This is a genomic window from Sphingomonas sp. R647 (genome assembly GCF_020177055.1).
Lineage (GTDB): Bacteria > Pseudomonadota > Alphaproteobacteria > Sphingomonadales > Sphingomonadaceae > Sphingomonas.
Genome location: NZ_JAIQXT010000004.1, coordinates 277,959 through 332,562, shown reverse-complemented (window position 1 = coordinate 332,562; position 54,604 = coordinate 277,959). Strand labels below are relative to the sequence as shown.

The window sequence follows — 54,604 nt, the reverse complement described above, 5'->3', positions numbered from 1 at the left end:
CTTGGCGAGCAGCTTGGCGACGCCGAGCGGCTCGACCGGACCTTCTGTGGTGATCAGGATCGCGCGGTCGGCGCCCATCGCCAGCGCGGTGCGCAGCGTTTCCTGAGCCTTTTGCTCGCCGATCGAGACCACGACGATCTCGGTCGCCACGCCCTTTTCCTTCAGGCGAATCGCTTCTTCGACCGCGATCTCGTCGAACGGGTTCATGCTCATCTTGACGTTGGCAAGATCCACGCCCGTTCCGTCCGCCTTCACGCGGGGCTTTACGTTATAGTCAAGCACACGCTTGACCGGCACCAGCACTTTCATCGCGTCCTCCGCTCCAATCGCGTCATTTTAAGGCTTCGAGTCTGTCCGTCCCTAGAAGGGTTTTTGCCGTTTTCGCAAGTCCGGTATGGAATCGTACGATTGCCGTAGCGTCATTGCGCAAACGAAAAAGGGGTCCGACGCAGATGATGCGCCAGACCCCCTTTCAATGGGTGTTCAGGGGGCCGCGATCAAGCAGCCGACTGGACCTCCGCCACAATCTTCTTCGCCGCGTCGCCCAGATCATTGGCGGGGACGATGGCGAGGCCCGAATTGGCGAGGATGGCCTTGCCCTGCTCGACATTGGTGCCTTCGAGGCGGACGACCAGCGGAACCGAGAGGTTCACTTCCTTCGCCGCGGCGACGATGCCCTCGGCGATGATGTCGCACTTCATGATGCCGCCGAAGATGTTGACGAGGATGCCCTTCACCGCGGGATCGGCGAGGATGATCTTGAAGGCTGCAGTGACCTTTTCCTTGTTCGCGCCGCCGCCGACGTCGAGGAAGTTGGCGGGGAACATGCCGTTGAGCTTGATGATGTCCATCGTCGCCATGGCGAGGCCGGCGCCGTTGACCATGCAGCCGATGTCGCCGTCGAGCTTGATGTAAGCGAGGTCGTACTTCGACGCTTCGAGCTCGGCGGGATCTTCCTCGGTCTCGTCGCGCAGTTCCATCAGGTCCTTGTGACGGAACATGGCGTTGCCGTCGAAGCCGACCTTGGCGTCGAGGACGAGGAGGTTGCCCTGCTCGGTCAGTGCGAGCGGGTTGATCTCGATCTGCTCGGCATCGGTGGCGAGGAACGCGGCGTAGAGCGCCGACGCGACCTTGGCCGCCTGCTTCGCCTGGTCGCCGGTCAGGCCGAGCGCGGCGGCGACGGTGCGGCCGTGGTGGGGCATGAAGCCGGTTGCGGGATCGACCGAGAAGCTCTGGATCTTTTCAGGGGTCGAATGCGCGACCTCTTCAATGTCCATACCGCCTTCGGTCGAGACGACGAAGGCGACGCGGCTGGTGGCGCGGTCGACCAGCAACGCGAGGTAGAATTCCTTGTCGATATCGGCGCCGTCGGTGACGTAGAGGCGGTTGACCTGCTTGCCCGCGTCGCCGGTCTGGATCGTCACCAGCGTGTTGCCGAGCATGTCCTTGGCGTGCGATTCGACTTCATCGAGGCTGAAGGCGAGGCGGACGCCGCCCTTGGCTTCGGGGGCGAGCTCCTTGAACTTGCCCTTGCCGCGGCCGCCGGCGTGGATCTGCGACTTCACGACATAGAGCGGTCCGGGGAGCTTCTTGGCAGCCTCAACCGCCTCTTCGACGGTGAAGGCGGCATGGCCGGCCGCGATCGGCGCGCCGTACTTCGCCAGCAGTTCCTTGGCCTGATATTCATGGATATTCATGGGATCGCCCTTTGCGTTGCAGCAAATTTCGCGCCGCTTAAGCACAGGGGCGCGGCGGAATCAAATCCCTTGACTTCGGGATTGCGACGCAGTTGCAATAGTGACGCTGTGGCGTCGGATAACAGGGGCTTAGCGCGCCTCTTTCGCGAGCCCCGTCGCGCATAAGCCGCCCGAGCTGGTCGCGACTGCGAGGATTTCGGGATCGCCGAGCGCGCGGACGCGGCGGAGGAAGCGGTCGAGCGACTCGGCTTCGCGCGCCTTGGGCAGGTCGGCGATGCGCATCAGCTGGGCGAGGCTGAGGCGGTCGACCATGCGTTCGGCCATGCACGCGGCGAGCGGTTTGGGCAGGCCGGCGCTGACAAGGCCGGTGCGCAGCCGCGCTTCGGGCACCGCGCAGGCAGAAAGTGCGGTCAGAGCCGCAATCAGGGGAAACACGCGTCTCGCATCGAACATGGAGGCTCGCTATATCGCCCGCATGAGTCCCGCAATCGGCATCGCGCTGTTCCTGCTCACCGTCGCCCTCATGGAGGGCTTTGCCTATGTTGCGCATCGCTGGCTGATGCACGGGCCGGGCTGGTTCCTGCATAAAAGCCACCATTCGCCGCGCACGGGCAATTGGGAGCTGAACGACCTGTATGCCGTGATCTTTGCCGTGCCGTCGTTCGTGCTGCTGCTGGGCGGGGTGCATCTGGGGTGGTGGCAGGGCTATGCGTGGATCGGCGCGGGGATTGCGGCCTATGGCGCGATCTATTTCGGGTTCCACGACATCATCGTGCACAAGCGACTCAACACCCGCTACATTCCCAAGTCGGAGTATATGAAGCGGATCATCCAGGCGCACCGGCTGCATCATGTGGTCGAGACCAAGCATGGCACGGTCAGCTTCGGATTCCTCTATGCCCCGCCGCCCGAGAAGCTGAAGGCACAGCTCAAGGCGCGCGGCAATGCCGGGGTGCGTGAGCCGGTCGGCCGGTTCTGATTTCAGATCCGATCTTTTACGCGATCGCGGTTCCGGCGGTCGTGCTGCTGGGGCTGTCCAAGGGCGGGTTTTCCGGTGCGGGTTCGCTGTCGCTGCCGGTGATCGCCTTTGTCATCGATCCGGTGCGCGCTGCGGCGATCCTGCTGCCGATCCTGATCGTGCAGGACGTGGTCGGCATCTGGGCCTTCCGGCGGACGGTCGACTGGTTCGTGCTGGGATGGACGCTGGCCGGAGCAATCGTCGGCATCGTCCTCGGTTACTGGTTTGCGGCGAGCGTGTCGGTGGACGCCGTGCTGGCGATGGTCGGGGTGATTTCGATCGTGTTTGGCGCGTACCGGTTGTGGAAGGACCGGCTGGGTGCGGGGGCAGCGTCGACCTCGCCGGGATGGGTCGGGTCGCTGTTCGGAGTCGCGTCGGGATTTACCAGCCAGATCGCGCATGCCGGGGCACCGCCTTGGCAGCTCTGGGTGATGCCACGCCAGCTGACGCCTGCCTATCTGGTCGGCACGACCGCGGTCTTTTTCGGGGCGGTGAACTGGATCAAGGTGCCCGCCTATCTGGCGCTGGGGCAGTTCACTGGCGAGAATCTGGGGACCAGCGCGGTACTGATGCCGGTGGCGATTGCGTCCACTTTTGCCGGCGTATGGCTGGTACGGCGGGTGTCGCCGGAGCGGTTTTATACCGCGATCTACTGGCTGATGATCGGCGTGGGGGCGGTATTGGTGGTGAAGGCGGTGGGGTGAGACCATCCTCCCCCGCCAGGGGGAGGTGGCGCCGAAGGCGACGGAGGGGGAGGACGGCTGCGCCCTTTCGGCTCTTGCCGTCGTGCTTCCTCCCCCTCCGTCAGCTGCGCTGACACCTCCCCCTGGCGGGGGAGGATCGTTTTCAATCGAACAGCGACGACACCGAGCTTTCATCCGCGATGCGGCGAATCGCCTCGGCGAGCAGGGGCGCGATGGTCAAATGGCGGATGCGTTGTGCTTGCCCCACGACATCGTGGTTGCCGATCGAATCGGTGATGACCAGTTCGCGCAGCGCCGAACCATCGACTCGCGCAACCGCGCCGCCCGACAGGACGCCATGGGTACAATAGGCGACGACGTCCTCGGCGCCGGCAGCCTTGAGCGCGGCGGCGGCGTTGCACAGCGTGCCGGCCGAATCGACGATGTCGTCGATCAGCACGCAGAAGCGACCCTCGACCTCACCGATGATGTTCATCACTTCCGATTCGCCGGCCTTTTCACGGCGCTTGTCCACGATCGCGAGCGGGGCGTTGTCGAGTCGCTTGGCGAGCGCGCGGGCGCGGACCACACCGCCGACGTCGGGCGAGACGACCATGAGGTTCTTGTCGGAGAAGCGCGCCTTGATATCCTCGCTCATCACCGGGGCGCCGAACAGATTGTCGGTCGGGATGTCGAAAAAGCCCTGAATCTGCCCGGCGTGCAGATCGACCGAGAGGACGCGGTTGGCGCCCGCAGTGGTGATCAGGTTCGCGACCAGCTTGGCCGAGATCGGGGTGCGCGGGCCGGGCTTCCGGTCCTGACGGGCGTAGCCGAAATAGGGGAGCACCGCGGTGATGCGACGGGCCGACGCGCGGCGCAGCGCATCGATCATGATCAGCATCTCCATGAGATTGTCGTTCGCGGGGTACGCGGTCGACTGGAGCACGAACACGTCCTCGCCCCGGACATTCTCGAGAATCTCGACGAAAATCTCTTCATCCGCAAAGCGGCGGACATTCGCCTTTGTCAGCGGGATTTCGAGATAGGAGGCGATCGCCTGGGCGAGCGGCAGGTTCGAGTTGCCAGCCATCAGTTTCATAGTGCGCGTCGCTCCCCAGCGAGTGTCATCGAATTGTCTCCCCTTAGGATCGTGGATCGCTCGCGAAAAGGGGGCGTTTAGGGTAGCGTGCATGTGCAACGGCGTCCCATGCAGATACAGCCGAGTCAGGACAGCATTGCTGTCCCATCTCGACAGCCACGTTGAAACAATATAATCGGGCGCTGAAATAGAATGTCCGCACGCTGCGAGGCGATGGGGACGCCCTTTAGCTGCTGGAGAGTGCATTGGCGGACGTCCCGCGCAACCTGCCCCCGCTGAGCCTGCACGTGCCGGAGCCCAAGTTCCGGCCCGGCGATGCGGTCGATTTCGCTGCAGTGGAGGTGCCGCCCGCCGGCGCCCAGCCCCGCCCCGACACAGCCGCCGACCCGGCGAGCTTCCACGACCTGTCCTACACGCTGATCCGCGTGCTCGACGATGCGGGGCAGGCAGTCGGGCCGTGGAACCCGCGACTCGATCCCGACACGCTGCGCAAGATGCTGCGCGACATGGCGCTGGTCCGCGCGTTCGACGAGCGGATGTTCCGCGCGCAGCGGCAGGGCAAGACCAGTTTCTACATGAAGTGCACCGGCGAAGAGGCGGTGGCGATCGCCGCGACGCACGCGCTGGCCAGCGACGACATGTGCTTCCCGAGCTATCGCCAGCAGGGCATCCTGATCGCGCGCAACTACAGCCTGGTTCAGATGATGAATCAGATCTACTCGAACAGCGGCGACGCGCTGCAGGGCAAGCAGCTGCCGATCATGTATTCGTCGCGCGACGACGGGTTCTTCTCGATCAGCGGCAACCTGACCACGCAATACCCGCAGGCAGTGGGCTGGGCGATGGCGAGCGCGGCCAAGGGCGATACGCGCATTGCCGCGACCTGGTGCGGCGAAGGATCGACGGCGGAGGGCGACTTCCACTCGGCGATGACCTTTGCGACGGTGTACAAGGCGCCGGTCATCTTCAACGTCGTCAACAACCAATGGGCGATTTCGAGCTTTTCGGGCTTTGCCGGGGCCGAGGCGACGACCTTTGCCGCGCGTGCGATCGGCTATGGCATGGCCGGGCTGCGCATCGACGGCAATGACGCGCTGGCGGTCTATGCCGCGACGCAGTGGGCGGCGGAGCGCGCGCGGACCAATCAGGGGCCGACGCTGATCGAGCATTTCACTTATCGCGCCGAGGGCCATTCGACCTCCGACGATCCGACGCAATATCGCAGCGCGGGCGAGCCGAGCGCATGGCCGCTGGGCGATCCGGTCGCGCGGTTGAAGGCGCATCTGATCGCGATCGGCGAATGGGACGAAGAACGCCACGCCGCGCAGGACCGTGAGGTCGCCGAGCTGGTCAAGGCATCGCAGAAGGAAGCCGAGAAGAACGGCATCCTCGGCCATGGCCTGCACCAGCCGCTCGATTCGCTGTTCGACGGGGTGTTCGAGGAAATGCCGTGGCATCTGCGCGAGCAACGCCAGCAGATGATCGACGAGGAAGAGGCAAGCGGCCGACCATGGGCGAGGAAGTCGTGATGGGCGAGGGTATCGTGACCGAAGCCGAGATCGGCGAAGCGGGCGCTGGCGCGCGCATGAACATGATTCAGGCGATCAACTCCGCGATGGCGGTGATGATGGAGCGCGATCCGAACGTGATCGTGATGGGCGAGGATGTCGGCTATTTCGGCGGCGTGTTCCGCGCGACCGCGGGCCTGCAGGAAAAGTTCGGCAAGACCCGCGTGTTCGACACGCCGATCACCGAATGCGGCATTATCGGCGTGGCGATCGGCATGGGCGCATACGGCCTGCGTCCGGTGCCGGAGATCCAGTTCGCCGACTATATCTACCCCGCGCTCGACCAGCTGGTGAGCGAGGCGGCACGGCTACGCTATCGGTCGGCGGGGCAGTTCACCGCGCCGCTGACGGTGCGATCGCCGTTCGGCGGCGGCATTTTCGGCGGGCAGACGCACAGCCAGAGCCCCGAGGGCATCTTTACCCATGTGTCGGGCGTGAAGACGGTGATCCCGTCGACGCCGTACGACGCCAAGGGGCTGCTGATCGCGTCGATCGAGGACAATGATCCCGTCATCTTCTTCGAGCCCAAGCGCATCTATAACGGCCCGTTCAACGGCCATTGGGATCGCCCGGCGGAGAATTGGTCGAAGCATCCCGGCGGTGCGGTGCCCGAGGGCTATTACCGCATCGAGCTGGGCAAGGCGTCGATCGTGCGGCCGGGCACTGCGCTGACGATCCTGGCCTATGGCACGATGGTGCATGTCGCCAAGGCGACGGTCGAAGAAATGGGGATCGATGCCGAGATCATCGACCTGCGCACGCTCGTCCCGCTCGACATCGAGACGATCGAGGAATCGGTCAAGAAGACCGGCCGCTGCATGGTGGTGCATGAGGCGACGCGGACCGGCGGGTTCGGCGCGGAGCTGTCGGCGCTGGTGCAGGAGCGGTGCTTCTATCACCTCGAGGCGCCGGTCGAGCGCGTCACCGGCTTCGACACGCCCTACCCCCATAGCCTTGAATGGGCTTATTTCCCCGGGCCGGTCCGCATCGGACAGGCTTTGAAAAAACTCCTGAAGGACTGATCGGCATGGCGCGCTTTACGTTTCGTCTTCCGGATATTGGCGAAGGCATCGCCGAGGCCGAGATCGTCGCCTGGCACGTCAAGGTCGGCGACCGGATCGAGGAGGATCAGCAGGTCGCCGACATGATGACCGACAAGGCGACGGTCGAGATGGAATCGCCGGTGTCGGGAACGGTGGTCGAACTGGCTGGTGAAGTCGGCGATCAGGTCGCGATCGGCGCGTCGCTGATGGTCGTGGAGACCGACGAGGCGGTGGCGGAGGACGCTCCGGTGACGGAGGCTCCGGTTTCCGAGGCGGTCGAGGAACAGGTCGAGGCGGAGACGCCGGGGGTTCCGGTGGTCGAGGCCCCCGCACCCGTTCGTGCTGAGCCTGTCGAAGCACCTGCCCCGACTGAAGTGGTCGCGCAGCCCTTCGACACGCTCAGGGCAAACGGAGCGGAGGAGCAGGCGCCTGCTGCGAAGCAGGTTCTCGCCTCCCCCGCCGTGCGTGCGCGCGCCAAGGATCTTGGCGTCGACCTGTCCGAAGTGAAGCATGACGGGCAGCATATCCGTCACGCCGATCTCGACGCGTATCTGCGCTATGGCAGCGGGCAGGGCTATCACGCGCCGCATGCCAGCCGGGCGCGGGAGGACGAGGCGGTTAAGGTCATCGGGATGCGTCGCCGCATCGCCGAGAATATGGCGGCGGCGAAGCGGGCGATCCCGCACTTCACCTATGTCGACGAGATCGACATGACCGCGCTGGAGGCGATGCGCGCCGACCTCAACGCCAATCGCGGCGCGCGGCCCAAGCTGACGATGCTGCCGTTCCTGATCGTCGCGATCTGCCGCACCTTGCCCGACTTCCCGATGCTCAACGCGCGCTATGACGATGAGGGCGGCGTGGTGACGCGGCATGGCCGGGTCCATATGGGCATGGCGACGCAAACCGATGCGGGCCTGACCGTGCCCGTCATCCGCGACGCGCAGGACATGAATGTGTGGCAGCTGGCGAGCGAGATCGGCCGCCTCGCCGAAGCGGCGCGCACCGGCAAGATCAAGTCGGAAGAGCTGCAGGGCGGGACGATCACCATCACCTCGCTCGGCCCGCTGGGCGGCATCGCGACGACGCCGGTGATCAACCGGCCCGAGGTCGCGATCATCGGTCCGAACAAGATCGTCGAACGGCCGGTGTTCGTCGGCGACGACATCGTCCGCGCCAAGCTGATGAACCTGTCGATCAGCTGCGACCACCGCGTCGTCGATGGCTGGGACGCGGCGAGCTATGTCCAGGCGCTGCGCAAGCTGCTCGAGACGCCGGTGTTGTTGTTCGCGGACTGAACTTGATCCTCCCCCGCAAGGGGGAGGGTTTCCTTACTCCACCCAGTCTTTGCGCAGCGTGCGGACGGCGAAGAGCATCAGCACGGCGGCGATGACGTAGAAGGACAGCGCCGCGACCGCCGAGTAGCGCAGCGCTTCGTTGCCGTAGCTGGCGGTCATCGCGTCCGACATCGCGCCCATCGCCCATGACCCTGCGCCGAGGCCAATCAGATTGTTGATCAGCAGGAAGCTGGCGCTCGCGGTCGCGCGCATCTGGGGCGGGACGAGGTTCTGGATCGCGGTGGTCACCGGGCCGAGCCACAGGATGTTGAGGCCGTTCGGGATCAGGAACAGGAACCACGCCAGCGTCACATTGTCGGTGAGGAATCCGCCGGCGAACAGCGGCACGCAGGCGAGCCAGGCGAAGGCGGGCAGCTTTGCGTAAACGCCGCGGTCGCTTCCGCCGAGCCGGTCGGCGAGCACGCCGCCCATGAACACGCCGATCGTGCCGCCGACCAGCAGGATCGAGCCGAAGAAATAGCTGGTGGTGGTGAGGTCGAATCCGAAGCTGCGCACGAAGAAGGTCGGCGCCCAGAAGGCGAGGCCATAGCCGCACATCGAGCTGAACCCGGCGCCGATCGCCATCAGCCAGAAGCTGGGCTTTTTGGCGAGGATACCGAACACCTGCCCCACCGGCACGCGCGCAGCGGCGGTGGTTGCGACCGGGCGCGGCGGTTCCTTGACGATCAGGCGGAAGAACGGGGCGATGACCACGCCGGCAAGGCCGACGACGATGAACGCCCAGCGCCAGTCGACGGTCGCCGCGATCCACGCGCCGAGCAGGGTGCCCGAAGCGAGGCCGATCGGGATGCCGAGCGAGTAGATGGCGAGCGCGCGGGCGCGCTGATGCTGGGGGAAATAGTCGGCGATGATCGCATAGGAGGGCGCGACGCCGCCCGCTTCGCCGACACCGACGCCGAGGCGATAGAGGAACAAAGTCCAGAAGCTGGTGGCAAGGCCGCATAAGGCAGTGAAGCCGCTCCACACGGTGAGCGAGATCGTGACGACCCAGGTGCGGCTGGTGCGATCGGCCAGCAAGGCAAGCGGCACGCCGAGCGTCGAATAGAGAAAGGCAAACGCGATGCCGCCGAGCGCGCCGAGCTGGGTATCGGTGAGGTCAAGGTCCGCCTTGATCGGCACCGCGAGGATGCCGAGGATCTGCCGGTCGAGGAAGTTGAAGGTATAGACCAGCAGCAGCATGGCCAGCACCTGCGCGCGATAGCGCGGCGTGCCATATCCGTCGACCGTAGCGGCTTGCGTGGCGTTCATGCCATCCCCTCCCCTCGAAAAAATTGGCCGGGCGCCCATCGCTAGACGCCCGGCCCGATCAGTCTGGCAAACTCAAAGCCCGAAAGCGATCAGAACTTGATCTCGAACGTGCCGGTCACGGTGCGCGGCGGGCCGTAATAGCCGATCACCGAGTTGCCGGTGAGCGCGCCCGGGAAGTTGTAGCCGCCGACGCGATAGCGCGCGTCGGTCAGGTTGCGCGCCGCAACGCCGAGGCGATAGCGACCGTCGCCCGAGGTCCAGTTGAGCGAGGCGTCGACCAGGGCATAGCCGTCCTGATCCAGCGCCGGGGTCGCCAGCTCGAACATCTGGACATCGCTGCGCAGCGAGACCGACGGGGTGAAGGCGAGCGTGCCGCCCGCGACATCATTCGACCAGGTGACGGACGCGTTGGCGGTCCATTCGGGCGTGTTCTGGAACGCGCGCGCGTTCGACACGTCGACCGGGGTGGTGCCACCGCCGATGAAGGTGAAGAACTCCTTGTAGTCGGCATTGGTGTAGCCGACCACGACGCTCGCCTGGAAGTGGTGCGACGGAACCATGCGGGTTTCGAGCTCGAAGCCGTAAATCTCACCCTTGCCGGCATTGTCGACGAAGCTGGCGATGCCGCTGGGCAGCGCGGGCACCTGAATGGTGACCTGCTGATCCTTGTAGTTCGAGAAGAAGCCGGCGACGTTGACGAACAGGGTGCGGTCGAGGAACGCGCCCTTCATGCCGAGTTCGTAGCTGTCGATCGTCTCGGGCTCATAGCCGTTGACGGTGGTCGGGGTCAGGATCGCGTCGCCGCGCATGTCGAACCCGCCCGACTTATAGCCCTTGCCATAGCTGGCGTAGAGATTGAGGTCGCCGGTCGGCTGGTAGCTGAGGCTGATGCGCGGGGTCAGCTTCTCGAAATCGCGGCTGTTGGTGTAGTCCGAGCGGATCAGGCCGGGGACCGCAGCGGCATTGCCGAAACGCGGCGACCGGATACCGGTATAGTTGCGACGGAACACCGTGCCGGTCTTCTCGTCACGCGTGTAGCGCAGGCCAGCCGAGATCTTGAACTGATCGGTCACGTCGAAGCTGAAGTCGCCGAACGCGGCGTAGCTCTTGGTGAACACCTCACCCGCGGTGAGCGTAGTCAGATTGGCGAGGCCGACGACCGTGTCGAACGCGCCGCTGGCGCGGCCGTTGAGGTAGTAGAGGCCGAACACGCCCTGCAGCCGCTCGCCTTCATACAGGAACTGGAGTTCCTGGGTGAACTGGCGGTCCGAATAGTCGGCCGGGATGTCGAGCGTCGGCAGGATGGTGTTGTCGAAATCGATCACCGTGTCGGTGTTGCCGTCGCGCCAGGCGGTGATCGTCTTGAAGGTCAGTTCATCGGACAGGCCGATCTCGCCGGTGACCGATACACCACGCGTCTCGACGCGGTTGTCGTCGCCGATGCCGGCGCGGGTGTCATAGACGCTTGCGGTGGGGGCATAGATCGGATCGACGCCATTGGGCAGCAGGCGGGTGCCGTGACGCGGGTTCGACCGGTCGAGCACGCGGTCGCCCGCGACGCGCACGAAGATATTGTCGGTGGGCGTGAACTCCGCCGACACGCGCGCGGCGAGCACATTCTTGTCGTAATGCTCGGCGCCGGTGGTGAGGTTGGTGCCGAAGCCGTCGCGCCAATATTGCGCAACCGCCGCGCCCAGCGACAGCGTGTCGCCGACCGGAACGACGACTTGTCCGACCAGATCGATCTGGTTGTACGAACCGTACGAGCCGCGGAACGACGCCTTATAGTCGTTACCCAGACGGCGGGTGACATATTTCACCGCGCCACCGATGGTGTTGCGGCCATAGAGCGTGCCCTGCGGCCCGCGCAGCACTTCGACGCGCTCGACGTCGAAAATGTCGAGCACCGCGCCCTGCGGACGGGCGACATAGACATCGTCGATATACAGCGCGACGCCGGGTTCGAAGCCCCACAAAGGATCCTGCTGGCCGACGCCGCGGCTGAACGCGATCAGGGTCGAGTTGGAACCGCGCGCGATCTGCAGCGTCAGGTTCGGCGTCTTGTCCTGCAGCGCGGTGATGTCCGCCGCGCCGCTCTTGACCAGCGAATCGCCGGTGACGACCGACATCGAGATCGGCACGTCGATCAGGCTTTCCTCACGACGGCGTGCGGTAACGACGATTTCGCCGGTCGCTTCGCTTTCCGCATAGGCTTCATCTGCGGCTTGAGTGACCGCATCCTGCGCGAGCGTCGGCGTGGCGGTGAGCGCGCTCAGCGCGGCGCTGGCGCTCAGAATCGTGCGGACAGACGGATAGAGACGCTTCATGCTTTCCTCCCCAAAATCGGCCGGCGATCCCCGGCCTTGTCAGTGGTTGAACATCGCTATAGTGAAACCTGAACCGGGTTTCAACTTCCGGATGAAGGAGGGGACGAATGACGCAAGAACGTGGCAAGTCCGCCACACTGCCCCCTGCCCTGCATCTGGGCGACAGCGCGGCGAGCGAAGGCAAGGAACCGCGCACGGCGCGTGGCCGCCGCACGCTGCGCACGATCCTCGACGCCGCCGCAGCGGAGTTTGGCGAGAAGGGATTCCATGACGGGTCGGTAAGCGGCATCACGCGGCGCGCGGGCGTGGCGCTGGGCAGTTTCTACACCTATTTCGATTCGAAGGACGCGGTGTTCCGCGCACTGGTGCGCGACATGAGCGATCAGGTCCGCGAACATGTCGCCCCCGCGATCCGCGCCGCGCCAGAGCAGATCGCCGCCGAGCGCGCAGGCCTTGAAACCTTCATCGGCTTCGTCCGCAAGCACAAGGAAATCTACCGGATCATCGACGAGGCCGAGTTCGTCGATCCCGAGAGCTTCCGGTTGCATTATCAGACCACCGCCGAGCGCATCGAAAAGCGGCTGAAGGCGGCGGCCGAACGCGGCGAGGTGCGCGCCGACGTGTCCGAGGTCCACGCCTGGGCGATCATGGGGATGAACGTGTTCCTGGGCCTGCGCTACGGTGTGTGGAGCGAGGATGCCGAGGCGGCCGAGGTCGCCGATACGGTGGCGGAGATGCTGGCGCGGGGGTTGGGCGTTCGGTAGTCAGCTGCGCTTCATCGGGCGGCGCTCGGATACGCGCAGAGTCTTGACGACGAAACCGTCGAGCTGGCGGATCAGCGCCAGTTCGACCGTCGCCTCCTCATCGTCGTCCGCCTTGTCCGTGTTCCAATAGACGGCTGTGCCGCGCGCGGTAACGTGATCGACATCGATGCCCTCGGGGGAGTCGAAGAAGACTGCCCCCGCCGTCTGGAGCAGCGACCACAGCTGTGGCTGAACTGAGTCCGCGTCGTGTGCGACGAGCCGGTCGCTCTCTTTTTGCGTCAATCCAATGCCGGGCCGGAGCTTGTGAAGCACGGCGAGCGCTTCACCGGCGGACTGCCGATCGCCCTTTAGTCCCGCGCAAGTCGCGAGGAGCATCGGGATGTTCCGAACGGTCGCACGATCGATCGTGCCGCATTCCGCCAACACCTCATATGCAATGTCGGCGAGGCGAAAGGCGAACGACATTCCGAGCCCCCCGCCACATGCGGTTTCTGCGTCGCGACGGTACACCCGATCGGAGAGCTTCTCCGGCAGAACCTGTTGTTCAATCCGGCGCGCATCTCCTGCTTCCCCGACGGCAAACCAGGCATGGAGGCAGAGCGACAGTTCATCCTCGGCCACTCCTTTTTTACGCACCAGATCGCGGTCGAAATTCACGGACTCCGCGATGACGCGCTCCCAGGCTTGACTGCTGAGCGTCGCTTCCAAATTCGCGGATTGGGCCTTGGCCGCCCCGGGGATGCGGACCTCGATCACGGGTGGCCGACCGGGTGACCTATACGCGGAGATGGCAACCACATCCCGGCCATAGCCATCGACCAACATGACCCTGCGGAAGGTTACGCCGCGGGCGAGCAGTTCCTTGCCCGACTCAAGCCCGTACAAGGATCGCATCTTGTCCTGCACCGCATCGGAGCAACGGTCGGTTCCATTGTCGTCGCCGCACCCGCGGTCGAACACATCGTCGACCGGCGCCTTGCCGCCCGGCTGCGCCAGTGACGGCGCGGCGGTGCAAACAAGGCTGGCAAGGGCAAGCCACAAAACCCTCATCGCATGTCGCTCCGTTACTTCGATGCCTCAGCAATCCACGCCGCCGCCGTCTCGCCGTCCCAGTCCATGTCACCCGACACGCGCCAAACTTCCTTGCCCTGCGCGTCATAAAGGATCGTCGTCGGCAGGTTGACGCCATAGCCGGTCGAGAATTTGACGTCGGGGTCGAGATAGGGCTGGAGCGCGGTGAACTTGGCCTTTTCGAAGAAGGGCGTGACCTTGGCCGCGCCGTCCAGATCCTGGCTGATCACCAGCACCTGAAGCTTGTCCTTTTCGCGCACCGCGAGCCGGTCGAGCGTCGGCATTTCGCGCACGCATGGCGCGCACCAAGTGGCCCAGAGGTTGACCAGCAGCGGCTTGCCGCGGAACGCCGCCAGCGTCACCGGCTTGCCCGTGGGATCGAGGAAGCCGTAGTCGGGCGCGGCCTCGCCCTGCTTGCTGCGGTCGACCGTGCCGACGCGTTCGGGCTCTTCGGATGCGTTGTCGGCTGCAGCCGTGCTTTCGGCGGCGACAGTTGCGGTTGCTTGCGGCTGCGGTTGCTTGCCACTATCGCAGCCGGCAATTCCAAGGCCCAGTATAAGGAGAAGCGCGATCGTCGAGCGCAAGGGAAGCTCCAATTCCATGTGGGGCGGGCGCTTTTCCGAAGGCCCGTCGTCGGTGATGCGTGAGATTAACGCATCCATCCCGTTCGACAAGCGAATGTGGGCGCAGGACATCGCCGGATCGAAAGCGCATGTCGCGATGCTGGGGCAGCAGGGGATCGTGTCGGCGGAGGATGCCGCGACGATCTCGGCCGGGCTGGACGCGGTTGCCGCCGATTACGCGCGCGACGGGGTGCCGGAGGATCTTGCGCTCGAAGACATTCATATGCTGACCGAATCGCGGCTGGCGGAGAAGATCGGGCCGGTTGCCGGGCGACTGCATACCGCGCGCAGCCGCAACGATCAGGTCGCGACCGATTTCCGCCTGTGGGTGCGCGATGCGACCGATCAGGTGCTCGCCGCGCTCGACGCGCTGCAGGGCGCGTTGCTGGCGCGGGCGGAGGAACATGCCGACAGCGTGATGCCGGGCTTCACCCATCTGCAGAGTGCGCAGCCGGTGACGCTGGGGCATCATCTGATGGCCTATTTCGAGATGGTCGGGCGCGATGTCAGCCGGTTCAGCGATGCACGGGCGCGCGGCAACCGCTGTCCGCTGGGGTCGGCGGCGCTGGCGGGGACGGGCTTTCCGCTTGATCGTGAGATGACCGCCAGCGCGCTGGGCTTTGATGGGCCGACGCGCAATTCGCTTGATGCCGTGAGCGATCGCGACTTCGCGCTCGATTATCTGATGGCGGCGGCGCAATGCTCGCTGCACCTCAGCCGGCTGGCCGAGGAATTCGTGATCTGGGCGAGCCAGCCGTTCGGCTTCGTCAAGCTGAGCGACCAATGGTCGACCGGCAGCTCGATCATGCCGCAGAAGCGCAATCCCGATGCCGCCGAGCTGGTGCGCGGGCATAGCGGGCGGATCGTCGGGTGCCTGACCGCGCTGATGATCACGATGAAGGGCCTGCCGCTCGCTTATTCCAAGGACATGCAGGACGACAAGCCGCCGGTGTTCGAGGCGCATGACCTGCTCGCGCTCTCGATCGCGGCGATGACCGGGATGGTCGAGAGCGCGGCGTTCCGCACCGACCGGATGCGCGCCCTCGCCGAAAGCGGCTTTGCCACGGCCACCGACCTTGCCGACTGGCTGGTGCGCGAAGGGGGCATCCCGTTCCGTGAGGCGCACCACATCACTGGCCGCGCGGTTGCGGCGGCGGAGGCGAAGGGCGTGCGGCTCGACCAGCTGGCGCTGGAGGAATTGCAGGCGATTGACGGGCGTATCGACGCGCGCGTGTTTGACGTATTGACGGTCGATGCTTCGGTCGCGAGCCGGATGAGTTTTGGCGGCACGGCACCTGTTCGGGTGCGTGAGGCGATTGCGGCGGCGCGCGCCGCAAGAGGAGAATGAATATGCGAACCCTGGTGGTCTTCACGGCGCTTCTGCTGGCCGCATGCGGCAATCGGGGCGACCTGAAACCGGCCGCCGGGGAGTCGCTGCCGCCCAAACCCTATGGGGCGGTGGCCACGCCGGCACCGGCAGACCTGGTGAAGGCGCCGCCCCAGACGCGACCGACGCGCAGCGACGAAGTGCTGCGCAGCTCAGAAGAACGGCGCAGCGACGACTTCGACCTGCCGCCGCAATAAGAAGATCATCATGGACCATTTCAATCGCAAGAACGGCGTGCTGCACGCCGAGGACGTCGCCATTCCCGCCATCGCCGCGGAAGTGGGCACGCCCTTTTACGTCTATTCGACCGCGACGCTGGAGCGGCATGCGCAGGTGCTGAAGGCCGCGCTCGCCGATCTGCCGCGCGTGCACATCGCGTTCGCGATCAAGGCCAATCCGAACCTGGCCGTGCTCGGCGTGCTCGCCAAGCAGGGCTATGGTGCGGACGTGGTGTCGGGTGGCGAATTGAAGCGCGCGCTGGCGGCGGGGATGAAGCCCGAGGACATCGTGTTTTCTGGCGTCGGCAAGACGCGGGGCGAGCTGCAGCTGGGGCTGGACGAGAATATCGGCCAGTTCAATCTGGAGCTGGAGGAGGAGGGCGAGGTGCTCGCCGACCTCGCGCATGCGCAGGGCAAGACTGCGCCGGCGGTGCTGCGCGTGAACCCCGATGTCGATGCGGGCACGCATGCGAAGATTTCGACCGGCAAGGCGGAGAACAAGTTCGGCGTCGCGATCGACCGCGCGCCCGCGATCTTCGACCGGCTGGCCAAGCGGCCGGGCATGAACCTGCGCGGCGTGGCGATCCATATCGGCAGCCAGCTCAAGACGCTCGCCCCGCTGGAGGCGGCGTACAAGCGTGTCGGCGAGCTGGTCGCGCAGCTGCGCGCCGCCGGGCACACCATCACCCATGTCGATCTCGGCGGGGGGCTTGGCGTCCCTTACGAGCCCGACGACAAGGTTTCGACCGCCGAGGAATTCGGCGCGATGGTCAAGCGCGTCACCGCCGATTGGGACGTGACGCTGATGTTCGAGCCGGGCCGCTTCATCTGCGGCAATGCCGGGCTGCTCGTCACCGAGGTGATCTGGGTCAAGCCGGCGAGCATCAACCCCTATGTCATCGTCGATGCGGCGATGAACGACCTTGCCCGCCCGGCGCTGTACGACGCCTATCATGCGTTCGAGGCGGTCGAGCCCAATGGCGAGAAGTTCGTCGCGAATATCGCAGGTCCCGTGTGCGAGACCGGCGATACGTTCGCGATGGGTCGTGAGATCGATCTGGTGAAGTCGGGCGATCTGGGCGTGTTCCGCACGGCGGGCGCGTACGGCGCGACGATGGCGTCGACCTATAACAGCCGCGCTTTGGTGCCCGAGGTGCTGGTGTCGGGCGACAAGTTCGCGGTGGTCGCGGATCGCATCCAGCCCGAAACGATCATGGGGGCCGAGCGCGTCCCCGAGTGGGTGCGGTGAAACGCTCCGGCCTGCCCGTCTTTGTCCGACTGGACGGGCGGCCGGCGATTCTGGTGGGCGACGGCGCGATGGCGGAGGCCAAGCGTCGTTTGCTCGAGCGTGCGGGCGCGGTGATCGTGGGCGAGGATGCGCACGCGCAGATCGCGCTGGTCGCGTGCGAGGATCCCGAGCCGGTGGTCGCGCGGCTCAAGGCGCGCGGGCTGCTGGTCAATGTCGCCGACCGGCCGGATCTGTGCGACTTCACCCTGCCCGCGATCGTCGAGCGCGATCCGGTGACGATCGCGATCGGGACCGGTGGCGCGTCGGCCGGACTTGCCGCGGCGCTGCGCCAGCGGATCGAGCCGCTGGTCCCGGCTGGCCTTGGCGCGTTCGCCGATGCGCTGGCGGCGGCGCGCGGGGCGATGCGTGCGCGCTGGCCCGACGGCGGGGAGCGGCGGCGCGCGCTGGGTGCGGCGCTGGCCGGGCCGCTCGATCCGTTGCAAGCGCAGGATGACGGTGCGGTCGCGCGCTGGATTGCCGAATCGGAGGCTCCGGGCGACCGGGTCGAGACGATCATGCTGACCTCACCCGACCCCGATGACCTGACGCTGCGCGAGGCGCGCTGGCTCGCGCAGGCCGATCGCGTGTCGCATCGCGCGGATGTGCCGGCCGCGATCCTCGACCGCGCGCGTGCCGATGCCGATCGGGTGCTGTGCGATTCGCCGCCGGAGGGCTTGGCGGGCCTGACCGTCGATGTTTCAACCGCGCGATGAGTGGTTTTGCCTATCGGGTCATGGCGAATGCCGTGGAGGAACTGGCCCCGCGCGACGCGCTGGGAAGCGACGCGGCGTTTGTGTGGATCCACCTGACGTCACGCGATGAGGAGGTGCAGGCGTGGCTGCGTGATCATGCGGCGCTCGACCATATCACCATCGACGCGCTGACCGCGCTGGAGACGCGTCCGCGCTGCGAGCAGGTCGACGGTGCCGCGCTGCTGAACCTGCGCGGCATGACGCAGGCGGAGATGGCGAGCAGCGATCCGCTCGCGTCGATCCGGCTGCGCGCCGATGGCAGACAGGTGATCTCGGTCACGCGACTGCCGCTCGACGCACTGGACGCGGCGCGCAGGGCGATGGAGGCCGGGCAGATCCGCGATGCCGGCGACCTGATTGCCACGCTGGCGACGGCGATCACCGAACAGCTCGATCCGCATGTCGCGCAGCTGGGCGATTCGCTCGACGATTGCGAGGAAGCGCTCGATCCGCGCGCGGCGTTCGAGCTGCGGCGAGGCGTCAGTCATGTCCGGCGTCAGGCGATCGGCTATCGTCGGTTCCTTTATCCGCAGCGCGCCGCGCTGGAGAAGCTGGCGGGGCTGCCGGTGGCGTGGCTGAGCGACGAGGACCGGCTGCACATCAACGCCGCCGCCGACCGCGCGGCGCGGATGGCGGAGGAGCTGGAGAGCATTCGCGAACGGTCGGCGCTGATCCATGAAGCGCTGACCGATCTGCGGGCCGAAGTGATCGACCAGCGCTCGCTGTTGATCGCGGTGGTGGCGATGATCTTTCTGCCCCTCACCTTCATCACCGGGCTGTTCGGGATGAATGTCGATGGCATTCCCTATGCCCGGCATCCCGAATCATTCTGGGTGATCAGCGGGTTCAGCGTCGCGGTTGCGGCCGGAGTCGGCCTGTGGTTCGTCAGGCGGCACTGGTTCCGCTGAGCCGTTCGACCCGCGCGCTGAGCGCATCGATCGACCCGAGCAGCCGCGCACGATCGGCACGGGAGACGGCGAGTTCGCTGCGCGTTTCGCCCAGTTCGATCGCCCGCGCGGCGATGCGCGCATCGAGCGAGGCGACGGTGCGCTTCAATTCCGAAATCCGCCCCGCACGGTCCAGCGTGCGTTCGATCCGCGCGTGCAGCACGTCAAAGTCGAACGGCTTGGCGAGATGGTCGTCGGCGCCGGCCGCCAGCGCATCGACCGCGCCACGCGAATCGTCGAGCGCGGTGATCATGATCACCGGCAGGTCGGCGGTGTCGGGCGCGGTGCGGATCTCGGTCAGGGTGTCGAGACCGGACATGCCCGGCATCACCATGTCGAGCAGAACGAGGTCGAACCCGCGCCCGGAAATCAGGTCGAGCGCCTCGCGCCCGCTTTGGGCGAGCACGACCATATAGCCCATCGCACCAAGCCGCCCGCCGATGACGTGCAGATTGGTCCGGCTGTCATCGACGGCCAGGATCGTGCGCGTGCCGCGCCGGCGCGAATCGGCCGTGGGGGTGGCGGTGTTCACCATGACGCCAGCTTATGCCGGGTGCGTCACGATCGGGTTAATGGCCCGCTGACCCGCCTAGCGTTGCAGGAACCACAGCATCTGTTCGACCATCATGCGCAGTTGCGGGTCGGCGTCGTCGAGCGGATCGCCGGGCGCGCCCATGTTGATCGCGACGCCAAGCGGGGTCGGCCAGCCGCGCAGCGCATGAACGACGGTGCGCAAAGCAGACATCGTCGACACCGCCGCCTGCCATCCGCCCGCAGTCGCGACCATGCCGACCGGCATGCGGTCGAAATAGACGCGCTCGTCACCCCGCAGCAGTTCGACATAATCGAGCGCGTTCTTGACCAGCCCCGACAGCGTGCCGTGATAGCCGGGGGAGCCGATCACCAGCGCATCGGCGCTGCGCAGCACATCGACGAAGTGCGTGACCCTGGCGTCCGGCACCGGGTCGCACAGCTCATAGTGTGGGAAGTTGATCGCCTCGCCGGTCAGCAGCGTGGTGCGTGCGCCGGCTTCTTCCGCGATTGAAAGGCATCGCGCCAGCGCGCGCCCGGTGCTCGATTCGGGGCGCGAGGTTCCGCCAAGGGCGACGATGTGCGGCTTGCTCATGGCGCGGGGCTAGCGGAAACCAATGGGATGGGCCACCCTGAACGCGCGGGTCGGCAACGGAGGGACGGGGGTGCAGACAACAGGACCGCTTGCGGGCGTTCGCATCGTCGAAATCGACGCGATCGGGCCGGTGCCGTTCGCCGCGATGCTGCTCGCCGATCTGGGGGCGGACGTGGTCCGCGTGATCCAGCCCGGCGCCAGTGCGAGCCATGTCGTTCCGAGTCTGTATCGCGGGCGGCGCGAGCTGGAGCTCGACTTCCGCCACCCGGCGTCGATCAACGAGCTGCGCGACCTGATCGACCGCGCCGACGGGTTGATCGAGGGGATGCCGCCGCGCTCGATCGAGGCGCTGGGGATCGGCCCCGATGCGTGCCGGATGCGCAACCCGCGGCTGGTCTATGGCCGGGCGAGCATGTGGGGGCAGGACGGGCCGATGGCCGAGCGGCCGGGCAGCGATATCAATGTGCTCGCGCTGAGCGGCGCGCTGCACGCGATCGGCACGCCCGACCAGCCGGTGGTGCCGCTGACGCTGATCGGCGACCATGCCGGGTGCGGCATGTTCCTGGCGCTCGGCATGGTCAGCGCGATTCTGGGGGCGCAGGCGAGTGGCGAGGGGCGGATCGTCGATGCCGCCGCATCCGATGGCGTCGGCACGCTGATGGCGCTGACCCAGAGCCTGGCGGGCAGCGGCCGCTGGCTCGACCGGCGCGAGGCCAATCTGGTCGATGGCGGTGCGCCCTTTTACCGCACCTATTGCTGTGCCGATGAGCGGCATGTCGCGGTCGGCGCGATCGAGCCGTCCGCCTTTGCCGATCTGTGCGCGGTGCTGGGGCTGGAAGCGTCGAAAATCCCGCAATTCGATCGAGCGGGCTGGCCGCATATGGCGCGCGAATTCGCCCGCCGCTTTGGCAGCCGCACGCGCGATGAGTGGATTGCGCGCTTCCCCGATGGCGCGGCGTGCGTGACCCCGGTGCTGAGTCTGGCCGAGGCGGCGCGGCATCCGCACGCGCTCGCCCGCCGTCCGCTGGCAAGCGGCCCGACCGGCGGGCCGACCGCGCCGCAATTCACCCCGCGCGCGCCGTCTGCGGCTCCGGCGGTGGTGACGAGCGTGGGGGAAATGCTGGGGCGGTGGAATGACTAGGGAATCCGGGCGCCGATCCGCAGCGATGGTCGCTATGGCGGGTATGTGCCTGATTGTCGGCGTTGCCATCGGTTTTAGCATTCCGCGAGGGGGACCGGCCACCCCGCCCAGCGCGAGCAAATCTGACCGCCTGAATCCTGTTTCGCCTCAAACGACCGGGAGAGATCCCTTCTCGCCCGAGATCAGAAATGATGAGTATGTTCGCCGGGAGCAGCTCAAGGTCGTCGAGATGCTAGAACAGCAATGTCGAACGACCCGCAAGGATTGCGCGCTGGCGACGGCTGCCCGCCAAACGTTTGAGCGACGATAAGCTTAGCGAGGGTTATCCCGTCGCTATCGCCCGAGCGCCTTACGCCGCGCGCGCCGCGCTCCAGGCTCCGGCAATTTCCTCAAGATCGTCCGCAACTGCGCGGAAGGGCGTCGGATCGCTGCCGATGCTGGCATGGACGATCTGGTTGCGCAGCCCGTGGTAGAGCGTCGCGAGCGTACGCGACACCTCGCCACCGCGTTCGAAGTCCAGCCCGCCCTCCAGTGCGAACAGGATCGCGGTGGCGCGGGCGATGCGCTCACTCTTGACCGGGAACTGGCCGTTTTCGGTGGCGAAGGCGGCGGAGCGGAGCGCGGCGATGCACTCCTTGTACATCAGCTCGACCAGCTGGTGCGGATCGGCGGCAGCCGTCCGCCCGACCGCATCGATCGTGCGATAGGTGGCGGCGGCGTCGGTGGAGAGGCGGATCGGGCGGGTCATCGCATCAGCTCTGCTTGTTCCAGGCTTCGACCTGCGATTCGAGGAAGCTCATCGTCGATTTATAGACCGCGACCTTGGCGTCCATGCTGGCGAACTGGCGGGTCATGCGGGTGCGGGTGTCCTCGACCTTGGCCAGCACGTCGGCCTTGTCCTCGTCGAGATCGGCCTTGGCGCGGGTGTAGTTCGCCTCGCTCGCGCCGAGCCCGCGCGTGGTGCTGGCGGCGGTGGTAGAGATCGCGTTGAGCGCGCCGGCGACGCCATTGCCGGTGGCGTTGGTACCCACGGGTTCGGCGAACAGCCGCTCGACCGCCTGCGGATAGTCGACCAGCGCGCGGCTGAGCGCGGCGGTGTCGACGCTGAGCGTGCCGTCGCGTTCGGTGCGGATGCCGATCTGTGCGAGCGTCGTCGGCTCGCCCGCCGCGCCGGTCGCGACCTGCGCGATCGTGATCTGCTGAAGCTGGCGCTTGACCGCCTTCGCCGCCGCATCGCCGCGCAGTGCGCCGTCGAGCGGGTCGAGGTCCTTGTTCAGCGCCGAGAAGACCTCGTTATAGGTCGCGACGAAATCCTGCGCGGCCTGGAGCAGCGCATTGGTCGGCAGCGTCTTGCCGATCGTCACTACCGTCCCCGGCTGGGCCGAGGCGAGTTCGAGGCGCACGCCGGGAACAAGGTCGCCGATGCTGTTCGAATCGCGGCGCAGTGCGATGCCGTCGATCGCGACGATCGCGTCGGATGCGGCGCTGCCGATCGTCGTCCCGGTCGCGCCGATTCCGACGTTGAGCGCAGACAGTCCCTCATGGCCCGGCGTTTCGGTTGCGGCCAGGGTGAAGGCCCGCGCCTCCCCGCTCGCGCCCTTGACCACCAGCCGCGCGCCGCCGCTGTCGGTGACGACCGATGCGGTGATCCCCGCCTTGGCCGCGTTGATCGCGGTGGCGATGCCGTCGAGGCTGCTATTGTCCGGACCGATGGTGATCGCGACCGGGGCGGCAGTCCCTGCGGTGAAGCCGGTCATCGCGCCATCGGCGACAGTCCCGGTGCCGAAGGTGAGCGTCAGCGTCCCCTGCCCGATCGCGGCGGTGCGGTCGGTGACGGCAGCGGTGGCGGCGCTCTGCGGCGCAGCGAGCTGGCGCACCTCGACCTTGGCGTTGAGCGTGGCGAGATTGGCGCCGGCGAGGCGGGTGACGCCGAGGATGCTGGAATGCGATGTCGTCGGCTGGGTTGCGAGCGTGCCGCCGCGCGTGAGGTTCGATAGCGCGGTGGCGAAGCCGGTGAGGTTGCTCTTGTGCGTCGCCGCCGCCGTGATCTGGGCGGTCAGCGCTTCTTCGCGCTTGGTGAGCGCGGCGTTCTTGAGCTCGAACTGCGCATCGACCAGGCTCTGGACGAGCGCGGTCGTGTCGATGCCCGACCCGGTGCCGATCGTTTTGGCAATCGATTCAATGGCCACGGTCACATTTCCCCATGCCTTGAAGAACGGCCATCACGGCTTGCCCTTAAGGCCGATTTGCACGCCATTTTCGTCGAACAGGGCGGTCTCCGGTACCTTGACCGAGGGAATTCCCCCGCCCGCGCGCTTGTCGAGGCCGAAGACGAACGCCAGCACCGTTGCGACCGCGAGATAGAGGTCGTCGCGGATCTCCTGATTCTCGCGGCTGGTGAAGTAGAGTGCGCGGGCGAGCGGCGGCAGTTCGATCCGCGGCACCGCGAACTCGTCGGCCAGTTCGCGGATCGCCAGCGCGATTTCGCCGCGCCCCTTGGCGACCACAACCGGCACCTGATCCTTGCCCTGATCATAGCGGAGCGCGACCGAGAAATGGGTCGGGTTGGTCAGCACGACATGCGCGGTGGCGACGCTCTTGCGCAGCCCGCCCTTGGCAATCTCACGCTGGCGCTGGCGGCGATGGCCCTTGGCCTCGGGCGAACCCTCGGTTTCCTTATACTCGTCCTTCACTTCCTGCAGGCTCATCTTGAGCCGCTGCATATGGCGGAAGATCTGGATCGGCAGGTCTATGCCGGCGATCAGCAGCAGGCCGCCGGCCATGACGATGACCAGGGTCGAAAACGTGTCGCCAAGCGCGCCGACCGCACTGCCAAGGTCCGAGGAGACGAGGCCCATGGTCGGACGCGCCGCCCCCCACAGCATCCACGCGCCCATCCCGCCGAGCAGCACGACCTTGAGCAAAGACTTGCCAAGCTCGATCCAGCCGGTCGGGCCGAAGATGCGCTTGAGACCGGAGCCGGGATTGATGCGGTTGCCCTTGGGCGCCATCAGCTTGCCGTTGAAGCGCAGCGAGCCGAGCGCCGCCTGACTCAGCACCGCTCCGCCGAGCGCGATGGCGAGCAATGCGCCCATCGACGGGGCGAGCTTCCACCCGGCGGTGGCGAGCGGCTTCCACGGCTGGAAGCTTTCGATATCGGCGCGGCCGAAGCTGAAGCTTGCCGCCATGACTTCACGAATCGCGCCGAGCAATTGCGGCCCCATCAGGATCATCCAGCCACAGCCGAGCAACATGATCAGTGCCGCGCCAAACTCGCGCGATTTGAGCAGGTCGCCGTCGTCGAGCGCTTTTTGTTTGCGCTTGGGTGTTGGTGCTTGTGTCTTTTCGCCAGCGCTCTCCGACATTAGCCGAGCCCTCCGAGCACCAACGTCTGTGCGGCGTCGAGCGCCTCACGCACGATGACGAGCATGTAATCGCCCATCGCTGGCATGCCGGCGAGCAGCGCGAGAACGCCCATGGCGAGGCTGGCGGGAATGCCGATCGCGAACAGGTTGAGCGCGGGGGCCGAGCGCGAGAGCATGCCGACCACGATGTTGAGGCACAGCAGCAGGAAGCCGACCGGAAGCGCGAGCAGCAGCCCGGCGAGGAAGGCATAGCCGCCGAACAGCACGATGTTCATCAGCTTGCCCGGCGCGAGCCAGGCACCGCCGGGGGGAAGCAGCTCGTAGGAGCGCACGATCAGCTCGACCAGCACGAGATGCCCGTCGACCGCGAGGAACAGCAAGGTGAGCAGCACGGTCAGGAACTGGCCGAGCGCCGGGGTCGACTGTCCGGTTTGCGGGTTGATCGCGGTGGCGAAAGACAGGCCCATCGACACGCCGATCACCTCGCTCGCCACCAGGGGCGCGGCAAAGGCGATCTGGAGGATGAAGCCGAGCGCGAGGCCGACCAAAGCCTCCGCCATGACCATCAGGATGGTGTTGAGCACGAACACGTCGCCCGGCACCGCGACCGGTGCGGCCTGCATCGACAGGATCGCGACCGCAGCGGTCAGCAGGATGCGGACGTTGAGCGGCACCGCGACGGCGCCGAACACCGGTGCGGCAAGAAACGCCGCGCCGACGCGCACCATCGTGAACAGCAGCGCCCATAGCTGCGGCTCGATCGCGAGGCCGAAGCCGAGCATGTCAGTGGATGCTGACCGATGCGGGTGCCCAGCGCGTGCGGCGCGCATCGCCGCGCGGCGCGGCGGGCACGCGGACGAAGGGATGCGGCAGCTGCGGCGGCGATGCGGGGACCGGGGCGAGCGTCACTTCACCAGATCCGGAATACGTTCGAAGATCGTCGTGGTGAAATCGCCGATCAGCGTCAGGATCATGCCGCCAAAGATCACCAGGCTGACCCCGACGATCGCGAGCTTTGGCACGAAGGTCAGCGTCTGTTCCTGGATCGACGTCGCCGCCTGAATCATGCCGAGGATCAAGCCCGACAAAAGAGCCGGGATCAGGATCGGCGCCGAGGCGAGCGCGAGGATCCACATCGCTTCGCGCGCCACGGAGAGGAAATAGTCTGCGTCCATCTTTAATCCTTTGCGGCACCGGCCCGCTCCCCCACCCGGCCACCCATAGGGTAGCTTGGCTGGGTGGCCGGGTGGGGGAGCGGGCCGGTGCCGTGCATTGGGTCCGGCTATCCTGAAAAACTAGAAGCGAGGCTGCCCATCGTCAGCGCCCAGCCATCGACCAGGACGAACAGCAGCAATTTGAACGGCATCGAGATGATCGTCGGCGACATCATCATCATGCCAAGGCTCATCAGCACGGTGGCGACGATCAGGTCGATGACGATGAAGGGCAGGAAGATCAGGAAGCCGATCTGGAACGCGGTCTTGAGCTCGCTGGTGACGAAAGCGGGGAGCAGGATCGAGAAGGGCGTGTCCTGCGGATTGGCGATCGGTCCGGCCTTGGCGATGCCGGCGAACATGGTGATGTCCTTCACCCGCGTCTGCTTGAGCATGAAGGCGTGGAGCGGCTTGCCCGCTTCCTCGATCATCTGCGTCGCGCCCATGCGCCCTTCGGCATAGGGCTGGATCGCGGTGCGGTTCATCTGTTCGATCGTCGGCGCCATGATGAAGAAGGACAGGAACAGCGACAGGCCGATCAGTACCTGATTGGGCGGGGTTTGTTGCAGCCCCAGCGCCTGACGCAGGATCGCCAGCACGATGATGATCCGGGTGAAGCTGGTCATCATCAGCAGGATGCCCGGCAGCACCGTGAGCAGGCCCATGATGATGAGCACTTGCAGCGACAGGCTGAGCGGCGCGTCACCGCCGCCAAGCTCGCCGAGCGCGCGGTCGATCGCGTCGCCAGCACCCGGAGTCGCAGCGGCGGTCGGCGCGGCGACGGGCGCAGCGGCGGCGGCCTCCTGCGCGAACGCCGGAGCGACCGCGAACAGCGCGAGTGCGAGCGCGCCGAGCAGCAGCATGAGGTGGCGCAGCATCGGGCTCATCCGTCGATCCGGTCGATCAGGGTCACGCCGTTGCGGCTGACCGAAACCAGCAGGCGCTTACCCTCAACCTCGAGCACCGCGATGCGGGTGCCAGTCGAGACCATCATCGTCTCCCGCACCTTGAGCATCCGGTCGCCCTGATTGCCGGGCAGCCGCGCCTCAAGCTTGCGCCAGAGATAGAGGCAACCGATCAGCAGGCCGCAGACGAGCGGCAGCAGCACGACCAGCTTGAGGATGTAGGACCACATCATGGTCGATCAGCTCCGCTTCTCGGGTGCGACCAGTTCGGTCATGCGCACACCGAACTTGTCGCCGACGGTGACGACCTCGCCCCGCCCGATCAGCGTGCCGTTGACGAACACGTCGAGCAGCTCGTCGGCCTCGCGATCCAGCTCGATCACGCTGGTTTCGGCGAGCGCGAGCAGTTCGCGCAGCGTCAGCGTGGTCGATCCGATCTCGACGGTCAGCTTGACCCCGACATCCTGGAGCAGATGGAAATTGGCGGCGGCCGCGGTCTCGGCGGCGAAGCTGCCGGTCATGTCGTTCATCGTGCGTCCTCAAGCTCGGGGGAATCGAAACGGGTCAGGCGAATTGCGGCGCGGCCATTGGCGGTACCGACGGTGCCGCTGCCGATCCGGCGCGGGCCGACCATCACCGGCACATCGGGGCCGAAGCTGATCGGGATGACGTCGCCGGGCTTGAGCGCCATCAGCATCGATGCGGAGACAATCGGCTCGGCCAGGACCGAGCGGACCGGCAGGCGCACGCCGAGCGCGGCGCGGGTCAGCGCGTTGCGCCATTGCGGTTCGACCTCGGGCTCGCCACCGATCACCTTGGCGGTGAGTGCGGGGCTCCAGGGTTTCAGCGCGCTGACGGGGTAGAGAATATCGATCCAGTGCGGCTTTGCCCCACCCTGTGCGATGCCGATCCGCGTCACGACCATCGCGTCGCCGCCGTCAATCTCTGGCGCGACCGACAGCGGCGTCGGCGCGGGGACGAAGGCGAAGTCGATATCGGCAAGCAGCTCCCATGCCGGGCGCAGCTGCGCGGCAAGGCTGTCGGCGATGCGGCAGAGCAGGGTTTCGGCGGAACCGGTGAAATCGACCGGCATCGGCTGGGGCGCTTCGCCATCGCCGCCGAAGAAGCGGTCGAGCATCTCATAAGCGAGCTTGCCTTCGATCAGGATGAAGGCGCGGCCGCGGCCCGGCGCCATCGCCAGCGGCAGCCAAGCAGTGAGGCCATCGGGACGCTCGGCGCGGTAATCGGCGTGGCGCTGCACCGACAGCGGTTCGGCCCAGACGCGCAGCCCCTCGCCGAGCAGCGGCTCGAACACAGGCTTAAGCGACTTGGCGAGGCGCGCAGTCAGATGCTGGACGCCGTGCAGATCGCCGAACGGGTTGAGGTTCGCGGCCCCCAAAGCGGGCGCGTGTTCGGCGGCGGCACGCGGCCGCTCGCGCCGATCCGACGCTGTTCCCTGAAGGGTCATCTCTGAAGGGCCGTTAACCATGCCCGTTCACTGAACGATGAAATTGGTAAAATAGACGTTAGCAATCCCGCCAAATCCCTCTTTTTCCTTCAAAACGGCGTTGATTGCGGCGGCGAGGCGCTTTTGCAGGCGGGTTTTGCCGTCGGCGGTGAAGACATCGTCTTCCGCCGTCTCGCCCAGCGCGAGCAGAATCGCCGAGCGGACGGCGAGTTCGTGCGTCTTGAGATTCTCGATGACGCGGCTGTCATAGGGGGTCGAGATCGCGACCCCGACCTGCACGAAATGCACGCTTTCACGCAGGTTGGAGGTGAACTCCTTCTCCATCTGATAATAGCTGGAGGCATATTTATCGCCGCCCTCGCCCTTTGGCGTCGGCTTGCCGCCGCCTTCGGCAGCCTCCTCGCCCTCCTTAGCCGCGGCGCGGACTTCCTCGCTCTTGGGGACGAGGCGCGGGGCATCCGCATCGGCGCTCTCGCCCTGCGCGCCGCGTCCGCCGATCAGGCCGGAATTGGCAGCATAAAGCCCGCCGCCAACGCCGCCGCCGATCAGCACGACCAGGCCGGTGCCGATCATCAGCCATTTCATCATCCCGCCCTTCTTCTTCGCGGGCGCTTCGGTGGTTGCGGTTTCACTCATGGATGGTCCCCCTCAGGATGGTTCAGGCGACCCGCGCGTCGGACGCGGTGCCGGTGGCCGCGCGCGCCGATGCCGGGCGGGCGGGTGTGGATGGGTGGTTCTGCTGCTGTTGCTGGCCGCGCTCGCCGCTGCCGCCATCGACACTCGATTGGCCGAGTTTCAGCCCGCGCGCCTCGGCGAGTTCGGCAAGGCGCGGCGCGGCGTCGGCGAGCAGTTGGCGGGTCGCCGGGTTCTCGGCGGTGAAATGGACCTGGATGCGGTCGCCATCGCGGCGGATCGAGACATCGACCGTGCCGAGATTCTCGGGCGCGAGGCGGATGCGCGTGTCCGCCGCCTCGACGCCATCACGCAGCGCAGCGATCCGCTCGATCATCTTGCCGGTCCAGTCGTCACGGCTGAGGTCGAGCGGAGCCTGATCGGCCTGTGCGGTCGCCTGCACGGTGGTGCGCTGGACTTCGAGCGAACGCAGCAGCTGGATCTCCGGGCTGGCCGGGTCGGCGGGCGTGGCGAGGTCGAGCGGTTCGACCAGCGGCGCAGCGAGCGCGGCGGCGAAGACCTGTGCGGCGGGTGCGGCCTGGACGACCGGGGGCGGCGCGACGGTGGGGCGCGCGGCAAGCTCGGGCGCCGCGGCGGTGGCGCGGTCGGCCCGCACCTCCGCCGCGGCGACCCCGCCCCCGGCGCCCGGCTCGGCCTGGGCCGGAACCGGATCGCGCCAGGTGCGAAGCGGGGTGGAAACTGGGGATGCCGCCGGAGCGGCCGGGGCGGATGCGAGCGAGGCGGCGAACGCATCGCCGTCCGCCGCATCACCTGGGAGCGACGCGGCCTCGCCTAGCTCGACGGGCGGCGCAGCGGCGTCAACCGGATCGGCAATCGGCCCGTCGATATGGGCGCTGGGCGTGCCGACCGCGACGCGCGCGGGCAGCGGGGTTTCGAGCGGCAAGAGAAGCATGCCCTCCGGCATCCACGCCAGCAGCGCCTCATCCGCGTCGGTGTCGCCTTCGGCCACGCCATTGCCGGGGACCGGCAAATCCTTGCCGCACCCGGCAAGCGGCTTGCCGGTCATCGGCGCAACGCCCGGCATCACGCAGTCGAGCGCGAGCTTCAGGTCGAACCCCCCGGCCACAGCAGCGGGCGTGGCACGCGGCACGACTCCGGCGGGAGAATGCGACAGGGCGGTCGAGGCGAGCAGGTCGGTCACAGCGGGCGAAACTCCTTCGCCCGGTAATCAGCAAGGATCGTGCCGTTTTCTCGGGATCGCCGGCATATCCTCCAGCGCGCGCATCGCGCGGCGGGCGGCATTGGCCTCGGCACGCTCGATCAGCTTCTCGATCGCGCTCTGGTCGCGCTTTGCCTCCTGCGTGGCGCCGCGTGCGTGGTCGAGCCCACGCTGGGCATCGGCGACGCGGCGCTCGGCGGCGAAGGCGGACTGGTGCAGCCGCTCGCGATAATGCGCGGCGGCGATCAGGCTGGTGGCACTGCCGGGAAGCGGCGCGGGCGCGGGCGCGACGCCCTGAGCCAGCGATTCGATGCGGGCACGCAACGCCTGTTCGGCGGCGACCTTCTCGCGCGCGGCAACCTCGCTCGCGCGCACCATGTCGAGCTGAAGCGTGCGGACGCGGTGCAGGCGGCCGAGCTTTTTGGCGTGCTTATCCATCCCCGAACACGCCGACCAGTTCGGTCACGGCTTCTTCGAGGCTGACCGTCTCGTCATAGGGCTGGCGGATATAGTCGAGCACGGTGTCGTGACAGGCGATTGCCGCGTCGATCTGCGCATCCGCCCCGGCGCGATAGGCGCCCATCAGGACGAGATCGCGATTCTCTTCGTACGTGGCGAGGTGGCGGCGCAGCACGCGCGCGGCGGCGACATGTTTCTTGTCGGCGATGTCGGTCATCACGCGGCTGACCGATGGCCCGAGGTCGATCGCGGGATAGACGCCGCGTTCGGCCAAGGCGCGGCTGAGCACGATATGGCCGTCGAGGATCGATCGCGCCGAATCGACCACGGGGTCGTTGCCGTCATCGCCATCGGCGAGCACGGTATAGATCGCAGTGATCGACCCGCCGGTATGGACGTCGGTGCCGGCGCGCTCAATCAGGCTGGGCAGCATCGCGATGGCGCTGGGCGGATAGCCGCGCGCGCTGGCGGGTTCGCCGAGCGCCAGGCCGATCTCACGCCCGGCATGCGCGACGCGGGTGAGCGAATCCATGATGAGGAGGACCTTCTTGCCCTCGTTGCGAAAGGCTTCGGCGATGGCGGTGGCGCGCAGTGCGCCACGGATGCGCAACACGGGAGAGTGGTTGGCGGGGACTGCGACGACCACCGAACGCGCGCGCGCCGCGCCCGCGACCTTGGTCTCGAGGAAGTCGGACACTTCGCGCGAACGCTCGCCGATCAGGCCGATGACGATCACGTCCGCCTTGGCCGCGCGGACCATCATGCCGAGCAGAACCGATTTGCCAACGCCCGATCCGGCCATGATGCCGACGCGCTGCCCCTGACCGATCGTCAGCAGGCCGTTGATCGCGCGCACCCCGACATCCATCGGCTGAAGCACGCGCCCACGGTCGAGCGGCGACTGGATCTTGCCGGCGAGCGGCCATTTGCCTGCGCCACGGATCGGGCCGAGCCCGTCGATCGGCTTGCCCGCGCCGTCGACGACGCGGCCGAGCAACGCTGCACCGACCTCTGCCTCGCCCGGAGGGCCGACCGGGCGGACGGGTGCGTTGGGGAGCAGTGCGGCGGGGCCGCCGAGGTTCATCAGCAACGTCCGTCCGCCGCGAAATCCGATGACTTCGGCTTCGACGCGGCTCTCGCCCGTCCCGATCGCGCAGACCGTACCGACGGGGAGCGAGAGGCCGACCGCCTCCATCAGCAATCCGTCATAGGAGGACAGGCGGCCCGACACCTTGGGTTGCGGGCGAAATCCGCCACCGGCGAGGCCGTCGAGATAGTCTGCCGTGAAATCGTTGAACATGCGCCCTCAGATCGCGGGAGGAATCGGCACGCGGTCGATCGCGTGGGCAAGCTGTTCGAGCCACAGCTCCGGCCCGTCCTCGACGATGGTCGAGGCGCTTTCGATGATGAATGCGCCGCGCGCGAGCTGGGCATCGCCGATCGGGAAGACGTTTTTGGGCAGATGGTCCTGCACCAGCACGACATCCTCGGGGTGCAGCCGCAGCATCGCCGATTCGGCGCTGTCGGCGAGCAGGTCGGTCGCGACCGCGATCCGCTGTGCCAGCACGTCGGGCGCGATCCCCGCCTCACCGATCATGCGGGTGACGAGGTGCAGCACGGTCTGGCGCAGATGCCCGGCCATGCGGGTGCGGTCGAAATGCGCGCCCCGGCTCAGCGCGTCGCTGACCTGCGCGAGCAATGCGGCCTGTTGCGCCGCCGATGCATCCGCCTCGGCCCGCCCAGCGGCGAGGCCCTCGGCATAGCCGGCGGCGCGCGCTGCGGCGACCGGGTCGACGAACGGCGCGGGATCGGCGGGTGCACTTGCGGCCTCGAACATGTCCCAGCCTTCGGTGGGTTTGTGCCCCGGCGCTTCGGGCGCGAAGTGGCGCGGTGTCGTGGCGCGGGTTCGCGGGGCAATCGCGCGCGCGGCAAAGGCATCGGGCGGAGCAAAGGCGCGCTTGAGCGCGTCGGCGATCCCGTCGCTGCGTGTGGCGAGGCCGGGCACGAAACTAGACATAGTCGTCGTCTCCGCCACCGCCCGGCATGGTGATGGTGCCGTCCTTCACCAGCTGACGCGCGACCGCGATCATCGCCTTTTGCGCGTCGAGCACTTCGGCCATCTTCATCGGGCCGCGCGCTTCCATCTCGTCGCGGATCGTGTCGGCCGCGCGGCTCGACATGCACGCGAGGAAGCGGGTGCGCGCCGCTTCGTCCACGCCCTTGAGGCTGCGGACCAGCACGTCGCTGTCGATGTTGCGGAGCAAGGTGCCCATATTCTTATCGTCGAGCTCGAGCAGATTATCGAAGACGAACATCGCCTCCTCGATCGCGCGGGCGATTTCGCGGTCGATCTTGGCCAGCTTCGGCATCACCTTCTGCTCGGTGATCTTGCGCGCCGAGGACATGATCTTCGCCGCCTCGCGCGTGCCGCCCATCTGGACGCCCGCGACGCGCTTGGGCTGGCCGGCATGGCGTTCGAGCAGCTGGGTCAGCGTCGCGATCGCGTCGGGCGTGACCGGGCCGAGCCGCGCGACGCGGCGAAGCACTTGCGGCTGGCTTGCCTCAGGCAGCATTTCCAGCACCTGCGCGGCAACGGCGGGGTCGAGATGCGCCAGCAGCACGGCGGCGATCTGCGGATGCTCATCCTCAAGCATGCCGGCAATCTCGGTCGCATCCATCCAGGCCAGCGCGGTGATCGATTCGGCGGGTTCGGGGGGCAGGATGCTGGCAAGCACCGCGCCCGCCCGTTCCGGCCCCAATGCGCGGGTGACGACCGTTTCCAGCTTGGGGCGCGGATCGAACTGGATCGCGCTGCGCTCCTGCGCGCGGCCGGTGAAATCGTCGAGGACCTGCGCCATTTCCCATTCGCTGACGTCGGCAACCGCCATCATCGCGCTGCCCAGCTGACGCACCTCGTCGGGATCGAGCTTTTGCAGGATCGCGGCGGCCTCTTCGTCGCCGACGACCATCATCAGCACGGCGGCGCGTTCGACTCCGGTGAACCGGCGCGGGGCGTTCATCTTACTGGCCCTCCGTGCGGATCATGTCGCGCACGGCGAGCGCAGCGCGCGCGGGATTGTCGCGGGTGAAATCGCGCACCAGTCCGACCCGGTCGCCGAGCGACAGGCCCGATCCCGCCAGCATCTGCGGGCTGACCGGCGTCGGCATCTGCACGCCGTCGGCGCTGCCCATCGGCACGCCCGGGGCACGCGTATCGTCGCGACGGCGCATCAGCGCGCGGGCGAGCGGACGCACACCGAGCAGCAGGACGAGCAGCGCGATCACCAGCGCGGTGACGTTGCGCGCGACCATCGCGAACCACGGCGTTTCGTAGAAGGGAATACCCGCCACCGCAGCGTCGGCATTGGTGCTGAACTTGCGGCTGACCACCGTGACCTGATCCTGGCGCGCGGTGTTGAAGCCAACCGTTGCCTTGACCAGTTCATCGATCTGACGAATCTCGACCGTGCCGCGCGGCTTGCCCGGCTCTTCGCGCAGCAGCACCGCGACCGAGAGGCGCTTGATGCTGCCCGGCATGTTGCGGGTGACCGAAACCTCGCGGCCATTGCTGTAGCTGCGGGTGAAGCTGTCGCTCTGCTTCATGCCCGGCGCGGCGGCGGGAGTCGCGGGCTGGCCCGGCTGGGCGGGGGTTGCGGCGGTCGGCGCCACAGCGGTGCTGGGCGGCGGCGGCACGTTCGACAGCGCACCGGGGATGCCGCCGGGCGCGGACGCACCGTCGCGCGGCGCGCCGGTCCAGTTGCCCTGTTCGGCGCGCACCACCGTGCCCTCCTTGTCATAGCTTTCGCGGGTCGCCTGGCTCTCGTCCAGGTCGACCTCGGCCTGCACTTCGGCGCTGAAATTGCCGGCGCCGAGCAGCGGGGTGAGCAGCTGAACCAGCTGTTGCCGCACCTTGTCCTCGACACGGTTCTGGAAATCGATGCGCGCGTCGCCGGCGCTCGATTCCTGGCCCGATTTGCTGAGCAACGCGCCCATCTGGTCGACGATTGTGACCGCATCGGGCTTCATCCCTGGCACCGACGAGGCGACGAGGTTGACGATCGAGCGGACCTGCGCGTCGGACAGGCTGCGGCCAGGCTGGAGCTTGACGATCACCGATGCGCTCGGCTCGGCCTTGTCGCGGACGAACACGCTGGCTTCGGGCGTGGCGAGGTGCACGCGCGCCTCGGCCACGGTGTCGATCGCACCGATCGAGCGGGCGAGTTCGGTCTCGCGCGCCTGACGCAGTCGCTCACCCTCGACCGCGCGGCTTGCGCCCATCGGGAGGTTGTCGAGCAACGCATAGCCACCGGGCGCCGCCTTGGGCAGATCCTGCCCGGCGAGCAGCATCCGCGCCTTGTGGTAATTGTCCTCGGAAACGGTGATCGATCCCGACCCGTCGATGCCATTGGCGATGTTAGCAGCGTCGAGCGCCTGCGCGACGGCTGCCTTATCGCTCTCGGGCAAATTGGCGAACAGCACGCGCTGGGGCGGGGTCGACAGCGCCATCCAGGCGAGCGCCGCAGCGGCGATCAGGCCGAGCATGAACACCAGCGGCAGGCTGCGTTTGACCGCAGGCTGGGCGAAGATGTCACCCATCTGGCGGAGCGGATTGGCCATGCCGCTGCGGGGTGCGGGGACGGGGGCGTCGGTGGTTGCGATGGCGTTGCTCATGGTCAGACCGGCATGCTCATGATGTCACGATAGGCGGTCAGCAGCTTGTTCCTGACCTGCAGCGTCGCTTCGAACCCGACCGACGCCTCCTGGCGGGCGAGCATCACCTTGGCGATGTCGACCGTCTCGCCGCGCTCATAGGCGGCGGACAATTCGCTGGCGCGGCCCTGCGCGCTGTTCACCTTGCCGACCGCCTGCTCCATCGTGTCGATGAAGCTGGACGGACCGGCGGGCTGCGCGCCTGGCGACGACACGGGTGCCGCAGCACCGCTGGTCGCGCGCTGCAGCGCTTCGTTGCGTTCGAGGATCTGGGCGCGCAATTGCATCACCCGGTCGATGCCCCCGGCACCGCCCACTCCGCCGATCCCGCTCATGCGCTAATCCTCCGGACCAGGTCTTCGCCCTGCTCGCGCGCCTTGGCGAGGCGGTAGCGCAGCGTGCGTTCGGAGATGCCGAGCCGCTTGGCGGTCTCGATCCGGCTGCCGCCACATGCCGCCAGAGTCTCGCGGATCGCGGCGAACTCGCTCAACTGGACGATGTTGCTGAGCTGGCCGGGTTCGGCCGACACCGGCGCAGCCACCATCGACGGGCGGTCGAAAATCAGATGATCGCGCGTGATCGCATCGCCCATGCACAGCAGCAGCGCGCGCTGGATTACATTTTCCAGCTCGCGGACATTGCCCGGCCAGTCATGCGCCTGCAGCACCGCCAGCGCCTCCCGCGTCACCCACGGCAAACGCCCGCGCGGGCCGGCATGGCGGAGCACCATCGCGGCGGCGAGCGCGGCGACGTCGCCGGGACGCTCGGCAAGCGGCTTGGTCGAGAGCGGGAACACCGACAGGCGGTAGTAAAGATCGGCGCGGAACCGGCCTTCCATCACCTCGGTCTGAAGGTCGCGGTTGGCGCAGGCGATGACGCGGACGTCGATCTTCTCAGCCGCCGTCGCGCCGATCGGCACCACTTCGCGCTCCTGCAGCGCGCGCAGCAGCTTGGCCTGCAGCGCCAGCGGCATTTCGGCGACTTCGTCGAGCAGCAGCGTTCCGCCATTCGCCGCGCGGAAAAAGCCTTCGCCCGCCGCATTCGCGCCGGTGAACGCGCCCTTCTGGTGGCCGAACAGCAATGCTTCGAGCATCGTTTCGGGCAAGGCCGCGCAATTGACCGCGATGAACGGGCCGTCGCGGCGGGTGGAGCCGTTATGGATCGCCTTGGCCAGCACTTCCTTGCCGGTGCCGGTCGGGCCGTTGATCAGCACGGTGATGTCGGCGACGGCGACGCGCTCGGCCAGCGCGTAGAGCGCGAGGCTTTCGGGATCGGCGGCGACCGGGGCATGCGCGCCACGCAGCATCGCGCTGGCAAAGCCGGTCGCCACGGCACCGTCATCGGCGCCATAGGACAGGCGGGCAGGATTGCCGTCGTTGAACGGGATCGCCGCGACCGGACCGTCCGCCAGCACCAATGTGCGCGCGGACACCGGGGGCGCCTCACCCTCGACGATCATGAACAGATCGCCGGGCATCGGCTTCACCTTGTCGGCCGCGCCGATCGTGAATCCCTGCGATCGCAGCGCCGAAACCAGCGCGTAATTCTGTCGAAGGACTGCTGCCGACGGAAAGATGGTCTGCATTCGAGAACCCCCTGTTGGAGGCTGAATGCGGTATTGTTGGTAAACGACCGGTAAACCAATGCGAAAAAACAGCGGTTTCCGGCTCCAGATAGCCGCGCGTGCCTCTACGCGCGCGCGAGACCTGCGAAAAACTGCGGCGAAAACTGCTTAATCCGCCGCCCACCCTGCCGTTCTCCCCTGTGGCGGCTCGGGCTCTCTCGCATTCAGGGGGGAAACGGAGGGACGCCGGATTGAACGGAGACAAGACATGACTGTTATCGGAACGAACATCGCGAGCCTGCGCGCCGCGAACGCTTCGAAGATGGCGTCGGCCTCGCTGCAGACCGCCATGGAGCGTCTGTCGACTGGCAAGCGCATCAACACTTCGAAGGACGACGCCGCCGGCCTCGCCATTGCCTCGACGATGACCTCGTCGATCCGCGGCATGAGCCAGGCGATCCGCAATGCCAATGATGGCGTCAGCCTCGCACAGACCGCCGAAGGCGCGCTGGGCGAAGTTACCAACCTACTGCAACGTATCCGCGAGCTGTCGGTCCAGTCGGCTTCGGGCACCTATTCGGACAGCGACCGCACCAATCTTCAGTCGGAAGTCTCGGCGCTGACCTCGCAGATCTCGTCGTCGCTGACCAATGCCAAGTTCAACGGAGTGTCGTTGTTCACTACTGCGGCGAACGGCACCGGCACCTCGACCAAAATCCAGACCGGCCAGAATTCGGGCGAAACGGTTACGATCTCGATCGCCAATATCGACCTCAGCACGATGTCGGCGGGCACCCGCGCAGCGACCGCCGCCGATGTCACCGCCGGTGTGACCCGCGAAGCGACCGCCGAAGACGTGACGGCAGGCGCAACCCGCGCGGCGACCGCTGCCGATGTGACGGCAGGCGCAACCCGCGCCGCGACCGCTGACGACGTGACCGATGGTGCAACCCGCGCCGCGACGCAGGACGATGTCGATGCGGGCACGACCCGTGAGGCGACGGCTGCCGACGTCACCGCCGGTGTGACCCGCGCCGCGACCGCTGACGACGTGACCGATGGTGCAACCCGCGTCGCGACTCAGGAAGATGTCGATGCCAGCCTGATGCGCCCGGCGACTCAGGCCGATGTCGACGACGGGTTCAGCGGCGCTGTCGGCGACGACATCGCGGTGGCGGTCGGCGATGAAGTGCTGGCCGAGGAAGGCGACGCGATCGTCGTGTCGGTCGGTGACGACGTCACCGTGTCGGTCGGCGACCAGGTTGCGGCTGAGGAAGGCGACATGATCGCTGCTGCAGTCGGCGACCAGATCGCGGCTGCAGTGGGCGATGACATCGTGGTCGAAGTGGGCGACGACATCGAGACGACCGGCCTGTCGGTCGCGACGGCGGATGCTGCCGACGACGCGCTCGCAGTGGTCGACGCACTGCTCACCACGGTCAACACTGTCCGCGCGGGCCTTGGTGCGAGCCAGAGCCGCCTTGAATCGGTGGTCAACAACCTGACCAGCAACGTCACCAACCTGACCGAAGCGCGCAGCCGCATCGAGGACGCCGACTTCTCGGCCGAAACGACCGCGCTCGCCAAGGCCCAGATCCTGAGCCAGGCATCGACCGCGATGCTGGCACAGGCCAACCAGTCGCAGCAGAACGTCCTATCTCTGCTTCGCTAAGCGTGTGCCCGGTCGGGGTGTCACCCCCCTGACAGGCGCCACGGCCGGTCACCCTTCCCTGTTGGAAGGGCATGCGAGGAAGCCCCGGTGGTCGCAAGACCACCGGGGTTTTTCTTTTTTGTGGGCGCTTTCAACGCGGTTCGGCACCAGCCCGCTCCCCCACCCGGCCACCCATAGGGTACTGGCGTAGGGTGTCCGGGTGGGGGAGCAGGCTGGTGCCGAAGGGCAGCCCCCTACTCGCTCGGCTTGCCGCCGGGGGTCCAATCGGGGCGGAAGTCGGTGTCGGCGAGCCAGCGGGCGGGGCCGATCAGCGACTGGACCGCGCGGGTCATGAACGGGATGTCGAGATTGGCAATCGTATCCTGCGGCGAGTGATAGGTCGGCGTCACCGCCCAGCCCGAGATCGTGTGCGCGACCACCCCGCGCCGCGCGAGGGCGTAGTTGTCCGATCGCTCGAAGAAATTCTGCTCCGGATACGGGTCCTTCGCCACCAGCGCGCCGCGCTCGGCCAGCGCCGGGCCGAGCGTCGAGCGCTCATAGCCGGTCATCATCATCGTGCCGGCGGGCAGCTTGGGGTCCTGTGCGCCGATCATCTCGATCGCGATATTGGCGACGATGTCGGTCAGCGGCACCGGCGGCGCGGCGGCAAAGGCGCGCGACCCGAAGCCGCCCATCTCCTCCGCACCGAATGCCGCGAACAGGATGCCGCGCTTGTGCCGCTTGCCGTTGCTCAACGCATGGGCGAGTTCGAGCACCGCGGCGACGCCCGAGGCATCGTCATTCGCGCCATACATCACCGTCCCGTCGGGCTGGACGCCGAGATGATCGACATGCGCGGCGAGCAGGATCACCCCCGCCTTGGGATCGGTGCCGGGCAGGTAACCGATCGCGTTGGTCGTCTCGACCTCTTCGCGGACAAGGCCGGGAAGGGTCATCTCGACGGACTTGCCCGCCCCCTTTGCCGCCTTGTCGAACGCGGCGGCGGGCAGCACGATCACTGACAGTCCGGGCTGCGGCGGCTGGCTGGCGAGATAGGAGGTCAGGCGCGGGCGCTTGCCGATCTGGTCCCACAATTTGGCGGTCGCATCGCTCGCGCGCAGCACCAGCAGCTTGGTCCCCTTGCCCCGCACGGCGCGCATTGCGGCCGAGGGCGAGAGCTTCGCGCTCGATACGAACAGCACCTCGCCTGCCGGAATGGCTGCCGCATCGTCGCCGGCATAGACCACCGCAGTTCCCGCCGCGCGATCCGCGCCGCCGAGGATCAGTGTCGCACCCTTCACGGCCTTGCCCGCGACGGTCACGACCGGATCGCTATCGAGGCGCGGTCGGATCACCTTCACCTTCTGGATATAGGAGTCTGCACCCGGCGCAGGCTGGAGCCCATAGCCCTGGAAGCGCGCGGCGACATAGGCGGCGGCAATCGCCTCGTCCCGCGTCGCGCTGCCGCGCCCCTGCAGTTCCGGCCCGGCGAGGAAGCGGACATGCGCCGAAATCCATTCGGGCTTTACCGTCCAGTCGGTCGCCGTGGCGGCAGTGGCGACCGGCGCGGGTGCGGCGGTCTGGGCAAAGGCGGGCGTGGCGAGCGCGGTGCACAGCAACGCGGCGGCGAAGATACGCTTCATGGGGTCCCCCTAAAACTGACCGCGCGACCCTAACGGGGACTGCGCGCAGGGCAAGGCATCAGGCTTCGGGCCGGGTCCATAGCCAGCCGCCGATCACCACCGCTGCGGCGATCGGAATCAGTGGCCAGGGCATGGCGGTGAGCGCGAGCGTCAACACGATGCTGACCGCGAAGGCGATGGTCGCGGCAACCTTGCCGCTGCGGCTGACCGCACCCTTTTCACGCCAGCGTATAATATGCGGGCCGAACCGCGGATGTTCGAGCAGGCGCCGTTCGAGCGCGGGCGAGCTGCGCGCGAAGCACCAGGCGGCGAGGATGACGAAGATCGTCGTCGGCATCACCGGCAGGATCGCGCCGATCACCGCAAGGCCAAGGCACAGAAACCCGGCAATCAGATAGAGATGGCGACGCACCCCGCTTGCGTAGCATGCCAGTCGCGACTGTCTCGCAAAAAGCGAATCACCCCAATCGCCGCATCAGCCCCTTCTTGAGCCGATCATGCGCGCTCTTCTTGATCTGGCAGACGCGCGCCGCACCGACGCCGAGCATCTGGCCGATCTCCTCGAGGTTGAGTTCCTCGACATAATAGAGCTGCACCACCAGCTGCTCCTTTTCAGGCAGCTCGGAAATCGCGCCGATCAGCGCCTCGCGCTGGTCGGCGTCAGCGAGCTGGTCGAAGGCGTCGGGTTCGTCGGACATGAACCACGGGCCTTCGTCCGAATAGACATCGTCGATCGAATCGAACCGCACCGCCTCTGCGCTCGCATAGTCGCTGCGCAATTTGTCGATCGTGACGCCCAGCTTCGATGCGACCGCCGCCTCGTCGGGTCGAGCGCCGTCCGCCGCGAGCGCGGTGACCGCGTCCTGATAGGCGCGGCGGCGCTTCATCGCGCCGCGGGTGATTGTCGCCTGACGGCGCAATTCGTCGATCATCGCGCCGCGCACGCGGGTGTGGAGATACTGGTCGAAGGTCACCAGGCCGCGATCCTCGAAGCTGCCCGCCGCCTCGACCAGCGCGACCAGCCCGATCTGGACCAGATCTTCGACATCGATCAGCGTGCTCATCGACCCATGGACATGCCAGGCAAGCCGACGCACCAGCGGCATATGCTTGCGCACCAGCGCGTCCATGTCGCGGCGCGTGTCGCCACGGCGATCATAGGTGATGGCGAATTCATTCGGAGCAGGCTGATAGGTCATGCGGCAAGTGCCTCCGGTGCGCCGATCACGGCGACGACCTCGACCGACTTGTCCTCGGGCACTTCAAAGAAGCTCAGCACCGGGGTGTCGGGCAGGACGGTGCGGACGAGTTTGCGGATTGCGATGCGGATCGTCGGCTGAACGACCAACGCGAACGGCTTGGCCTCGGCGACGAGCGGCTGGGCGGCGCGCTGCAGCGCATCGACGATGCGGCGGCCAAGGTCGGGTTCGATCGTGTGGCGCTTCGACGGGTCGGAGCGGATCGCCTGACCCAGCAGCGCCTCAAGCTGGCCCTCCAGCGTCATCACGCGCAGCGGCTCGCGCACCCCGCACAGCCGCTGGATGATCAGCGGGCCAAGCTCCGGACGGATCAGCTCGACGATTTCGTCGGCGTCCGCCGTCTTTTGCGCGGCGAGCGCGATCGCGGCGGCGATGCGGCGGAACTCCTTGAGCGGGATATTCTCGGCCAGCAATCCGCGCAGCACTTGCGTCAGCGTCGTGATCGGCAGCGGGTTGGGCGAGAGCGAGGCGACCAGCTGCGCCGCACGTTCGCGCAGACCGTCGAGCAGCGCCTGCACCTCGTCCGGGCCGAGCAGGTCGGAGGCGTTCGAGATCAGCGCCTGATTGAGGTGCGTCGCCATCACCGTGCCGGGATCGACCACCAGCCAGCCCTGCCCCGTTGCCGCATCGGCATCGGCGGGCGAAATCCACATCGCGTCGAGGCCGAAGGTCGGGTCCTTGGCATGCTTGCCGGGCAGCGAACCGACCGCCTGCCCGGTGTCGAGCGCCAGCATCTCGTCGGGCGAGACGCTGTCTTCCCCGATCACCACGCCGCCGACGACGATGCGATAGGCATAGGGGGCCATGTTGATGTCGTCGCGCACGCGCACCTGCGGCACGACGAAGCCTAGTTCCTTCGACAGCTGGCGCCGCACGCCGGTGATCCGGCCCATCAGCGCGCCGCCGCGCCGCTCATCGACCAGCGGGACCAGCCCATAGCCGATATCGATCATCACCTGCATATTGTCGGTGACCTCGTCCCAGCCAATCCGCGAGGGATCGACGGGTTCGGCGGCCTCGACAATGGCGGGGGGCGGCGGCAGCGTGCTCGCGCGCCACATCTTCCACGCCATATAGCCCGAACCGGCAGCGGCGGGCAGGATGATGAAAGCGGGCATGCCGGGGAGGAAGGCGAGCAGGCCGGTGATCACCGCGACCGGGGTCCAGGTGCGGTGGCTGGCGAACTGGCTGCCGATCTGACCGGTCAGATCCTGATCCTTGTTCGCGCTAACCCGCGTGACGATCGCGGCGGCGGCGATCGAGAGCAGCAACGCCGGGATCTGCGCGACCAGTGCGTCGCCGATCGCCAGCAGCACATAGGTCTGCGCCGCCTCGCCCAGCGACATGCCGTGGCTGAGTGGCCCCAGGATCAGGCCGCCGATGATGTTGATGAACAGGATCAGCAGGCCCGCGACCGCGTCGCCCTTCACGAACTTGGACGAACCGTCCATCGCGCCGTAGAAATCGGCTTCGGTCGACACTTCGATCCGGCGCGCCTTGGCTTCGTCGGGGGTGATCAGGCCGGCGTTGAGGTCGGCGTCGATCGCCATCTGCTTGCCCGGCAAGGCGTCGAGGGTGAAGCGCGCCGACACTTCCGACACGCGCCCCGCGCCCTTGGTCACGACGATCATGTTGATGATGATCAGGATCGCGAAGACGAACAGGCCGACGACATAATCGCCGCCGATCATGAACGTCCCGAACGCCTCGATCACATGGCCCGCCGCCGCTTCGCCCTCATGGCCATGGCCCAGCACGACGCGGGTCGAGGCGACGTTGAGGCCGAGCCGGAACAACGTCGCGAACAGCAGCACGGTCGGGAAAGCGGAGAAATCGAGCGGCTTTTGCGCGTTCAGCGCGACCATCAGCACGGCGAGGCTGATGATGATGTTCATGATGAAGAAGGTGTCGAGCAGGAAGGTCGGCACCGGCACGACCATCATGCCCACCAGCACGAGGATGGCGATGGGCAGCGCGAAGTTGCGCAGTGCGGGGAGGATGCCCCCCTGAAGGGTCGCTGCGTTCATTGCGGATCAGGCCCCCATCTGTGCGAGCATGAGATAGGCGAGCCGGGCGGTTTCCGGCGTCGGGCGCAGCGGATTGACCGTCGGCATCGTCGATGCCTTGAGCCGCCCTGCATTCTCCAGCCGGTCGAGCGTGGTCAGCCAGCCACGGTCCTGCCCGACCGCCTCATTGCCCAGCACCACCTCGACATCCTCGCCCAGCGAGGCGACGAGCGTCTGGAACTTCGCGTCGATGCTGCCCGACGCGGCACCGGTCCCGCCGACCGCAGCGGCGCCGCGATCGAGCTTGCCGGCGAAGCGCTCATAGATTTGCCCGAGCGAACGCTGCGATCCGTCCGAGGCGTAGAAGATGTTGCGGTTGGCGCGTGCGGCGGCGGGGAACAGGCTCGCCGCGCCGCGCGTGGGATCGGCGTCCATCGCGCGCAAGAATTTGCGTGCGCCACCGATGCCGAGGAAATGCGCCATGTACAGGTCAGTGCCGGTCGCCTCGCGACCCAGCAATGATTCCAGCGCGTCCTTGTTGTCGCTGGCATGTTCGGCGGCCATCAGCGAGGCGGCCTGCGGATCGTTGCGCAACGACAGGATCGCCTGGCGGGTCGCCGGGTCGGACACGGTGAAGCGGCCATTGGCGGTCTGGCGGATGCTGTCCGCCGCCCAGCCCAGGCCGTGCTTTTCGCCATGGTCCTTGACCACACCGAGCCAGCTTTGTTCGATGAACTGATACAGGCCGGTGGCGCTGGAGGTGCGCGCGCGCGCATCGGCACGCATGCCGCTTTCGACCTGTGCTTGGCCGAGCAGATAGTTGAAGTCGATGCCGGTCTTCTGGCTCGCCGTCGCAATCGCCGTGGTGACGTTCGTTCTGGCTCCGATCGAAGGTACGGTCATAGGCCTTGCTTCTCATCCCCTTGGGTTCGGGGAGATCAGCAAGAGCCGTGCCAGATCTGTCAGGAGAGCGAGTCGGTGCCCCGCAGCGTCTCAGCGAGGCCTACTCAGCCATAACCACCGGCAATTGCAGGCCGGTAAGACGGCAAATCATTGCCGGTCAGTGCCGTCAGCCGCCGCCGCACATTGGCGGCCATCAGGTTGACGTAAATGCGGCAGCTCTCGTTGAGCCGGTGCGCTTCCTCGGCGAGCGCCTTGAGCTCGCCCGACAGCGCGGGATTGTCGTCATTGGCGGCCCCCACCGCCTCGATCCCGATCAATTTGTCGCGCGTTGCCCGTTCGAGCGCGGCGACGTCGTTCGCCTTCAGCGCAGCGATCTCGGCGTGGAGGGCCTCGATCACGCGGATCAGGGCGTCATGCCGCGTCATTCGGGTTCCACTGCAGCTTGAGTGCGATCAGCCGGTCGGCAATCGTCGAGGGGACCAGCGGGAAATTGCCATCGGCAATCGCCTTCTTGATCCGCGCGACGCGATCGGCATCGACCGGGGCGCTGGCCGCAGCTGATTGGGTCAGCGACGCGGCGGCACTGGTATTGGCGGCCTGCGTTGCACCCTCCGCCTGGCGCACGGGCGCGGCAGCGGCCACCGGCGTGAGCCGGGGGGCGAGTGATGCAGGCTTAAAGCCGACTGGATCCACCATGTCTGCGACCCTTTTTCTGCGGACATACGCGAAAACGACGCTTTGACGGGGAGCTTTAGGGAAAAATGCGCGGGCAGCGATTTTTTCTGCCGCCTTGGGAAATCAGTCCCCAAAGCCCGGCAGGCGAGCGCGGCCCGGGCTTAGCGCGATTGCCGCAACGGGCGGGCGTTTGTCGTCGGTCTTGACCAGCACGCGGCCGCCGACCGCAGCGTCGGCCATCGCCAGCCCTTCACGCGTGATCGAGAAGCCGGCGGCGCCCGCCTCCAGCATCACCGGATCGCCGCGGCGGATCACCAGTTCAGGCTTGGCCGCGACCGGCGTGGGCGCGGCGGCGACTGCGGTTGGTGCGACCTTGGGCAGCGCGTTGATCGCGACGAAGACGCGCCATTGCTGCGGCCCCTGGCACCGGATCACCACTGCATCCTCTGCCGGCGAGCGCCAGCTGAGCTGCGGCGTGTCGCAGGCCGCGAGCTTGAGGCGTTTGTCCACGGCAGCGCGCGCGCCGCCTTCGGCCCCGATCGGGGCACCAGCAAAGCGTTCGACCAGCTGGTCGAGCGTCTCGGTCGACTGGAACGCGGCAGGGCCGGACAGGGCGATCAGGAGTGCGATCATTGCGGATCTCCAGCTTGGATTTCGGGATCGCCGGCAAAGCCGACGGACAGGGTCACGGTGCGGCTGGTGCCGGGCGCGACGCGAAGAATCAGGCGCGACGGTGCGACCGCGCCTTGTGCGACCAAGGCAGCGGCGACTGCGCGCGCGCGATCGGCGGCGAGGATGGCGGCGCTGCCGGTGCGCGGATCGACATCGCCGGTCGGCGCGGTCGATCCGGTGATGGTGATGACCGTCCGTTTGTCGCGCGCGGCGTCGCGTGCCCAGGCGATCGTCGCGGTCAGGTCAGCCTGGGCACTGCCGGGGGCATAGCCCTCGACCCGCGCACGGGCGACCGCCATCGGGTCGATCGGAGCGGGCGCTTCGACCCCGAACCCGCTGCGCAGGCCGGCGAGCAAGCGGGTGCGGTCCACCTCACGGTGTGCCTGCAGCAGGACGAAGAAGCCGACAAGCAACAGCGCGAGATCGGCGAGCGTGATCAGCCACACCGAGCGCGCAGGGGCAATGTCGTCCCAGCTGTCAGGGGAGAGCGCTGCACTCATGCCGCCATCTCACGCTTGCGCGCGCGTTCGAGCGTGGCGAGGCGCGCCATCGGGGCTGCGACCCGCAGCCGCTCGGTCGCCTCGACCCGCGCGAGGCGCTTGAGCCGTGCAACAATCGGCATCGCGACCAGATTGGCGAGCAGCGCGCCATAGAGGGTGGCGAGCAGCGCCACCGCCATCGCCGCGCCGATCCGGTCGGGGTTATCCATCGCCGCGAACATGCGGACCAGGCCCAGGATGGTGCCGATCAGGCCCATGGCGGGCGCAGCCTCGGCCACACCGCTCCACAGCTCGATCACCGCGCGATGCCGTTCGGCACGCGATGCGGCGCGGTCGCGGACGATCGCCTCGATCTCGGAAGGGCTCGCGCCATCGACTGCCGCCGCGACCGCTGCGGCCATATCGGGGTCGTCGATCACCGAGCGGTCGAGCGCGATCAGCCCGTGGCGACGCGCGATCTTTTCCAGCGACGCGGCCTGCGCGATCAGCGGCGCGGCGTCAAACGGGCGGCGCAGCAAGGTCTTGAGCGCGACCAGCCCACGCCCGACATCCGACAGCCGGTGGCGCAGCAGCACACTGGCGGCCGTCCCGCCCAGCACGATGGCGAGCGCCAGCGGGTCGAGCAGCACGGATGCATCGAGCGGAGCCAGCGCGGCGAGATCGGCGGGTGGGGCACTATTCATGCGCGACCTCTTTGCAAGCGCCGGGCCAAATGGCGCGCGCCGCTGGAAAGCCCGGCAGGTGCGGCGACAACCGGCAAAAGCGGCAAATCCGCTGCCGCCGCCCGGCAAACGCTTGCCGCCCGCACCGGCCAAAGCGGCAATTGCGGCGATTGCGGCGCACTCCCCACAAACTGGCACGCCCATTGCTAGGAACTGCCCGAACACAGGCATGAGGACCGTTTTCATGGGTAGCAACAGTCTCTTCGGGGTGCACGGCGCTGCGCTCGAGGTGCGTTCGCAGCGCATGGGCGTGCTCGCGTCGAACATCGCGAACGCATCGACCCCTGGCTACAAGGCCAAGGACATCGACTTCCGCGCCGCGCTCGACGCGATCGAAACGCCGGGCATGGCCGGGGCCGATCCGATCAGCGGCGCGACGAAGTTCCGCGTGCCGCTGCAGCCCAGCCTCGACGGCAACACCGTCGAGCTGGCCACCGAACAGACCGCCTTTGCCGAGAATGCCGTCGCCTATCAGACGACGCTCGCGTTCCTCAACGGCCGCATCGACACGCTCAAGCGCGCGCTGAAGGGAGAATAAGAATGTCCGACCAGCCGCTCTCCATCTTCCAGGTCGCGGGTCGCGCCATGTCGGCGCAGCTCGTGCGGATGAACACCACCGCGTCGAACCTCGCCAATGTCGGGCAGGTCGCGTCCAATCCGGGCGAAGCCTATCGCACGATGAAGCCGGTGTTCCGCACTCATTTCGATGCGGCGAGCGGCATGTCGACGGTCGATGTCGAAAGCGTCGTCGCGGCCGGCGAAGCGCCGACCAAGCGCTACGACCCCGGCAACCCGATGGCCGACGCGGACGGCAATATCTGGGAAAGCGCGGTCGATGAAACCCGCGAGCTGGTCGACATGATGGAGACCGCCCGCACCTATCAGAACAATGTCGAAGTGATGCAGACGGCAAAGACGCTGATCACCCAGACGCTCAACCTGGGACGCAGCTGATGACCGCTTTTGACACGACGCTGAGCAACCTTGGCATCGCCCGCACCGGCACGACCAGCCAGACGAACACCAGTTCGCTGGGATCGTCGGCGATGGACCAGTCCGATTTCCTGACGCTGATGACCGCGCAGATGAAGAATCAGGACCCGTTCGAGCCGGTCGATAACACCCAGATGGTGGCGCAGATGGCGCAATTCTCGTCGCTCGCCGGGATCAGCGAGATGAACACGACGCTGCAGGCGATTGCTGCGAAGCTCGGTTCGACCTCGACCACCGATCTCGTGTCATGGGTCGGCCGCACCGTGCTGACGCAGGGCGATGTCGCCTATCCGCGCACCGACGGGTCGCTTGGCGGGATGATCGAGCTGGGCGCAGCCGCAGCCGAGGTCAATGTCGTGATCGAGGGGCCGAATGGCGAGATCCTCAAGAACGTCTCGCTCGGCGCCGCGCCGGCCGGCCGCACCGAATTCGAATGGGACGGCACCACCGACACCGGCGAGCCGGCGGGCGATGGCCCCTTCACCATCCGCGTTGCCGCGCGCGATTCCAATGGCGCCGCCGTTGCCGCCCAACCGCTCGTCTGGGCCCCGGTGACTGCGGTCGCGATGGGCAGCGACGGCAACCCGGTCCTTACCCTGCCTGGCATCGGCCAGGTGTCCACCACCGCTGTCCGCCAGATCGGCTGAGTCCAAACAGGAGCCTATTTCGATGTCCTTCTACACCTCGCTCTCGGGTCTTCAGGCGGCGCAGACCGACATGTCGACCATCTCGCACAACCTGTCGAACGTCTCGACCAACGGCTTCAAGAAGAGCCGCACCGAATTCGCCGACGTCATCGCATCAAGCGTGTCGCTCAATCCCAATCAGATGATCGGGTCGGGTACCGTGGTGAAGGCGATCCGCCAGCAATTCGGCCAGGGCGGGATGCAGCAATCGGCATCGAGCCTCGACATCGCGATCGAAGGCGACGGCTTTTTCGCAGTCAAGCCGAGCCTCGATTCGGCGGGCGTCAACTTCACCCGCAACGGCAGCTTTCTGGTCGACAGCGACCGCTATGTCACCGACTCGCAGGGCGGCTATCTTCAGGTCTATCCGGTCGACGGATCGGGCGCAGTGGTCGCGACGGGCTTGGGTTCGACCGTGAACCTGCGCCTTCCGCAGACCAGCGGCGTGCCCGAGGCGACCGAGAATGTCGCGCTGTCGATCAACCTGTCGGCCTATTCGTCGGTGCCGTCGGAAGCGTCACGGTTCAGCGAGGACACGCCCTATGCGTTCGACCGCTTCGATCCGGGCACCTACAACAACTCGACCCAGACGACGATCTATGACGCCAGCGGCAACCCGCTGACGATGACCAGCTATTTCGTGCGCGAGACGACCGAGGCGCCGACCACCTGGTCGGTGTACAGCTTTGTCGGCGATCGTCAGCTCGGCACCGACGCAGCAAACCCGCAGCCGGTGACGCTGACCTTCGATGCCAGCGGCGCGCTGACCAGCCCAACCGCGCCGACGCAGTTTGCGCCGTTCACGGTCGGATCGAGCACGAGCGAGCAAAGCATCGCGCTCGATTTCGGCAGCGCGACGACCCAGCTCGGTGCGCCGTTCAGCATCAACGGACGCAGCCAGGACGGCAAGGCGGTCGGCCAGCTCGACGGCGTCACGGTGGGCGAGGACGGCATCGTCCGCGCCAGCTTCTCCAACGGCGACAGCCTCGCGCTGGGCAAGATGGCGCTCGCCAACTTCTCCAACCCGTCGGGACTGCGTCAGCTTGGCAACTCGACCTGGGCGGCGACCGGCCTGTCGGGCGAACCGCGGCTGGGCGAACCGGGGGTCAACGGCTTTGGCGGGCTGATGTCAGGCGCGGTGGAGCGGTCGAATGTCGACATTACCGAAGAACTGGTCGGGCTGATCGCGGCGCAGCGCAACTTCCAGGCGAACGCCAAGGCGCTCGATACCGCGAGCCAGATCTCGCAGACCATCTTCAACATCCGCAGCTGATTTCAGTAGGTTAGGAGGCATTCGCGATGGATAGGCTCGTCTACACCGCACTGTCCGGCCTCAAGGGCCAGATGAACGCGCAGGCGACGATCGCGAACAACATCGCGAACGCCTCAACGGTCGGATACCGCGCCGACCGCGTCAATTTCGAACGCCTGCTGGTGCAGGGCGACGGCCATGACAGCCGCCAGCCCAGCGCTGAAACGGTGGTCGACATGGACCGGCGCGCGGGTGCGATCACCCAGACCGGCCGCGGGCTGGACGTCGCGATCACCGGCGAAGGCTGGCTCGCGGTTCAGGCCGCCGATGGCAGCGAAGCCTATACACGGCGCGGCGACCTTCGGGTTGCGCCGAGTGGCGTCTTGGAAACCGGCGACGGTTTCCCGGTGATGGGGTCGGGGGGCCCCATCACCGTGCCGCCGCACGACAAGATCATGATCGCCACCGATGGCTCGCTGTCGATCGTCCCGCCGGGGGCCGATCCCGCGCAGCCGCCGCAGATCATCGATCAGCTCAAGCTGGTCAGCGATTCCGGCAGCACCACCGTCAAGGGACTGGACAATCTGCTCCATGTCCGCGGCGGCGGCGCGCTGCCGCAGGACATGGACGCGACGGTGATGTCCGGCGCGCTCGAAGGATCGAACGTGAATCTGACGCAGGCGCTGGTCGACATGATCGAGAACCAGCGCAGCTACGAGGTGCAGGCGAACCTGCTCCGCGAAGCCAAGTCGATGGACGAGAGCGCCGCATCGCTGATGCGCGTCAGCTAAGAATTTTAGGGAAGGACCAGAATCATGGGTTCCGCAGCAATGCACATCGCGCGCACCGGGCTTGATGCCCAGGACATGCGCATGCGGGTGATCTCGAACAACCTCGCGAACGTGAATACCACCGGGTACAAGCGCGACCGGGCGAGCTTCGAGGCCTTGGCCTATCAGGTCGTGACCGCGCCGGGTGCCGCGAGCACCGCCGAGACGCGCTACGCCACCGGCACCAATCTTGGCACCGGCGTGCGCATCCAGGGCACTGCCCGGATCGACACCCAGGGTGCGATGCAGACCACCGGCAATGCGCTCGACATGGCGCTCGACGGCAATGGTTATTTCCAGGTGCAGATGCCCGGCGGCCAGTTGGGGTACACCCGCGCAGGCAATTTCGCGCGCTCGCCCGAAGGCATGCTGGTGACCAGCGAGGGCTATCAGGTGATGCCCGGCATCACGGTTCCCGATGGCGCAACCTCGATCACTGTCGGGTCCGACGGCACGGTCAGCGCGACCATTTCGGGCCAGACCGAGGCGAGCCAGATCGGCCAGATCCAGATCGCCGCCTTCCCCAACAGCGCGGGACTGCAGGCGATCGGCGACAATTACCTCGTCGAGACCGCAGCGAGCGGCGCGGTCAACCTGGGCATCGCCGGGCAGGACGGGCGCGGCAACATCCGTCAGGGCATGCTCGAAGGATCGAACGTCAATGTCGTCGAAGAGCTGGTCGACATGATCGAGACCCAGCGCGCCTATGAGGTCAATTCCAAGATGATCTCGGCGAGTGACGAGATGCTCCAGTACATCAACCAGAATGTTTGAGGGCCACGCGATGCGCACTTTCTCCGCCCTCGCCGCTCTCACCGCCTGCGCATTCGCCGCGCAGCCGGTCGACGCGAAGCTGTTCGGCAAGAAGCAGCCGGCGGAGGACTTCACCGTCACCCTGCCCGCTCCGGTCGCGCCGCCACCCGCCGCCAATGGCTCGATCTTTCAGGCCAGCGAAGGCTATGCCGCGCTCCACGAAGGCACGCGCGCGCGCCGCGTCGGCGATCCGGTGACGATCGTGCTGGTCGAGAGGACCAGTGCATCCAAGTCGGCGGGCACCAATCTCGACAGCGGCGGCGGCTTTTCGATCACGCCGCCGACGACCGGCGCGCTCAACCTGTTCAACCAGACCGATGCGAGCATCAGCGGCAAGCGCGGGTTCAAGGGCAGCGGCGCGGCCGACCAGTCGAACGCGCTGTCGGGTGAGATCAGCGTCACCGTCGCCGCCGTGCTGCCCAACGGAACGATGCTGGTGCAGGGTCAAAAGCGCGTCACGCTCAACCGCGGCGACGAGTTCATCCAGATCAAGGGGATCATCCGCCCCACCGATATCGATGCGAACAACCGCATCGCGTCGACCCGCGTGGCCGATGCCCGCATCGCCTATACCGGCAAGGGCGATGTCGCCCGCGCCGCCCGACAGGGGTGGTTCAGCCGCTTCTTCCAGATGATCAGCCCGTTCTGAGGATAGCATCGATGATCCGCTTTCTCCTCGCTTTTGTTGGCGCTGCGCTGAGCCGCCGCACCGGCCCGCACCCCCACCCGGCCACCCATAGGGTAGCTTGGCTGGGTGGCCGGGTAGGGGTGCGGGCCGGTGCGGCACTTCTCGCATTTGGCGCCACCCTGATCCTCGCCCAGCCCGTCGCGGCGGAGCGGATCAAGGATCTCGGCAATTTTCAGGGCATCCGCACCAACCAGCTGACCGGATACGGCATCGTCGTCGGTCTGCCGGGCACGGGTGACGACAATCTGGAATATACGGTCCAGTCGATGAAGGGGGTCACCGCCCGCTTCGGCCTCTCGCTGCCGCCCGGGGTCAACCCGGCGCTCAAGAATGCCGCCGTCGTGCTGGTCACCGCCGAGCTGCCCGCGTTCGCCAAGCCGGGGCAGAAGCTCGACATTACCGTATCGTCGATGGGCAAGGCCAAGTCGCTGCGCGGCGGCACGCTGGTGCTGACCCCGATGATGGGTGCGGATGGACAGATTTACGCGATGGCGCAGGGCAACCTTGCCGTCGGCGGCCTGGGTGCCGAGGGCGCTGACGGGTCGAAGATCGTCGTCAACATCCCCTCGTCCGGCCGCATCCCTGAGGGTGCAACGGTCGAGCGTGCGGTCGAGACCGGCTTCGCCACTGCTCCGACGCTGACCTACAATCTCGCGCGTGCCGATTTCACTACCGCGCAGCGCGTCGCCGATGCGATCAACGGCCGCTATGGCTTTGGCACCGCGCGCGCGATCGACGCCGTGTCGGTCGCCGTCACCGCGCCACAGGGCGCCGGCGTCCGCGCGCAGATCATGAGCGAGATCGAAAACCTCAACGTCGAATCCGCCGAGGCTGCGGCCAAGGTAATCGTTAACGCGCGCACCGGCACCGTGGTCATCAACTCGGCCGTTCGGGTCAGCCCCGCTGCGGTAACACATGGTAAACTTACCGTTCGTATTGATGAATCCCAGCGGGTCGTACAGCCGCTGCCGTTCAGCGAGGGCGAGACCCGGGTCGAACAGCAGAGCGGCGTCGGCGTGGAGGAGGAGAAGCGGCCGATGTTCCTGATGGATCCGGGTCCCAAGCTGGCGGATGTGGTCAAGGCCGTGAACGCGATCGGCGCGTCGCCGGCCGATCTGGTCGCGATCCTCGAAGCACTGAAGCAGGCCGGCGCGCTCAAGGCGGAGCTGATCGTCCTGTGACCCAGCCGATCGCCCCTGCATCGCTGAAGCTCACGGGCAGTGTCTCGACGGACACCGCGCGTCTGGGGACGCGCGACAATCTCGACCAGGCGGGCGAGAAGTTCGAGGCGATCTTCACCAAGATGATGCTGGGCGCGATGCGCAAGGCAAAGCTGGCCGACAGCCTGTTCGAAAGCCAGGCGCTTGACCAGTTCCGCGACATGCAGGACCAGAAGCTCGCCGAGAATATGGCCGCGCACACGCCGATGGGAATCGGCAAGGCAATGACCGAATTCCTCGCCAAGGCCGGCAGCGTCGCCGCGACTCCGGTCGCAGACGTCGACAAAGGTGAAACGCCATGACCGACATGCTCTCGATCGGCGCAAGCGGGGTGCGCGCCTACCAGACCGCGCTGACCACGACGTCGGAGAATATCGCCAACGCCGGGACCGACGGCTATTCGCGCCGCATCGCATCGACGCGCGAAGTCGCAGCGCCGGGCGACGCATCAGGCCGGACGCTCAACGGCCTTGGCGTGACGGTCAGCGGCGTGACCCGCACCGGCAGCGACCTGCGCAATGCCGAAGTGCGCTCCGCCGGATCCGACCTCGCCCGCAGTGAGGCCGGGGTCGTGTGGCTCGGCCGCGTCGAAAGCGCGCTGACCACCAACAAGCTCGACGAGCGGATGACGGCATTCTTCAACGCCGCCACCGCCCTCGCCGCCGACCCTTCGGCGAGTGCGCCGCGTGCGACCTTCCTTCAGGCTGCAGCAACGCTGGCGCACAGCTTCACCGCGACCGCGACCGCGATCGAGGGCGGCCTCGCCGACCTCGACGGCACCGCCGATGCCGCGGTCAACGATCTCAATTCACTCACTGCGGGCCTCGCCAAAGTGAACAGCGCGCTCGGCCGCACGGCACAGAACAGCAGCGGACAGGCCGCGTTGCTCGACGAGCGCGACCGGCTGCTCGATTCGATGGCGGCGCTGACCGATGTGTCCGCCAGCTTCGACGCTGTGGGCCGCGCCACGGTGCGCGCCGGAGGCGGCGGGCCATTGCTGGTGCAGGGCGATCAGGCGGCGATCGCCACCTATGCCCGCAGCGAAGGCGCGGTGTCGTTCGCCGTCTATGGCATCGAGGGATCGCAGGCGCTCTCGCCCAGCGGCGGTGCGCTTGCGGGCCTGGCCGAGGGTGCGACACGGCTCGCCGATGCGAAAGCCGCGCTCGACACGCTCGCGACGGATTTCGCCGATGGCG

General features: G+C 67.1%; 61 protein-coding genes and 2 pseudogenes (2 of these 63 only partly in view). 24 read left to right on the top strand and 39 right to left on the bottom strand.

The window, feature by feature from the left end:
• The 3 genes from K9B35_RS11765 to K9B35_RS11755 form a co-directional block, all read right to left on the bottom strand.
• On the bottom strand, positions 1 to 309 hold the beginning of the coding sequence (locus K9B35_RS11765; protein WP_224922028.1) for an electron transfer flavoprotein subunit beta/FixA family protein. The gene continues 441 nt to the left of window position 1, outside the view; 309 of the gene's 750 nt are visible here — the first part of the coding sequence; its start codon is at positions 307 to 309; the stop codon falls past the left edge of the window.
• A 188-nt stretch (positions 310 to 497) separates the two neighbouring features.
• Complete coding sequence (sucC, locus tag K9B35_RS11760) at positions 498 to 1,697, bottom strand: ADP-forming succinate--CoA ligase subunit beta (RefSeq protein ID WP_224922027.1); 1,200 nt, start codon at positions 1,695 to 1,697, stop codon at positions 498 to 500.
• A gap of 129 nt (positions 1,698 to 1,826) precedes the next feature.
• Entirely contained in the window at positions 1,827 to 2,150 is a 324-nt protein-coding gene (locus tag K9B35_RS11755) for a hypothetical protein (RefSeq protein WP_224922026.1), read from the bottom strand.
• 22 nt (positions 2,151 to 2,172) lie between these two features.
• Here K9B35_RS11755 and K9B35_RS11750 point away from each other — a divergent pair, with 22 nt between their 5' ends.
• Positions 2,173 to 2,676 carry a sterol desaturase family protein gene (locus K9B35_RS11750; protein WP_224922025.1) on the top strand — a complete coding sequence of 168 codons (504 nt, stop codon included), beginning with the start codon at positions 2,173 to 2,175 and terminating at the stop codon, positions 2,674 to 2,676.
• A complete protein-coding gene (locus K9B35_RS11745; RefSeq protein ID WP_224922242.1) occupies positions 2,673 to 3,419 on the top strand; it encodes a sulfite exporter TauE/SafE family protein in 747 nt (248 codons plus the stop codon). Before K9B35_RS11750 ends, K9B35_RS11745 begins: the two co-directional genes overlap by 4 nt.
• A gap of 142 nt (positions 3,420 to 3,561) precedes the next feature.
• On the opposite strand, the gene K9B35_RS11740 is transcribed toward K9B35_RS11745, so the two are convergent.
• Entirely contained in the window at positions 3,562 to 4,497 is a 936-nt protein-coding gene (locus K9B35_RS11740; RefSeq protein WP_224922024.1) for a ribose-phosphate pyrophosphokinase, read from the bottom strand.
• Between the two features lie 245 nt (positions 4,498 to 4,742).
• On the opposite strand from K9B35_RS11740, the gene K9B35_RS11735 reads away from it, so the two are divergent.
• The 3 genes from K9B35_RS11735 to K9B35_RS11725 are packed head-to-tail and all read left to right on the top strand — an operon-like array spanning position 4,743 to position 8,406.
• Complete coding sequence (locus tag K9B35_RS11735) at positions 4,743 to 6,026, top strand: 3-methyl-2-oxobutanoate dehydrogenase (2-methylpropanoyl-transferring) subunit alpha (protein ID WP_224922023.1); 1,284 nt, start codon at positions 4,743 to 4,745, stop codon at positions 6,024 to 6,026.
• 56 nt (positions 6,027 to 6,082) lie between these two features.
• The gene (locus K9B35_RS11730) at positions 6,083 to 7,087 is read left to right on the top strand and encodes an alpha-ketoacid dehydrogenase subunit beta (protein WP_224922241.1); all 1,005 of its coding nucleotides are present in this window, start codon (positions 6,083 to 6,085) and stop codon (positions 7,085 to 7,087) included.
• Positions 7,088 to 7,092: 5 nt separating this feature from the next.
• Positions 7,093 to 8,406, top strand: coding sequence for a dihydrolipoamide acetyltransferase family protein (locus tag K9B35_RS11725; protein WP_224922022.1), 1,314 nt, complete (start codon positions 7,093 to 7,095; stop codon positions 8,404 to 8,406).
• 33 nt (positions 8,407 to 8,439) lie between these two features.
• Here the strand turns inward: K9B35_RS11725 and K9B35_RS11720 are convergent, their stop codons facing one another.
• Both K9B35_RS11720 and K9B35_RS11715 read right to left on the bottom strand, forming a co-directional pair.
• The gene (locus K9B35_RS11720; protein ID WP_224922021.1) at positions 8,440 to 9,714 is read right to left on the bottom strand and encodes a spinster family MFS transporter; all 1,275 of its coding nucleotides are present in this window, start codon (positions 9,712 to 9,714) and stop codon (positions 8,440 to 8,442) included.
• An 89-nt stretch (positions 9,715 to 9,803) separates the two neighbouring features.
• Positions 9,804 to 12,041 (bottom strand): TonB-dependent receptor, encoded by a 2,238-nt coding sequence (locus K9B35_RS11715; RefSeq protein ID WP_224922020.1) that lies wholly within the window; start codon positions 12,039 to 12,041, stop codon positions 9,804 to 9,806.
• A 107-nt stretch (positions 12,042 to 12,148) separates the two neighbouring features.
• Here K9B35_RS11715 and K9B35_RS11710 point away from each other — a divergent pair, with 107 nt between their 5' ends.
• Positions 12,149 to 12,805 carry a TetR/AcrR family transcriptional regulator gene (locus K9B35_RS11710; RefSeq protein ID WP_224922019.1) on the top strand — a complete coding sequence of 219 codons (657 nt, stop codon included), beginning with the start codon at positions 12,149 to 12,151 and terminating at the stop codon, positions 12,803 to 12,805.
• Here K9B35_RS11710 and K9B35_RS11705 read toward each other — a convergent pair whose 3' ends face one another.
• The gene (locus K9B35_RS11705) at positions 12,806 to 13,855 is read right to left on the bottom strand and encodes a hypothetical protein (RefSeq protein WP_224922018.1); all 1,050 of its coding nucleotides are present in this window, start codon (positions 13,853 to 13,855) and stop codon (positions 12,806 to 12,808) included.
• Between the two features lie 14 nt (positions 13,856 to 13,869).
• Entirely contained in the window at positions 13,870 to 14,460 is a 591-nt protein-coding gene (locus tag K9B35_RS11700; protein WP_318245970.1) for a TlpA disulfide reductase family protein, read from the bottom strand.
• Between the two features lie 16 nt (positions 14,461 to 14,476).
• On the opposite strand from K9B35_RS11700, the gene argH reads away from it, so the two are divergent.
• The 5 genes from argH to K9B35_RS11675 are packed head-to-tail and all read left to right on the top strand — an operon-like array spanning position 14,477 to position 19,052.
• On the top strand, positions 14,477 to 15,847 hold the full coding sequence (gene argH / locus K9B35_RS11695; RefSeq protein WP_224922016.1) for an argininosuccinate lyase: 1,371 nt from the start codon (positions 14,477 to 14,479) through the stop codon (positions 15,845 to 15,847).
• Positions 15,848 to 15,849: 2 nt separating this feature from the next.
• On the top strand, positions 15,850 to 16,083 hold the full coding sequence (locus K9B35_RS11690) for a lipoprotein (protein ID WP_224922015.1): 234 nt from the start codon (positions 15,850 to 15,852) through the stop codon (positions 16,081 to 16,083).
• Positions 16,084 to 16,093: 10 nt separating this feature from the next.
• Positions 16,094 to 17,353 (top strand): diaminopimelate decarboxylase, encoded by a 1,260-nt coding sequence (lysA, locus tag K9B35_RS11685; RefSeq protein WP_224922014.1) that lies wholly within the window; start codon positions 16,094 to 16,096, stop codon positions 17,351 to 17,353.
• A complete protein-coding gene (locus K9B35_RS11680; protein WP_224922013.1) occupies positions 17,350 to 18,105 on the top strand; it encodes a bifunctional precorrin-2 dehydrogenase/sirohydrochlorin ferrochelatase in 756 nt (251 codons plus the stop codon). Before lysA ends, K9B35_RS11680 begins: the two co-directional genes overlap by 4 nt.
• On the top strand, positions 18,102 to 19,052 hold the full coding sequence (locus K9B35_RS11675) for a zinc transporter ZntB (RefSeq protein WP_224922012.1): 951 nt from the start codon (positions 18,102 to 18,104) through the stop codon (positions 19,050 to 19,052). Before K9B35_RS11680 ends, K9B35_RS11675 begins: the two co-directional genes overlap by 4 nt.
• Here K9B35_RS11675 and K9B35_RS11670 read toward each other — a convergent pair.
• The gene (locus K9B35_RS11670; RefSeq protein ID WP_412103464.1) at positions 19,030 to 19,626 is read right to left on the bottom strand and encodes a two-component system response regulator; all 597 of its coding nucleotides are present in this window, start codon (positions 19,624 to 19,626) and stop codon (positions 19,030 to 19,032) included. The genes K9B35_RS11675 and K9B35_RS11670 overlap by 23 nt on opposite strands.
• A 54-nt stretch (positions 19,627 to 19,680) precedes the next feature.
• A complete protein-coding gene (locus K9B35_RS11665; protein WP_224922010.1) occupies positions 19,681 to 20,217 on the bottom strand; it encodes an NADPH-dependent FMN reductase in 537 nt (178 codons plus the stop codon).
• Positions 20,218 to 20,287: 70 nt separating this feature from the next.
• Between K9B35_RS11665 and K9B35_RS11660 the strand changes: the two genes are divergently transcribed.
• A complete protein-coding gene (locus tag K9B35_RS11660; RefSeq protein ID WP_224922009.1) occupies positions 20,288 to 21,358 on the top strand; it encodes a CaiB/BaiF CoA transferase family protein in 1,071 nt (356 codons plus the stop codon).
• Positions 21,359 to 21,707: 349 nt separating this feature from the next.
• On the opposite strand, the gene fliS is transcribed toward K9B35_RS11660, so the two are convergent.
• The 19 genes from fliS to K9B35_RS11570 form a co-directional block, all read right to left on the bottom strand.
• Positions 21,708 to 22,106 (bottom strand): flagellar export chaperone FliS, encoded by a 399-nt coding sequence (fliS, locus tag K9B35_RS11655; protein WP_224922008.1) that lies wholly within the window; start codon positions 22,104 to 22,106, stop codon positions 21,708 to 21,710.
• A 4-nt stretch (positions 22,107 to 22,110) separates the two neighbouring features.
• Complete coding sequence (fliD, locus tag K9B35_RS11650) at positions 22,111 to 23,547, bottom strand: flagellar filament capping protein FliD (protein WP_224922007.1); 1,437 nt, start codon at positions 23,545 to 23,547, stop codon at positions 22,111 to 22,113.
• Between the two features lie 33 nt (positions 23,548 to 23,580).
• Entirely contained in the window at positions 23,581 to 24,723 is a 1,143-nt protein-coding gene (locus tag K9B35_RS11645) for a flagellar biosynthesis protein FlhB (protein WP_224922006.1), read from the bottom strand.
• Positions 24,723 to 25,505, bottom strand: coding sequence for a flagellar biosynthetic protein FliR (gene fliR, locus K9B35_RS11640; protein WP_224922005.1), 783 nt, complete (start codon positions 25,503 to 25,505; stop codon positions 24,723 to 24,725). The genes K9B35_RS11645 and fliR overlap by 1 nt, the downstream gene beginning before the upstream one ends.
• A 1-nt stretch (position 25,506) precedes the next feature.
• A complete protein-coding gene (locus K9B35_RS20185; RefSeq protein ID WP_263622513.1) occupies positions 25,507 to 25,632 on the bottom strand; it encodes a hypothetical protein in 126 nt (41 codons plus the stop codon).
• On the bottom strand, positions 25,629 to 25,898 hold the full coding sequence (fliQ, locus tag K9B35_RS11635) for a flagellar biosynthesis protein FliQ (protein ID WP_224922004.1): 270 nt from the start codon (positions 25,896 to 25,898) through the stop codon (positions 25,629 to 25,631). The genes K9B35_RS20185 and fliQ overlap by 4 nt, the downstream gene beginning before the upstream one ends.
• A 107-nt stretch (positions 25,899 to 26,005) precedes the next feature.
• Complete coding sequence (gene fliP, locus K9B35_RS11630) at positions 26,006 to 26,815, bottom strand: flagellar type III secretion system pore protein FliP (RefSeq protein WP_224922003.1); 810 nt, start codon at positions 26,813 to 26,815, stop codon at positions 26,006 to 26,008.
• A gap of 5 nt (positions 26,816 to 26,820) precedes the next feature.
• Positions 26,821 to 27,072, bottom strand: coding sequence for a flagellar biosynthetic protein FliO (locus tag K9B35_RS11625; protein WP_224922002.1), 252 nt, complete (start codon positions 27,070 to 27,072; stop codon positions 26,821 to 26,823).
• A gap of 9 nt (positions 27,073 to 27,081) precedes the next feature.
• Positions 27,082 to 27,372: a flagellar motor switch protein FliN gene (fliN, locus tag K9B35_RS11620; RefSeq protein WP_224922001.1), complete on the bottom strand. Its 291-nt coding sequence runs from the start codon at positions 27,370 to 27,372 to the stop codon at positions 27,082 to 27,084.
• Positions 27,369 to 28,310, bottom strand: a complete 942-nt coding sequence (locus K9B35_RS11615; RefSeq protein ID WP_224922000.1) for a FliM/FliN family flagellar motor switch protein — start codon at positions 28,308 to 28,310, stop codon at positions 27,369 to 27,371. The genes fliN and K9B35_RS11615 overlap by 4 nt, the downstream gene beginning before the upstream one ends.
• A gap of 27 nt (positions 28,311 to 28,337) precedes the next feature.
• Entirely contained in the window at positions 28,338 to 28,946 is a 609-nt protein-coding gene (gene fliL / locus K9B35_RS11610) for a flagellar basal body-associated protein FliL (protein ID WP_224921999.1), read from the bottom strand.
• Between the two features lie 22 nt (positions 28,947 to 28,968).
• A complete protein-coding gene (locus tag K9B35_RS11605) occupies positions 28,969 to 30,144 on the bottom strand; it encodes a flagellar hook-length control protein FliK (RefSeq protein ID WP_224921998.1) in 1,176 nt (391 codons plus the stop codon).
• A 27-nt stretch (positions 30,145 to 30,171) separates the two neighbouring features.
• Positions 30,172 to 30,600: a hypothetical protein gene (locus tag K9B35_RS11600; RefSeq protein WP_224921997.1), complete on the bottom strand. Its 429-nt coding sequence runs from the start codon at positions 30,598 to 30,600 to the stop codon at positions 30,172 to 30,174.
• Positions 30,593 to 31,921, bottom strand: coding sequence for a FliI/YscN family ATPase (locus tag K9B35_RS11595; RefSeq protein WP_224921996.1), 1,329 nt, complete (start codon positions 31,919 to 31,921; stop codon positions 30,593 to 30,595). The genes K9B35_RS11600 and K9B35_RS11595 overlap by 8 nt, the downstream gene beginning before the upstream one ends.
• Before the next feature lie 6 nt (positions 31,922 to 31,927).
• Positions 31,928 to 32,638, bottom strand: coding sequence for a FliH/SctL family protein (locus K9B35_RS11590; protein ID WP_224921995.1), 711 nt, complete (start codon positions 32,636 to 32,638; stop codon positions 31,928 to 31,930).
• Complete coding sequence (gene fliG, locus K9B35_RS11585; protein WP_224921994.1) at positions 32,631 to 33,641, bottom strand: flagellar motor switch protein FliG; 1,011 nt, start codon at positions 33,639 to 33,641, stop codon at positions 32,631 to 32,633. The genes K9B35_RS11590 and fliG overlap by 8 nt, the downstream gene beginning before the upstream one ends.
• Before the next feature lies 1 nt (position 33,642).
• Positions 33,643 to 35,292, bottom strand: a complete 1,650-nt coding sequence (fliF, locus tag K9B35_RS11580) for a flagellar basal-body MS-ring/collar protein FliF (protein WP_224921993.1) — start codon at positions 35,290 to 35,292, stop codon at positions 33,643 to 33,645.
• 2 nt (positions 35,293 to 35,294) lie between these two features.
• On the bottom strand, positions 35,295 to 35,666 hold the full coding sequence (gene fliE, locus K9B35_RS11575) for a flagellar hook-basal body complex protein FliE (RefSeq protein ID WP_224921992.1): 372 nt from the start codon (positions 35,664 to 35,666) through the stop codon (positions 35,295 to 35,297).
• A complete protein-coding gene (locus K9B35_RS11570; protein ID WP_224921991.1) occupies positions 35,663 to 36,916 on the bottom strand; it encodes a sigma-54 interaction domain-containing protein in 1,254 nt (417 codons plus the stop codon). Before K9B35_RS11570 ends, fliE begins: the two co-directional genes overlap by 4 nt.
• 247 nt (positions 36,917 to 37,163) lie before the next feature.
• Between K9B35_RS11570 and K9B35_RS11565 the strand changes: the two are divergent.
• Together K9B35_RS11565 and K9B35_RS11560 are read left to right on the top strand one after the other, a co-directional pair.
• Positions 37,164 to 37,517 (top strand): annotated as a pseudogene (locus K9B35_RS11565) (flagellin FliC); the annotation flags it as partial.
• A gap of 786 nt (positions 37,518 to 38,303) precedes the next feature.
• Positions 38,304 to 38,567 (top strand): annotated as a pseudogene (locus K9B35_RS11560) (flagellin); the annotation flags it as partial.
• A 233-nt stretch (positions 38,568 to 38,800) separates the two neighbouring features.
• On the opposite strand, the gene K9B35_RS11555 reads toward K9B35_RS11560, so the two are convergent.
• From K9B35_RS11555 to K9B35_RS11510, 10 genes are all read right to left on the bottom strand, one after another.
• On the bottom strand, positions 38,801 to 40,189 hold the full coding sequence (locus K9B35_RS11555; RefSeq protein WP_224921990.1) for a M28 family metallopeptidase: 1,389 nt from the start codon (positions 40,187 to 40,189) through the stop codon (positions 38,801 to 38,803).
• Positions 40,190 to 40,247: 58 nt separating this feature from the next.
• Complete coding sequence (locus K9B35_RS11550) at positions 40,248 to 40,601, bottom strand: YbaN family protein (RefSeq protein WP_224921989.1); 354 nt, start codon at positions 40,599 to 40,601, stop codon at positions 40,248 to 40,250.
• Positions 40,602 to 40,647: 46 nt separating this feature from the next.
• On the bottom strand, positions 40,648 to 41,388 hold the full coding sequence (locus tag K9B35_RS11545; protein WP_412103463.1) for a sigma-70 family RNA polymerase sigma factor: 741 nt from the start codon (positions 41,386 to 41,388) through the stop codon (positions 40,648 to 40,650).
• Complete coding sequence (gene flhA, locus K9B35_RS11540; RefSeq protein WP_224921988.1) at positions 41,385 to 43,475, bottom strand: flagellar biosynthesis protein FlhA; 2,091 nt, start codon at positions 43,473 to 43,475, stop codon at positions 41,385 to 41,387. The genes K9B35_RS11545 and flhA overlap by 4 nt, the downstream gene beginning before the upstream one ends.
• A gap of 6 nt (positions 43,476 to 43,481) precedes the next feature.
• On the bottom strand, positions 43,482 to 44,357 hold the full coding sequence (locus K9B35_RS11535; RefSeq protein ID WP_224921987.1) for a lytic transglycosylase domain-containing protein: 876 nt from the start codon (positions 44,355 to 44,357) through the stop codon (positions 43,482 to 43,484).
• A gap of 104 nt (positions 44,358 to 44,461) precedes the next feature.
• Positions 44,462 to 44,782 (bottom strand): flagellar protein FlgN, encoded by a 321-nt coding sequence (locus tag K9B35_RS11530; RefSeq protein ID WP_224921986.1) that lies wholly within the window; start codon positions 44,780 to 44,782, stop codon positions 44,462 to 44,464.
• Positions 44,769 to 45,053, bottom strand: coding sequence for a flagellar biosynthesis anti-sigma factor FlgM (gene flgM, locus K9B35_RS11525; protein ID WP_224921985.1), 285 nt, complete (start codon positions 45,051 to 45,053; stop codon positions 44,769 to 44,771). Before flgM ends, K9B35_RS11530 begins: the two co-directional genes overlap by 14 nt.
• Positions 45,054 to 45,155: 102 nt before the next feature.
• Positions 45,156 to 45,665: a flagella basal body P-ring formation protein FlgA gene (locus K9B35_RS11520; protein ID WP_224921984.1), complete on the bottom strand. Its 510-nt coding sequence runs from the start codon at positions 45,663 to 45,665 to the stop codon at positions 45,156 to 45,158.
• Entirely contained in the window at positions 45,662 to 46,204 is a 543-nt protein-coding gene (locus K9B35_RS11515) for an OmpA family protein (RefSeq protein ID WP_224921983.1), read from the bottom strand. Before K9B35_RS11515 ends, K9B35_RS11520 begins: the two co-directional genes overlap by 4 nt.
• Entirely contained in the window at positions 46,201 to 46,887 is a 687-nt protein-coding gene (locus K9B35_RS11510; protein ID WP_224921982.1) for a motility protein A, read from the bottom strand. The genes K9B35_RS11515 and K9B35_RS11510 overlap by 4 nt, the downstream gene beginning before the upstream one ends.
• Before the next feature lie 223 nt (positions 46,888 to 47,110).
• On the opposite strand from K9B35_RS11510, the gene flgB reads away from it, so the two are divergent.
• The 10 genes in view from flgB to flgK are tightly spaced (at most 26 nt apart) and all read left to right on the top strand, a layout consistent with a single transcriptional unit that may run on beyond the window.
• A complete protein-coding gene (gene flgB / locus K9B35_RS11505; protein ID WP_224922239.1) occupies positions 47,111 to 47,464 on the top strand; it encodes a flagellar basal body rod protein FlgB in 354 nt (117 codons plus the stop codon).
• Between the two features lie 2 nt (positions 47,465 to 47,466).
• Positions 47,467 to 47,880, top strand: a complete 414-nt coding sequence (flgC, locus tag K9B35_RS11500) for a flagellar basal body rod protein FlgC (RefSeq protein ID WP_224921981.1) — start codon at positions 47,467 to 47,469, stop codon at positions 47,878 to 47,880.
• The gene (locus K9B35_RS11495; RefSeq protein ID WP_224921980.1) at positions 47,880 to 48,566 is read left to right on the top strand and encodes a flagellar hook assembly protein FlgD; all 687 of its coding nucleotides are present in this window, start codon (positions 47,880 to 47,882) and stop codon (positions 48,564 to 48,566) included. Before flgC ends, K9B35_RS11495 begins: the two co-directional genes overlap by 1 nt.
• Positions 48,567 to 48,588: 22 nt before the next feature.
• On the top strand, positions 48,589 to 49,878 hold the full coding sequence (locus K9B35_RS11490) for a flagellar hook protein FlgE (RefSeq protein ID WP_224921979.1): 1,290 nt from the start codon (positions 48,589 to 48,591) through the stop codon (positions 49,876 to 49,878).
• Positions 49,879 to 49,904: 26 nt separating this feature from the next.
• Positions 49,905 to 50,648 carry a flagellar basal-body rod protein FlgF gene (gene flgF / locus K9B35_RS11485; RefSeq protein WP_224921978.1) on the top strand — a complete coding sequence of 248 codons (744 nt, stop codon included), beginning with the start codon at positions 49,905 to 49,907 and terminating at the stop codon, positions 50,646 to 50,648.
• Between the two features lie 24 nt (positions 50,649 to 50,672).
• Positions 50,673 to 51,461: a flagellar basal-body rod protein FlgG gene (gene flgG / locus K9B35_RS11480; protein WP_224921977.1), complete on the top strand. Its 789-nt coding sequence runs from the start codon at positions 50,673 to 50,675 to the stop codon at positions 51,459 to 51,461.
• A 10-nt stretch (positions 51,462 to 51,471) separates the two neighbouring features.
• Positions 51,472 to 52,149 (top strand): flagellar basal body L-ring protein FlgH, encoded by a 678-nt coding sequence (locus K9B35_RS11475; RefSeq protein ID WP_224921976.1) that lies wholly within the window; start codon positions 51,472 to 51,474, stop codon positions 52,147 to 52,149.
• Between the two features lie 11 nt (positions 52,150 to 52,160).
• Positions 52,161 to 53,369, top strand: coding sequence for a flagellar basal body P-ring protein FlgI (locus K9B35_RS11470; protein ID WP_224921975.1), 1,209 nt, complete (start codon positions 52,161 to 52,163; stop codon positions 53,367 to 53,369).
• The gene (locus tag K9B35_RS11465) at positions 53,366 to 53,710 is read left to right on the top strand and encodes a rod-binding protein (protein ID WP_224921974.1); all 345 of its coding nucleotides are present in this window, start codon (positions 53,366 to 53,368) and stop codon (positions 53,708 to 53,710) included. Before K9B35_RS11470 ends, K9B35_RS11465 begins: the two co-directional genes overlap by 4 nt.
• Positions 53,707 to 54,604, top strand: partial view of a flagellar hook-associated protein FlgK gene (flgK, locus tag K9B35_RS11460; RefSeq protein ID WP_224921973.1) — the 5' portion only. Its footprint extends 434 nt past the window's final position; 898 of the gene's 1,332 nt are visible here — the first part of the coding sequence; it begins with the start codon at positions 53,707 to 53,709; the stop codon falls past the right edge of the window. The genes K9B35_RS11465 and flgK overlap by 4 nt, the downstream gene beginning before the upstream one ends.

Bases quoted from the DNA above. Each gene is read 5' to 3' on its own strand.
- sucC (WP_224922027.1), bottom strand. From the start codon at position 1,697: ATGAATATCCATGAATATCAGGCCAAGGAACTGCTGGCGAAGTACGGC.
- K9B35_RS11755 (WP_224922026.1), bottom strand. From the start codon at position 2,150: ATGTTCGATGCGAGACGCGTGTTTCCCCTGATTGCGGCTCTGACCGCA.
- K9B35_RS11750 (WP_224922025.1), top strand. From the start codon at position 2,173: ATGAGTCCCGCAATCGGCATCGCGCTGTTCCTGCTCACCGTCGCCCTC.
- K9B35_RS11740 (WP_224922024.1), bottom strand. From the start codon at position 4,497: ATGAAACTGATGGCTGGCAACTCGAACCTGCCGCTCGCCCAGGCGATC.
- K9B35_RS11730 (WP_224922241.1), top strand. From the start codon at position 6,083: ATGAACATGATTCAGGCGATCAACTCCGCGATGGCGGTGATGATGGAG.
- K9B35_RS11725 (WP_224922022.1), top strand. From the start codon at position 7,093: ATGGCGCGCTTTACGTTTCGTCTTCCGGATATTGGCGAAGGCATCGCC.
- K9B35_RS11720 (WP_224922021.1), bottom strand. From the start codon at position 9,714: ATGAACGCCACGCAAGCCGCTACGGTCGACGGATATGGCACGCCGCGC.
- K9B35_RS11715 (WP_224922020.1), bottom strand. From the start codon at position 12,041: ATGAAGCGTCTCTATCCGTCTGTCCGCACGATTCTGAGCGCCAGCGCC.
- K9B35_RS11710 (WP_224922019.1), top strand. From the start codon at position 12,149: ATGACGCAAGAACGTGGCAAGTCCGCCACACTGCCCCCTGCCCTGCAT.
- K9B35_RS11705 (WP_224922018.1), bottom strand. From the start codon at position 13,855: ATGAGGGTTTTGTGGCTTGCCCTTGCCAGCCTTGTTTGCACCGCCGCG.
- argH (WP_224922016.1), top strand. From the start codon at position 14,477: ATGTGGGGCGGGCGCTTTTCCGAAGGCCCGTCGTCGGTGATGCGTGAG.
- K9B35_RS11690 (WP_224922015.1), top strand. From the start codon at position 15,850: ATGCGAACCCTGGTGGTCTTCACGGCGCTTCTGCTGGCCGCATGCGGC.
- lysA (WP_224922014.1), top strand. From the start codon at position 16,094: ATGGACCATTTCAATCGCAAGAACGGCGTGCTGCACGCCGAGGACGTC.
- K9B35_RS11675 (WP_224922012.1), top strand. From the start codon at position 18,102: ATGAGTGGTTTTGCCTATCGGGTCATGGCGAATGCCGTGGAGGAACTG.
- K9B35_RS11670 (WP_412103464.1), bottom strand. From the start codon at position 19,626: ATGGTGAACACCGCCACCCCCACGGCCGATTCGCGCCGGCGCGGCACG.
- K9B35_RS11665 (WP_224922010.1), bottom strand. From the start codon at position 20,217: ATGAGCAAGCCGCACATCGTCGCCCTTGGCGGAACCTCGCGCCCCGAA.
- fliS (WP_224922008.1), bottom strand. From the start codon at position 22,106: ATGACCCGCCCGATCCGCCTCTCCACCGACGCCGCCGCCACCTATCGC.
- K9B35_RS11645 (WP_224922006.1), bottom strand. From the start codon at position 24,723: ATGTCGGAGAGCGCTGGCGAAAAGACACAAGCACCAACACCCAAGCGC.
- fliR (WP_224922005.1), bottom strand. From the start codon at position 25,505: ATGCTCGGCTTCGGCCTCGCGATCGAGCCGCAGCTATGGGCGCTGCTG.
- fliQ (WP_224922004.1), bottom strand. From the start codon at position 25,898: ATGGACGCAGACTATTTCCTCTCCGTGGCGCGCGAAGCGATGTGGATC.
- fliP (WP_224922003.1), bottom strand. From the start codon at position 26,815: ATGCTGCGCCACCTCATGCTGCTGCTCGGCGCGCTCGCACTCGCGCTG.
- K9B35_RS11625 (WP_224922002.1), bottom strand. From the start codon at position 27,072: ATGTGGTCCTACATCCTCAAGCTGGTCGTGCTGCTGCCGCTCGTCTGC.
- fliN (WP_224922001.1), bottom strand. From the start codon at position 27,372: ATGAACGACATGACCGGCAGCTTCGCCGCCGAGACCGCGGCCGCCGCC.
- K9B35_RS11615 (WP_224922000.1), bottom strand. From the start codon at position 28,310: ATGACCCTTCAGGGAACAGCGTCGGATCGGCGCGAGCGGCCGCGTGCC.
- fliL (WP_224921999.1), bottom strand. From the start codon at position 28,946: ATGAGTGAAACCGCAACCACCGAAGCGCCCGCGAAGAAGAAGGGCGGG.
- K9B35_RS11600 (WP_224921997.1), bottom strand. From the start codon at position 30,600: ATGGATAAGCACGCCAAAAAGCTCGGCCGCCTGCACCGCGTCCGCACG.
- K9B35_RS11595 (WP_224921996.1), bottom strand. From the start codon at position 31,921: ATGTTCAACGATTTCACGGCAGACTATCTCGACGGCCTCGCCGGTGGC.
- K9B35_RS11590 (WP_224921995.1), bottom strand. From the start codon at position 32,638: ATGTCTAGTTTCGTGCCCGGCCTCGCCACACGCAGCGACGGGATCGCC.
- fliG (WP_224921994.1), bottom strand. From the start codon at position 33,641: ATGAACGCCCCGCGCCGGTTCACCGGAGTCGAACGCGCCGCCGTGCTG.
- fliF (WP_224921993.1), bottom strand. From the start codon at position 35,292: ATGAGCAACGCCATCGCAACCACCGACGCCCCCGTCCCCGCACCCCGC.
- fliE (WP_224921992.1), bottom strand. From the start codon at position 35,666: ATGAGCGGGATCGGCGGAGTGGGCGGTGCCGGGGGCATCGACCGGGTG.
- K9B35_RS11570 (WP_224921991.1), bottom strand. From the start codon at position 36,916: ATGCAGACCATCTTTCCGTCGGCAGCAGTCCTTCGACAGAATTACGCG.
- K9B35_RS11555 (WP_224921990.1), bottom strand. From the start codon at position 40,189: ATGAAGCGTATCTTCGCCGCCGCGTTGCTGTGCACCGCGCTCGCCACG.
- K9B35_RS11545 (WP_412103463.1), bottom strand. From the start codon at position 41,388: ATGACCTATCAGCCTGCTCCGAATGAATTCGCCATCACCTATGATCGC.
- flhA (WP_224921988.1), bottom strand. From the start codon at position 43,475: ATGAACGCAGCGACCCTTCAGGGGGGCATCCTCCCCGCACTGCGCAAC.
- K9B35_RS11535 (WP_224921987.1), bottom strand. From the start codon at position 44,357: ATGACCGTACCTTCGATCGGAGCCAGAACGAACGTCACCACGGCGATT.
- K9B35_RS11530 (WP_224921986.1), bottom strand. From the start codon at position 44,782: ATGACGCGGCATGACGCCCTGATCCGCGTGATCGAGGCCCTCCACGCC.
- flgM (WP_224921985.1), bottom strand. From the start codon at position 45,053: ATGGTGGATCCAGTCGGCTTTAAGCCTGCATCACTCGCCCCCCGGCTC.
- K9B35_RS11520 (WP_224921984.1), bottom strand. From the start codon at position 45,665: ATGATCGCACTCCTGATCGCCCTGTCCGGCCCTGCCGCGTTCCAGTCG.
- K9B35_RS11515 (WP_224921983.1), bottom strand. From the start codon at position 46,204: ATGAGTGCAGCGCTCTCCCCTGACAGCTGGGACGACATTGCCCCTGCG.
- K9B35_RS11510 (WP_224921982.1), bottom strand. From the start codon at position 46,887: ATGAATAGTGCCCCACCCGCCGATCTCGCCGCGCTGGCTCCGCTCGAT.
- flgB (WP_224922239.1), top strand. From the start codon at position 47,111: ATGGGTAGCAACAGTCTCTTCGGGGTGCACGGCGCTGCGCTCGAGGTG.
- flgC (WP_224921981.1), top strand. From the start codon at position 47,467: ATGTCCGACCAGCCGCTCTCCATCTTCCAGGTCGCGGGTCGCGCCATG.
- K9B35_RS11495 (WP_224921980.1), top strand. From the start codon at position 47,880: ATGACCGCTTTTGACACGACGCTGAGCAACCTTGGCATCGCCCGCACC.
- K9B35_RS11490 (WP_224921979.1), top strand. From the start codon at position 48,589: ATGTCCTTCTACACCTCGCTCTCGGGTCTTCAGGCGGCGCAGACCGAC.
- flgF (WP_224921978.1), top strand. From the start codon at position 49,905: ATGGATAGGCTCGTCTACACCGCACTGTCCGGCCTCAAGGGCCAGATG.
- flgG (WP_224921977.1), top strand. From the start codon at position 50,673: ATGGGTTCCGCAGCAATGCACATCGCGCGCACCGGGCTTGATGCCCAG.
- K9B35_RS11475 (WP_224921976.1), top strand. From the start codon at position 51,472: ATGCGCACTTTCTCCGCCCTCGCCGCTCTCACCGCCTGCGCATTCGCC.
- K9B35_RS11470 (WP_224921975.1), top strand. From the start codon at position 52,161: ATGATCCGCTTTCTCCTCGCTTTTGTTGGCGCTGCGCTGAGCCGCCGC.